This window comes from Pseudomonas sp. FW215-R2 (genome assembly GCF_058789255.1).
In genome coordinates, this window is sequence record NZ_JBYTBO010000009.1 from 1 (window position 1) to 57,445 (window position 57,445).

The following is a 57,445-nucleotide window of genomic DNA, read 5'->3' on the forward strand; positions in this document are numbered from 1 at the left end:
ACCCAACCCCGTTTCAGTTATCACTTTGTACATGATTAGACAGGTACGATTTGACAAGAAACAACGGGTGGTCGACGAGCTCGTCCGGCGCATCGAAAGCGGCCTCATGGAGGACGGCTTTCTGTTGCCCGGCGAGCATCAGTTGGCTCAGGAATTCAACGTCAGCCGTGGCACGTTGCGCGAAGCGCTGGCCGAACTGAAGCGGCGCAATTACATCGCCACGCAAAGCGGGGTCGGTTCCATCGTCACGTTCGACGGTGTGGTGCTCGATCAGCGCAGCGGCTGGGCCCAGGCCCTGGCCGACAGCGGGGCGTTCATCAACACCGAAGTGCTGCGCCTGGAAGCCGTGACCCGGCCCGATCTGCTGCCGCGCTTCGGCACCGACCAATTCATCACTCTCGATCGTCGTCGCCGTTCCAACGACGGCACGCTGGTGTCCCTCGAACGCTCATTGATGCCCGCCACCGGAGGCCTGGAAAGCCTGCCGCGTGTCGGCCTGATCGACAATTCGCTGACCGTCACCCTGGCGGCCTACGGCTACATCGGCGAGCGCGGCGATCAGTGGATCGGCGCCGAACCGCTCAACGCTGTAGACGCCGAGCTGCTCGGCCGTCCGGAAGGCACGGTGTTCCTCAAGGCACTGCGCACCACCTACGACCGGCAGAATCGCTTCATGGAACAGGTCGAAAGCCTGCTCGATCCGGTGCATTTCCGTCTGCACCTGCAATTTGGAGAATCGAAATGACCGCCCTCGACCGTGCCCTGGGCGCGTTTTATGGCCTGGCCCTCGGCGATGCGCTGGGCATGCCGACGCAATCCCTGAACCGCGAAACGATCAGGCAGCGCTTCGGCCAGATCACCGACCTGCAAGACGCCGGCCCCTTGCAACCGATTGCCGCGAACATGCCCAAAGGCTCGATCACCGATGACACCGAACAGGCGATTCTGGTGGGCGAGTTGCTGGTCGAAGGCAAGGGCCGGATCGAGCCGGCGGTACTCGCGCAACGGCTGATCGAATGGGAAGCCGAGATGCAGGCCAAGGGCTCGCAGGACTTGCTCGGTCCGTCGACCAAACGTGCGATCGAAATGATCCTCGCCGGCCATTCGCCGGAAGAGGCCGGGCGCTACGGCACCACCAACGGCGCGGCGATGCGCATCACCCCGGTGGGGATCGCCGCCGATGTCGCCGACCCCGAGCGTTTTATCGCGGCGGTGGTGCAGGCCTGTCAGGTCACCCACAACACCACGCTGGGCATTTCCAGCGCGGCAGCGGTGGCGGCGGTGGTCTCGGCCGGCATCAACGGTCTGGATCTGGGCGAGGCGCTGAACCTCGGCCAGCAGATCGCCCAGCAAGCGGAAGCGCACGGGCACTGGGTGGCCGGTGGGCGCATCGCGTCGCGGATCAGTTGGGCGCGCAGCATCAGCGTTGAAAACGACCCGGTGCTGCTCGCGGATCTGCTGTACGACGTGATCGGTACATCGGTGGCCTCGCAGGAATCGGTGGTGGTGTCGTTCGCCCTCGCGCAGCAAGTCGCGGTCGGTGAAATGACGCCGTTCGACGCGCTGTGCATGGCCGCCAGCCTGGGTGGCGACACCGATACCATCGCGGCGATTCTCGGCGCCATGCTTGGGGCCTGCCTGGGTCTTCAGAGCTGGCCGGCGGCGATGATTGAAATCGTCAAAACCGTCAATGATCTGGAGCTGGAACCGTTGGTGAAAGGACTCCTCGCGCTGCGCTGAAACGCCGCCCGCCACACGTCAACCATCTGTCTTGCCGACAACCACAACAATGGCAACAGGAGCATCTCTCATGAGTTCATCGAACGCCGGGCAAAGCGCCGGGCAACTGGAAACCCGTGGCATCGAACCGGTGCCGGAAGGCGAGTGCAACGGTCATCCGCTACAGCTGTTCTGGGTCTGGTTTGCGGCCAACATTTCCATCCTCGGCCTGCCGCTGGGCGCCACGCTGGTTGCGTTTCGCGGCCTGGCGATCTGGCAGGCGATCATCGTTGCGATTCTCGGCGCTGCCGGTTCGTTCGCGGTGGTGGGGATCATCTCGATTGCCGGCCGTCGCGGTCGTGCGCCGAGCCTGACCCTGTCCCGGGCGATCTTCGGTGTGCGCGGCAATATCGGCCCGACGCTGGTGTCGCTGATGTCGCGCCTGGGCTGGGAAACCGTCAACACCACTACCGCTGCGTTCGTGCTGTTGTCGTTGTGCTCGATCCTGTTCGGCTCGCCGGTAGAAGCCAAAAGCGCGCCGGTGTTGACCCTGGTCTTCATCGCGATTTTCGTGCTGCTGACCCTGTCGGTGTCCGGCCTCGGCCACGCCACCTTGCTGGTAATCCAGAAGTGGGCGACCTACGTGTTCGGCGCGCTGAACATTCTGGTCGGCGGCTTCCTCTGCGCGACCATCGACTGGAGCGCGGTGTTCAACGCCACGCCAGCACCGATGAGCGCGATGATCATCGGTATCGGCACCATGGCGGCCGGCACCGGGATCGGCTGGGCCAACGCCGGTGCCGACATGTCGCGCTATCAGCATCGCAGCGTCAAAGCCGTGCGACTGGTGGCTTCGGCGGCGTTCGGTGCGGGGATTCCGCTGGTGTTGCTGATCACCCTCGGTGGCCTGCTGTCGGTGGGCAACAACGATCTGGCATCGGCGACCGACCCGATCGTGGCGATCCGCGACATGCTGCCGACCTGGATGGCCGTGCCGTACCTGATCACCGCATTCGGTGGCTTGCTGTTATCGAACAACCTCTCGGTGTACTCCGCCGGTCTGACCACGCTGACCCTCGGCCTGAAGGTCAAACGCGTTTACGCGGTGGTGGTCGATATCGTCGCGATCTTCGCCGGTTCTATCTACTTCATGCTGATCGCCGACAGTTTCTACGGCCCGTTCATTACCTTTATTTCCCTGCTGGCGGTGCCGATCACCGCGTGGGTCGGGATCTTCGTGGTCGACCTGATTCACCGTCACTACTACAGCCCGAAAGACCTGCTCGACGTCAGCCCGAGCAGCGCCTACTGGTACAGCGGCGGCATCGAGTGGCGCGCATTCGGTGCGTGGGCGATTGCCATCGTGCTGGGTTTCAGTTTCACCACCATCGGTACGACCGCCGAAAATGTCTGGTTCAAGGGCTTCCTGTCCGACTCATGGCTGGGCCACAACGGCCTCGGCTGGATCGTGACGTTTGTGGTCGCCGGTGGCCTGTACTTCGTACTCGGCGGGGCGAAAGACCGCCGCGCCGCGCAAGTCGAGAACGCTCATGCCTAAGATGTTGCACACCGGCCAGGTCATCATCGACCTGGTCATGGCCGTGGATGCGCTGCCGCAAATCGGTGGTGACGTGCTGGCGCAGTCCGCCAGTTTCGAAGCCGGCGGCGGCTTCAATGTGATGGCCGCCGCTGCGCGCAACGGCTTGCCGGTGGTCTATCTCGGTCGCCACGGTAACGGTCGTTTCGGTGATCTGGCGCGGCAGGCGATGCACGCCGAAGGCATCCGCGTCGGCATCGAGCAGCCTGCAGAGCGCGACACCGGCATCTGCGTGGCGCTGACCGATGCGTCGGCCGAGCGCAGTTTCATTTCCTACATCGGCGCCGAAGGTGAAGTGACGGCGGCGGAGCTGAACAGCGTTGCAGCCGAGGCGGGCGACTATGTCTACGTCAGCGGCTACAGCCTGCTGCACAGCGGCAAGGCCCAGGCGTTGCTGGACTGGACGCTGGCGTTGCCGAAGACGATCAACGTGGTGTTCGATCCGGGCCCGCTGGTGGAATCGCCGGACTCACCGATGATGCAGGCGTTGCTGCCGCGCATCGATGTGTGGACCAGCAACAGTGTCGAAGCCTTGCGTTTCACGGGCGCGGCGGACATCGAAACCGCGTTGGACCGGTTAACCGTGCACCTGCCACAGGATGTGCTGATGGTGGTGCGCGACGGCCCGCAGGGTTGCTGGATTCATCAGCACGGCGAACGCCGGCATGTGCCGGGTTTCAAGGTACAGGCGGTGGACAGTAACGGCGCGGGCGATGCCCATGCCGGCGTGTTCGTTGCCGGCCTGGCGCAAGGGCTGGCGGCTGATGAAGCCGCGAGGCGCGCCAATGCTGCAGCGGCGTTGGCCGTGACCCGTTGGGGGCCGGCGACTGCACCGGGCACAGCCGAAGTCGATGCGCTGATCCGCGAATCTTCAGGCTACTGACCGGTTCCTTCAGAACCCGAACCACCGGTAGTGGTTTTCGAGCCCATACCGGAGCCGGAATTGTCTGGCGGAACGGGATTGCCCTGAGTGCCGCCCTGACGTCCCGGATCATTGCCCTGGGTGCGTGGGTCGGTGCCGGTGGCGGGCGGCAGGGCGTTCTCGACGCCCGAGCCATCGGTGTTCATGCCGGGCGCACTCTGGATGGCCGGGGCCTTCGGGCGTTCGACCGGATCGGTGGGGCCGGTGCCGGTGGCGGTCGCGGCGAACGCCACGGGGCAGAGCAGGGTGGCAAACACGAAAGCAGTCAACCTTGACGAGATCATGGTGTGTCTCCAGTGATTGGAATCCGTACCTGATCTTGGTCTGCACTCGCGTGGCATAGGTGCCGATTGAATGACGAACGGTTCAGTTCGTCAGTGCGCTTTCTACCGTCATCCGCCGCCAGAACAGGCGACCGAGGGTGATCGACCAGTTCAACGCCGCCACCGCCAACACCGTCAGCAACAACGTCGCCATGCCGTGCTCGACGATGATTTTTCCGGCCAGCAGCGGGAAGCCGAATACTCCGATGAAGTACGCCAGACTGAACAGTAGCAACGCCTGCGACGTGGTGCCGGCCGGCGCTTCGTTGGCGGCGAGTCCATTGATTACCGAGTAGGTGAGGCCGTAACCGACACTGAGCATCACCGCTGCCAGCAAGTAGCTGAAACCGCTTAGTACACCGAACGCGAACAGCACGATCGAGCCCAGCATCATCCCCGACAACAGACACGACGCGCGCAGCGGATCACGCTTGACCACGTAACCTGCGATCAACATCCGGCTGCTGATCGCAGCGCTCATGAAGCCCAGAAAGAACAGCGAATAGTCCAGCGAACGGGCGGCGGCATAGCTGGTCTGGAAACTCGACAGCCCGCCGAATACGCAACCGCCGAGGCCGACCATGATGATCGGAAACACCGCGCGAGAGCCGAGCACCTGAGTAGTCGCCTGCCAAGAAATTCGTGCTACTGGTGTTGCCTGCGTGCCTTTCAATCGGGCGCCGAGATGCCAAAACAGCAGCATGCCGATCAGGCTCGCCCCGGCTGCCAGATAGAACGCCGACGTCACCGGCAAGCCCAGCGCACTCGCTGCACGTCCGAGCAACGGGCCGCTGCCGATCCCGGTCATCATGCTGCCGGACAACAGTGCAAAGTATTTCGCCCGCTGTGCCGGGCTCACCAGACCGGCGACGATGATCGGGCCCAGTGTATAGAAAACGCCCCAGCCCAGCCCCAGCAGCAAACCGAAAAACAGCAGCCAATAACCGAAGCCTGGCGTCATCGCAAACCCCAGGCTCGCCGCCACCAGCAACAGCCCGAACAGCGCAATCGAACGCGCCGCGCCCAGCCAGTCGGACAGGTGCCCGGACACCAGCACTGCAACGAATGTGCTGAGCATCGCCGCACTGATCACGCTGCCGGCATCGTGCTCGTTGCCGCCGCGTGAACCGATCAGCAGCGAGAGCAGAAACGTCGCGCCATAGGACAGCGACAACAGATAACTGGCGAGGCAAAACAGGCCGAACAGTTTGCCCGAGACCTGGGGTGTTGCTTGAGGCATGACGCGGTTCCTTGACCGGAAAAATTGAGCGTCAACTATCTAACACGACATGCCCATGGCTTAGGTCTGAGCTTGGCGAACTCAGGATCGTGATTGACCGGAGTAATACCTTCAGACGACGCCGATCTCTTCCTTGAATTGCTCCATGAAACCCTTCAGGCGTTGATGACGGATTTGCGCCAGACGTTGACCGGCAACGGTCTGGAAACCGTCGGCGAGGTGCAGCAGTTTGGTCTGGAAATGATCGAGGCAGAATCGCTTGTCGTCGTAGTCCCTTTCCCGGGCCTCGGGATCGTGCGGGTCGTACAGCGAGCTGCCCATGCGCCCGGCGATGTAGAAGGTGCGGGCGACACCAAGCATACCGAGGGAGTCGAGGCGGTCGGCGTCCTGCATCAGACGTGCTTCGAGGGTTAGCGGGGTGATGTTGGCGGAAAAGCTGTGGGCTTCGATGGCGTGGATCACTGCACTGATTTTTTCTTCGGGCCAGTTCAGGTTTGCCAGCACCGTTGATGCTTTTTCCGCCGCCAGGCGCGATGCCTGTGAACGCAGTGGCGAGTTCTTTTCCACGGCCACACAATCGTGCAGCAACACCGCTGCAAGCAGCACCTCAAGGTCGCCACCTTCCTCGGCCTGCAAGGTGCGCGCGTTATGCCAGACCCGTTGCAGGTGCGACAGGTCATGAGCGCCGTCCTCCGACGGTTCCAGGGCGTGGGGCAGCAGTTCAGCGGCGAGTTCCGTGAGGGGCGAGAAAGCGAAGTTTTTCATGGGCGTCCTTTCGAGTGTTCGGCGGCGCTAGCCTAATCTGTGGATTGCCATGTGACGAGCGTCGCGCGCCGCCTTAGTATGGCGTTTTCCTTTTTCCGACAAGGCCCGTCCATGACGATCGAAATCCGCCCGGCGACCCCCAGCGATGCACCGCAAATCCTCGCGTTCATCACTGAACTTGCAGACTTCGAAAAGGCCCGTCACGAAGTCATCGCCAGCGTCGCCGACATCGAGCGCAGCCTGTTCAGCGAAGGCGCCACCGCCCACGGCCTGATCTGCCTGCGCGACGGTGTGCCGATCGGTTTCGCGGTGTTCTTCTTCAGCTATTCGACCTGGCTGGGCAGCAACTGCCTGTACCTCGAAGACCTCTACATCACCCCGGAACAACGGGGCGGCGGCGCCGGCAAAACCCTGCTGCGCCACCTCGCAAAAATCGCCTGCGCGAACGACTGCGGTCGCTTCGAATGGAGCGTGCTGGACTGGAACACTCCGGCCATCGAGTTCTACAAATCCCTCGGCGCCCAGCCACAGGAGGAGTGGGTGCGCTATCGCATGGATGGCAAGGTATTGCGCGAATTTGCCGAGGGCTGAGTAAATAGCGGAAATCTGGCTGCTGATTCGATTGTCCAATCCGCTCTAGTCCGGCATCCTGTGCGCCATTTTTGCGCGCTCACGGACGACACCTGCAATGCCTCTGGCACTCTTTCTCCACGCCCGTGGAGCCCTCGCTGCGTCAACGAGTGACCGGCGATGAGCGGACTACGGGCGTCGATCCGCCTGTACGGTCTGGTCAGAAACCTCGGTTCCTCCGATAACCCGCACCGCCCACCGGTGGACATTCTCTGCACCATCACCCCCTCGGTGGCAAAGCCATCCGTGCGTTTGTCTCGTGCCTCGATGTCGCGATGCTCGACAGCACCGGCGGACACGGCAATGTCGTGGCCGGTGGGTCGGGGAAGGTGATTATTGGAAGGTCAAGGATCGTAATTTTTCTGACTTTATTGTGGGCATGGGGGAGCAATGAAGCGTTTTTTGTCATTTTATGTGCAACGATTTTTTCTGTTTCATGTTCCACCAATCATGGGCGACCCACCGCCACGCTGCATTTTGGAACTGTTGAGATAACGCCGAGTGGCTTCGGCTTTCTGATGACTTTTACCAGCGATATCGATCTTTTGGCCTTGTTCGGTCCCGCCATTGGGGAAGGTCTCGTATGTGCACTGGAAGATGATCAGGATTTTTCAATTGGGCATTATTTGAAGCGTTCCGGACGCGGTAGTGTGAGATTTATCGATGACACTACGGGAGGGCATTACGAATCAAAGGTTATTTTTCGCGAGGCAGGAGAGTTGCAAGGGCAGGAAAATATTCTGGGGGGCAAGGCGTTGCGTGATGTATTGGTCAAGAGGGAATTTATAGTATGTGCTTTTAGAGTTAACACTACCGGCAATAGAACGTATGTTTCTAACGTCATGCATGTTCCAGCTTCCGATCTAGTGCAAGCGATTGATGCACATTAAAAAACCTTGCTGGCTGAGTATTCCCGCGCAATGCCTCAGTCACTTTCTCGCGCCTCTGTCGTTTTCCGGTGACCACGGAGTAGCCCATCAAGCGCCTGTTGCACGCAAATTCAGAAACGCACAAAAAGGTTGAATTTTTATGAGATGGGTATGTTTTCTCGCTTTGATGTTAGTGCTTTCAGCCTGCTCCCTGAATCATGGTCGACCTATTGCAACTCTGCAAATTTCAAAGGTTGAGCAACTCCGCAATACCGGGATTTATCAGATTTACTTTGCGTCGGATATTGATCTTCTCGGTTTGTTCAAGTCGTCCATTGGTCAAGGCCTGATTTGCTCGCTGAGCGATGATCTGGATTTTTCTCAAGCACATCATATAAAGCAATCGGGATTTGGTCTGGTTGAGGAAGTATCGGCCGAGCCGGGGCTTTACAGGGCTGACGTCATTTTTAGTGAGTCTGAAAAAAGCAGTGGTGGTGAGCGATATCTGCAAGGAGATACTTTGGCCCCTTTCTTGATGAAAAAAGACTCTATCGTTTGTTTGTTTCGAGTTCACTCCACGACTTACACGACTTACTTCTCTAACGTGATGAAAGTGCCTAGCAAGGAATTGCTGAAAGCTAACGCTGAGTACTGATTGTAATTAACAGGATTCTCCCTTGAAGAAATATATGGTTGTAAGTTTGTTGTTTCTGTGCAGTGCTTGCACGCAAAATCCACCGGTGCCGCCCATTGATATACAGTTTGAGTCTGTAAGCTATGTGCCTGATTACGCACGCTTTGATGTCCGGTTTTCTTCGGATAAGGATTTGCTGAAATTCTTCGATACCCATGCAGGTAGAAACCAAACCTATGAAGGGTTGGCGTGCTATCTGGGCGCAAAAGTGGAACTCTTTGAAAGGCAGGGTGAGTCAGACTATCTGGATGGCATGATGGTTGAAGTTGATCGTACGGACTCACAGACCAGGCATCAGTACTCGGCGGAACTGAATGCGATTCATACCGACCATGAGACCGGCTCGAATACGTTCATTTCTTCGAAAGATCTTTTGGCGTTGTTGAATGCTCGCAATGCTTTGGCATGCCGGTTTTATGCCTCCGCTTATGGCTATGGAGTTTACTACTCAAGACCAATGGGTGTTCCAGCCTCCGATTTTGTTCGCGTTCTGACCAAGGAGGAGGAACGTTGAACTTTCGTATTTGCAAATGGTTGCTGTTGAGCAGTTTCTTGATGTGTTCGTCCTGCCTGCATCTCGACGTTCCACCTGCCAGGCTTGAATTTGTCTCGATCAATCACGCATTTTCTTCCTTGTACGATCTGCGTTTCACCTCTGACCGAAACCTCATCGATTTGTATGAAGTGCATGGACAGAGCGGCCAGATTGGAACCTCGATTCATTGCTCGCTGAAGGGTGACCTGAATTTTTCCGTCGAACATCAGATCGCTCTGGAAGCTTCGGGGACGGTCAGTGAAATGCGTTTGATCGAAGGCGACCGCCGGTATGAGATGTTTGCAAGGATCAACCTGAAGAATCACGCCCTCAACGACGGCCGGGAATGGGTCAGGCCCGTTGAGTTGGTGCAGATCCTCGAGCCGCAGGAATACATTCCGTGCAAGGTGGTGATCACCGCGTTTCCGTATGTCGCCTACTACTCAAGAGTCATGTACATCCCCACGTCGCGATTCATTGCCCAGTTGGAAAACCCTCGGGTGGCACCGTCGCGTGTCTCGCTTAAACCCTCTGACCAGCCGCGTTCATTGCTGCCACTTGCGTCGGTGTGCATCGTGCGTTGGCGTTATGAGTTGGCAGCAGGATATGACCGGATCGACAGTCTCGGGCTATGCAGTGATGTGCCCTATGCCGGAATGTTGGCCTCCTTTGCGCCGAACAATACGAAATTGAGGATTGTTGCAGGAGCAGAGGGAACGCCTGCACCCCAGGCGGCGTACATCATCATTCGAGGAGACGGGCGTCAGGAGCCAGGCATAGCCGACGAGGAGGGGCGTACACATGAGGTGGGAGCGAGTGAGCATGAATCTTTGAGCGTCATCCTCAACAAGCACCTGGATCCTGTCGAGCGATGGACGCCTTGGATTGAAGATGTCCCAAAATATGGGATGTAAAATTACATATTGAGATTTAGCGCTTGAGAGGTCTATAGTCCAGCTCACTCACTGCCAATAACAAAACAGGTGAAGCGATGCTGGCGCAATTGATCGCGCTCGATTGGGGGACGACCTCCCTACGTGCTTACAAACTCGCGGCGGGCGGGCAGGTGCTGGCGCAGCGGTCGCTGTCGTTCGGGATCATGCAGTTGCCGAAGACGCCGCGGGTCATCAACGGTCGTGAATGCGCCGACGGTTTTGAGTTGGCATTCGATGAGGCGTGCGGCGACTGGCTCGATGCGCAACCCGACTTGCCGGTGATTGCCTGCGGCATGGTCGGCAGCGCTCAGGGTTGGCGCGAAGCGTCCTACCGCGATACGCCGGCCAACGTCGCCGATCTCGGAAAATCCCTGCAAACCGTTCGCAGTCTTCGCGGTGTCGATGTGCACATCGTGCCGGGTGTGATTCAGCGCTCGACGCTGCCGAACGTGATGCGCGGCGAGGAAACCCAGGTCCTCGGCGTCCTGCAGAAACTGCCGGTCGAGGCGGGCAACGATCTGTTGATCGGCCTGCCGGGCAGTCATTCGAAATGGGTGGAAGTGGCCGACGGCTGCATCACCCGTTTCGACACCTTCATGACCGGCGAGGTGTTCGCCGTGCTCAGCGAACACAGCATTCTCGGCCGTACCCAACAGCACAGCGCGACGTTCGATGCCGAGGCGTTTGATCGCGGCGTGCAGGTGGCGTTGTCGGCCGAGGGCGAAATCGGCGTGCTGTCGACCCTGTTCAGCGCCCGCAGCCTGGGCCTGACCGGCGAACTCAGCGCCACTGCGCAACCGGACTATCTGTCCGGCCTGCTGATCGGCCACGAGCTGACAGCGTTGGCCACCGTGCAACGGCGCCGTCGCAACAGTGCACAGCTTCCTTCGATCATCCTCATCGGCAACGCGCAGTTGTGCGCCCGCTACAGCCGTACGCTCGACGCCTGCGGTTTCGCCCGGGTGACCCTGGCCGAGCAGGCCACCGAGCGTGGGCTGTGGCAACTGGCGCTCGCCGCCGGACTGATCGATTCCTCATCCCGTTAACCCTGACTGGAGGCCTGACATGCTCAAGCAAGCACTGGCGCAAAACGGTCTGATCGCGATCCTGCGCGGCCTGCATCCGCAGGAAGCCGCTGCTGTCGGAGAAGTCCTGTATGCGGCCGGATTTCGCGTCATCGAAGTACCGCTCAATTCCCCCGCGCCGTACGAAAGCATTCGCATCCTGCGCAAGACCTTGCCCGCCGATTGCCTGATCGGTGCTGGCACGGTGCTGACGCCGGAACAGGTGGATTTAGTGAAGGAAGCAGGCGGCCAGGTCATCGTCATGCCCCACAGCGATGCCAAGGTGTTGCGGGCAGCGAAAGCGGCGGGGCTGTACCTGTCGCCGGGTGTTGCCACGCCGACCGAAGCCTTTGCGGCGCTGGAGGAGGGCGCGGACATTCTCAAGCTGTTCCCGGCCGAGCAGATGGGGCCGGCAGTGGTGAAAGCGTGGCTGGCGGTGTTGCCCGTCGGGACGATTCTGGCGCCGGTCGGCGGCATTACCCCGGACAACATGCAGGCGTTCATCGATGCCGGCGTCAAAGGCTTCGGCCTCGGTTCCGGGTTGTTCAAACCGGGCATGACGACCGAGCAAGTGGCGGCCAATGCCAAGGCCTACGTGGCGGCCTGGAAAGCCCTTCGCTAAGACTTTTTGGCGCTGCGTGCGCTGCATCTATAAGAGAGACAAAAAGATGAAAATCACCAAACTGACCACCTTCATCGTCCCGCCGCGCTGGTGCTTCCTGAAAGTCGAAACCGACGAGGGCGTGACCGGTTGGGGCGAGCCCGTGGTCGAGGGACGCGCCCATACCGTCGCGGCAGCGGTCGAGGAATTGTCCGACTACCTGATCGGCAAAGACCCACGCAACATCGAAGACATCTGGACTGTGCTGTATCGCGGCGGCTTTTACCGGGGGGGGGCGATCCACATGAGCGCACTGGCCGGCATCGACCAGGCGTTGTGGGACATCAAGGGTAAGGCGCTTGGTGTGTCGGTGAGTGATCTGCTTGGTGGTCAGGTGCGGGACAAGATCCGTGTTTATTCGTGGATCGGCGGCGACCGTCCTGCGGACACCGCGCGGGCCGCGAAAGAGGCGGTGAGTCGCGGTTTTACCGCGGTGAAAATGAACGGCACCGAGGAACTGCAATTCCTCGATACCTTCGAGAAAGTCGATCTGGCGCTGGCCAATGTCGCGGCAGTGCGCGATGCGGTCGGGCCCAACGTCGGCATCGGCGTCGACTTCCATGGCCGCGTGCACAAACCCATGGCCAAGGTGCTGATGAAGGAACTCGACCCGTACAAATTGATGTTCATCGAAGAGCCGGTGCTCAGCGAAAACTACGAAGCACTGAAAGAACTCGCACCGTTGACCAGCACCCCGATTGCCCTCGGCGAGCGGCTGTTTTCGCGGTGGGACTTTAAACGGGTGTTGAGCGAAGGTTACGTCGACATCATCCAGCCGGATGCCTCCCACGCCGGCGGTATCACCGAAACCCGCAAGATCGCCAACATGGCCGAAGCCTACGACGTGGCGCTGGCGCTGCATTGTCCGCTGGGGCCGATCGCGCTGGCGGCGTGTCTGCAACTGGACGCCGCTTGTTACAACGCGTTTATCCAGGAACAGAGCCTGGGCATCCATTACAACGAGAGCAATGACCTGCTCGATTATGTGAAGGATCCGCGGGTGTTCGACTACGACAAGGGCTTCGTGAAAATCCCCAATGGCCCGGGCCTGGGGATCGAGATCAACGAGGAATACGTGATCGAACGCGCGGCGGTCGGCCATCGCTGGCGCAACCCGATCTGGCGCCATGCCGATGGCAGTTTTGCCGAGTGGTGAGTGGCTGATTCAGCACATCTGATCGTTCCCGTGCCGAGCGCGGGAACGACTCAAGGCCTCAGGCCAACCTCAATAAACATAAGAAGAGGTTCTCCCCATGCAACCGCAAACCCTCACCGGGCAAGCGACGTTAGTCACGCCCAGCCGCAAGCGTTTTTTTATCATGGTGTTGCTGTTCATCACCGTGGTCATCAACTACCTCGACCGCAGCAATCTGTCGATTGCCGCCCCGGCGCTCACCACCGAGCTGGGCATCGACCCGGTGCATGTCGGACTGATCTTCTCCGCGTTCGGCTGGACCTACGCCGCCATGCAGATTCCCGGCGGCTGGCTGGTGGATCGGGTGCCACCGCGCATCCTGTACAGCGTCGCGCTGCTGTTGTGGTCGCTGGCCACGGTGATGCTCGGTTTCGCCGCCAGTTTCATCGCCCTGTTCGTGCTGCGCATGGCGGTCGGTGCGCTGGAAGCGCCGGCGTATCCGATCAACAGCCGCGTGGTGACGACCTGGTTTCCCGAGCGCGAACGTGCCACGGCGATCGGTTTCTACACCTCCGGGCAGTTTGTCGGGCTGGCGTTTCTGACCCCGGTACTGGCCTGGCTGCAACATGAGTTTGGCTGGCACATGGTGTTTGTCGTGACGGGGGCGGTGGGCATTGTCTGGGCCGCGATCTGGTATGCGGTGTATCGCGAACCGCGTGATTTCAAAGGCGCCAACGAAGGCGAAATCGACCTGATCCGTGAGGGCGGAGGGCTGGTGGACATCGCCGCCGAAGCCGCCAAAGTGAAAGCGAAATTCAGTTGGACCGATCTCGGCATCGTCCTCAGCAAACGCAAGTTGTGGGGAATTTACCTCGGCCAGTTCTGCCTGAACTCGACGCTGTGGTTTTTCCTGACATGGTTCCCGACCTATCTGGTGAAATATCGCGGCATGGACTTCATCAAGTCCGGACTGCTGGCGTCTCTGCCGTTTCTCGCTGCGTTCATCGGCGTGCTGTGCTCCGGGTTCTTTTCCGACTTCCTGATTCGCCGTGGCTGTACCGTCGGGTTTGCGCGCAAATTGCCGATCATTGGTGGCCTGCTGATTTCCACCTCGATCATCGGCGCCAACTTCGTCGAATCGACGCCGCTGGTGATTGCTTTCCTGGCCCTGGCGTTTTTCGGCAATGGGCTGGCGTCGATCACCTGGTCGCTGGTGTCGACACTGGCGCCGGCGCGGCTGCTGGGCTTGACCGGTGGGGTGTTCAATTTCATCGGCAATCTGTCGGCGATTGCCACGCCGATTGTCATCGGCTTTCTGGCCAGCGGCGATTCGTTCGCTCCGGCGATCACCTACATCGCGGTTCTGGCATTGATTGGTGCTCTGTCCTACGTGCTGCTGGTGGGCAAGGTCGAGCGCATCGAGTTGTAGTCGTCCCTGTCGGGCGACCATAATGCCGCCCGTTCCCTCGCTCAACGCTAAAGGCTGGATATGCAGGAAGACGCCCCAAAAACCGCCAAGGACGCCGCGCCCACCGGCACCCAGACCCTGCTTCGCGGGTTGGGTGTGGTGCAGGCCGTCGCCAGTGGCGCCCGCGATCTCAAAGAGATCGCCCGCCTGATCGGCACCACGCGCAGCACCACTCATCGTCTGGCCAGTTGCCTGGTGGACGAGCGTTACCTGCGCGTCGTGCCGCAAGTCGGTTATCTGCTGGGGCCGAAGCTGATCGAACTGGGTTTCCAGGCGCGCGAAGAGTTGCCGCTGGTGACCCTGGCCGGGCCGTATCTGGACGAGTTGTCGGCACTGACTGGTGACACCGTGCACCTGGGGATTCGTGAAGGCGACGAGGTGCTGTACCTGTTGAAGAATCCTGGGCGTAACGGCCCGGAAATGCGCTCACGGGTCGGCCACCGCATGCCGCTGGCGCGCACCGGGATCGGCAAGGCGCTGATGCTGGATGACGCGCCGCAGGATTGGCAGCGTCTGTACGACATCAGCCTGCCAGCGGGTGGGAAAAGTCAGTTCTGGCCGCAGCATCCCCAGCAGTCGTGGGAGCAGCTGGAGCAGCGGATGACCGAGTACGTGGCCGGCGGCTACGCGTTCGATCTGGAAGACAACGAACCGTCGATCCGTTGCGTGGCGGCGCCGATCCGCGACGCGAGCAAGCGCATCGTCGCGGCGATCAGCATCGCCAGCACCGTGCCGTATATGCCGCTGGAAAAAATGGCCGAGCTGATTCCCCTGATCAAAGGGGTCACAACCCGGCTTTCGGCGGAGCTTGGCTTGAAGGTCTGAGGAATCAGAGTTTCAAGGTCGCCATGTCGATCACGAAACGGTACTTCACATCGCCGGCGATCATGCGGGCGTAGGCCTCGTTGATCTGGCGGATGTCGAGCATTTCGATGTCGCAAGTGATGTTGTGCTCGGCACAGAAATCCAGCACTTCCTGGGTTTCGGCGACGCCACCGATGAGCGAGCCGGCCAATACGCGACGGCCCAATACCAGTTTGGCGGCGTGAACCGGCGGATCGATCGGTTCGATCAGACCCACCAGAATATGCACGCCGTCGAAGCGCAGGGTGTCGAGGTACGGGTTGAGGTCGTGCTGCACTGGAATGGTGTCCAGCAGGAAATCGAAGCGACCGGCCGCGGCTTTCATCTGTTCTTCGTCGGTGGAGACGATGACGTGATCGGCGCCTTGACGACGACCTTCCTCGGCCTTGCTCGCCGAACGGGTGAACAGCGTCACTTCGGCGCCCATCGCCTTGGCGAACTTGATGCCCATATGACCGAGGCCGCCCATGCCGAGAATCCCGACCTTGTCGCCGGCCTTCACGCCGTAGTGCTTGAGTGGCGAGTAGGTGGTGATGCCGGCGCAGAGAATCGGAGCAGCCGCTGCCAGATCCAGCTTCTCGGGGATGCGCACCACGAAGTGTTCGCTGACCACGATGCTGTCCGAATAACCGCCCATGGTGTTGCTGCCGTCGACCCGATCCGGGGTGGCATAGGTCATGGTCGGGCCTTCGAGGCAGTATTGCTCGAGGTTCGACTGGCAGGCTTCGCAGGTACGGCAAGAGTCGACCATGCAGCCGACACCGACCAGATCACCTACCTTGTGTTTGGTGACGTTCGCACCGATGGCGGTGACTTTTCCGACGATCTCGTGGCCGGGCATCAACGGGTAAACGGCGATGCCCCATTCGTTGCGCGCCTGATGGATGTCGGAGTGGCAGACGCCGCAGTACAGAATCTCGATGGCGACATCGTCGGCACGAGGGCTGCGGCGTTCGAATTTCATCGGGGCGAGGGGGGTGGTGGCCGTTTGAGCGGCATAGCCGATGGCGGTGTACATGTGAAACCTCGCAAAAGCAGTGACAAGTGAGGCGGCGCATTCTGGGCGCCGTCCGGTCGTCCGGCCATGGCGATTCCTCCGGGTGTCATGCCTAATCCTCCGGCATGCGGGGTTGATCGGTCGCATTGGCAAAAGGATCTGCGATGATGCTTTTATCCCTTTTTCCGTGATTTTTTCTGAAGAGCCACCCGATGCAATTGACCCGTCACCTTGATGCCAATGCCATGCTGGTTTCGCTGATCGAACCGCTGGCGCTGCGCGATGGTTACAGCCAGACCGGGCTGCCGGGTGTGCAGGTATTGCGCGCCAGTTGCGACGTTGCCCGTGGCCCGCACATTTATGAACCGAGCCTGATGATCATCGCCCAGGGCAGCAAACTGGCGTATCTGGGGCCGCGCACCATGGAATACGGTGCCGGGCATTACTTGATCCAGGCGTTGCCGGTGCCGTTCGAGTGCGAAACCTATGCGTTGCCGGACGCGCCGTTGCTCGGCGTATCGGTGGCGATCGACCGGGTGTTGCTCGGTGAGCTGGTGCTGGCCATGGGCCTGGCGCCGGGGCGGCATATTCCGGCGCAGACACCGGAGTCGATGACCTCGGTGGTGCTCGACGATGACATGCGCGGTTGCGTCGAACGCTTGCTGCGCTGTCTGCACGATCCGCTGGAGTGCCAGATTCTCGGGCCTGCTCGGGTGCGGGAGTTGTTGTTCGTCGCGTTGCGCGGTCCACAGGCAGATGTATTGCGGGCGCTGGTGGAGCAGCAGGGGCAGTTTGCCCGGGTGGCGGCTTCGATCAGCCATTTGCATTCGCACTACACCGAACCGTTGAACGTCGAGACATTGGCCAGTTGCGCGAACATGAGCGTTTCGACCTTTCACGAACACTTCAAACGCAGCACGTTGCTGTCACCGGTGCAGTATCTGAAGCGTTTGCGTTTGTTGAAGGCGCAGACGTTGTTGATCGCCGAGGGGCTGGGTGTCGCGCAGGTGGCGCATCGGGTGGGGTATCAGAGCACGTCGCAGTTCAGTCGCGAGTACAAACGCTATTTCGAACGCAGCCCGGGGGATGAGCGCGCGGCTTGATCTTTTACAAATCCCAGGCAACAAAAAGGCCCCCATATAGGGAGCCTTGATGTTCTGCAGATCGACTTACATGTTCGGGTAAGTCGGGCCGCCAGCGCCTTCCGGCGTCACCCAGGTGATGTTCTGCGAAGGGTCCTTGATGTCACAGGTCTTGCAGTGCACGCAGTTCTGGGCGTTGATCTGGAAGCGCTTCTCGCCGTCTTCCTTGGTGATCACTTCATACACGCCGGCCGGGCAGTAACGCTGCGCCGGTTCGTCGTACATCGGCAGGTTGCGGCTCAACGGGATGGTCGGGTCGGTCAGTTTCAGGTGGCACGGCTGTTCTTCTTCATGGTTGGTACCGGAGATGAACACCGAGCTCAGCTTGTCGAAGCTGATCTTGCCGTCGGGTTTCGGGTAGTCGATCTTCTTGCAGTCGGCCGCGAGCTTGAGGCAGGCGTAGTCCGGCTTGGTGTCGTGCAGGGTGAACGGCAGTTTGCCGCCGAAGATGTTCTGGTCCAGCCAGTTGAAACCACCGCCGACGATGGCGCCGAACTTGTGGATCGCCGGGCCGAAGTTGCGGCTGGCGAACAGTTCTTCGTAGAGCCAGCTCTTCTTGAAGGCGTCGACGTAGGTGGTCAGCTCTTCGGTGCCGTCCTTGTCAGCGAACAGTGCGTCGGCCACGGATTCAGCGGCGAGCATGCCGGACTTCATCGCGGTGTGGCTGCCCTTGATCTTGGCGAAGTTCAGGGTGCCGAGGTCGCAACCGATCAGCGCGCCGCCCTTGAAGACCATTTTCGGCAGCGAGTTCAGGCCGCCCTTGCAGATGGCGCGGGCGCCGTAGCTGATGCGCTTGCCGCCTTCCAGGTACTGCTTGAGCACCGGGTGATGCTTGAGGCGCTGGAATTCGTCGAACGGCGACAGGTAGGTGTTGCTGTAGGACAGATCGACGATCAGGCCGACTACAACCTGGTTGTTTTCCAGGTGATAGAGGAAGGAGCCGCCGGTGTTCTCGGTGCCCATGATGTCCATCGGCCAACCGGCGGTGTGCACCACCAGGCCTGGCTGGTGTTTGGCCGGGTCGATTTCCCAGATTTCCTTCAAGCCGATGCCGTAGTGCTGGGCATCGGCATCGCTGTCGAGGTTGTAACGCTTGATCAGTTGCTTGCCGATGTGGCCACGGCAGCCTTCGGCGAACAGCGTGTATTTGCCACGCAGTTCCATGCCCGGGGTGTACAGGCCTTCTTTCGGATGGCCTTCGCGGTCGACGCCGAGGTCACCGGTGATGATCCCGCGCACGATGCCGTTTTCATCGATCAGTGCTTCCTGAGCGGCGAAGCCCGGGTAGATTTCCACGCCCAGGTTCTCGGCCTGCTGAGCGAGCCAGCGGCACAGATTGCCGAGGGAAATAATGTAGTTGCCTTCGTTGTGCATGGTCTTGGGCACAAAGAAGTCAGGGATTTTCTGCGCGCTTTCGGCGTTTTTCAGCACGAAAATGTCATCGCGGGTGACTGGCGTGTTCAGCGGGGCGCCGAGCTCTTTCCAGTCCGGGAACAGTTCGTTCAGGGCCCGTGGTTCGAATACGGCACCGGAAAGGATGTGTGCGCCGACTTCGGAGCCTTTTTCGACCACGCAGACGCTGATTTCCTTACCGGCTTCGGCGGCCTTCTGCTTCAGACGGCAGGCGGCGGACAGGCCAGCGGGGCCGGCACCGACGATGACCACGTCGAATTCCATGTATTCGCGTTCCACAGGCTATCTCCTACTCAAGGCTCAACAGTTTTTTTTCTAATTTGGAGGTTCGGTGTCGTATCCGTTATTGCCTTTACGTTAACGTCAAGGCTAATAATGGGCAAACCACCTTTCTCTCTAGGCGGCGCATTATATCTACACCACTCTTAGCGTCCAATACAAACGTTTGTTTGAATCGGCTCCAGCCCAGAGAAATCAAAGAAGCGCGGCTTATGACAGGGCATTTTGGCGTATTGACCAGAATGGGCGTTCCGGTCAAGATACGGGCGGTTTTGCGCTCGCCGTAGGCTGAATGGTGGTTTCAAGAGCACCTCTAAAGACAGGGCGTAGGCGGTAACCGGTGATGCGCAGCGCAGGTTCGGCGCGCAGTTTACACACCGCGAAGCGGCATGACTCGTCGGTCACGACTGACGAACGGTCATCCCGCTCAGCCGGCGTTTTTAGAGGTGCCCTTGTGCCCGATGAGCATCAACCGCCAGGTTCGCCTAGGCGACTTTCTTTTCACCGGAGAGTAACGAGGAATCCATGAAGGTTCTTGTAGCTGTCAAACGCGTTGTGGATTACAACGTCAAGGTTCGCGTCAAGGCGGACAATTCCGGCGTAGACCTCGCCAACGTCAAGATGTCGATGAACCCATTCTGCGAAATCGCAGTGGAAGAAGCCGTACGCCTGAAAGAGAAAGGTGTTGCGACTGAAATCGTCGTCGTCTCCATCGGCCCGTCCACCGCTCAGGAACAGCTGCGTACCGCACTGGCTCTGGGTGCCGACCGCGCCATCCTCGTCGAATCCGCTGAAGACCTGACTTCCCTGGCCGTGGCCAAGCTGCTCAAGGCCGTGGTCGACAAGGAACAGCCTCAGCTGGTGATCCTGGGCAAACAGGCCATCGACAGCGACAACAACCAGACCGGCCAGATGCTCGCAGCACTGAGCGGCTACGGTCAGGGCACTTTTGCCTCGAAAGTCGAAGTTTCCGGCGACAGCGTTGCCGTGACCCGCGAAATCGACGGCGGCGCGCAGACCGTTTCCCTGAAACTGCCAGCGATCGTCACCACCGACCTGCGTTTGAACGAGCCGCGCTACGCGTCCCTGCCAAACATCATGAAAGCCAAGAAGAAGCCTCTCGAAGTGCTGACTCCGGACGCTTTGGGCGTTTCCACCGCCTCCACCAACAAGACCCTGAAAGTCGAAGCGCCGGCTGCACGTAGCGCGGGCATCAAGGTCAAGTCGGTGGCTGAACTGGTCGAGAAACTGAAAAACGAAGCGAAGGTAATCTAAATGACTATCTTGGTTATTGCTGAACACGACAACAAAGTGCTGGCCCCGGCCACTCTGAACACCGTTGCTGCCGCTGCCAAAATCGGTGGCGACATCCACGTTCTGGTCGCAGGCCAGGGCGCTGGCGCCGTGGCTGAAGCCGCCGCGAAAATCGCAGGCGTGAGCAAAGTCCTGAACGCTGACAATGCTGCCTACGCGCATCAGCTGCCGGAAAACGTTGCTCCGCTGGTCGCCGAACTGGGCAAGGGCTACAGCCACATCCTGGCTGCCGCCACCTCCAACGGTAAAAACATCCTGCCGCGCGTTGCCGCCCAGCTGGACGTTGACCAGATCTCCGAGATCATCTCGGTAGAAAGCGCTGACACCTTCAAGCGTCCGATCTACGCCGGTAACGCCATCGCTACCGTGCAATCGACCGCTGCGATCAAAGTGATCACCGTGCGTGCCACCGGTTTCGACCCGGTTGCTGCTGAAGGTGGTTCGGCTGCCGTTGAAGCGGTTGCCGCTGCTCACAACGCCGGTACTTCCAGCTTCGTCAGCGAAGAGCTTGCGAAATCTGATCGTCCTGAGCTGACCGCTGCCAAGATCGTCGTTTCCGGCGGCCGCGGCATGCAGAACGGCGACAACTTCAAACACCTGTACGCGCTGGCCGACAAGCTGGGCGCCGCTGTTGGTGCTTCCCGCGCCGCAGTCGACGCAGGTTTCGTACCGAACGACATGCAGGTCGGTCAGACCGGCAAGATCGTTGCGCCTCAGCTGTACATCGCCGTCGGTATCTCCGGCGCGATCCAGCACCTGGCCGGCATGAAAGACTCCAAAGTGATCGTTGCGATCAACAAGGACGAAGAAGCGCCGATCTTCCAGGTGGCCGATTACGGCCTGGTGGCGGATCTGTTCGAAGCCGTACCTGAGCTGGAGAAGCTGGTCTAATCCGGCGGCTTCACTTATAAAGAGCCCGGCCTGTTGGTCGGGCTTTTTTTTGTCTCGGATTTGAGTGGGAGCGTTTCGCCATGGATCTGCATCGCCGGTTGGGCTTCTCGTTATTGCTGTGTTCCAGCCTGTTGCCGGGGTTGTCCATGGCAGCGGGCAAATGCGAGCGACTGGTCGTCACCGGCAGCCCGGATGCACCGCCGTATCTCTGGCAGGATCCGCAGAATCCCAAACAGTTGGTCGGTGCCAGTGCCGACCTGTTGCAGCAAGTGGCGAAGGATCTGGGCATCAAGGTCGAATTGCTTTATGCCGGTAAACGCTCACAGGCCCTCGACGAAGTGCGCAGCGGGCGCATGGACATGCTGGCCGACGCGCCCATGACCTTCAACGAGCTGGAAAACCTCGACTACATCCATCCCCCTCTGCTGGAAAACGACTATCTGGTGTGGACTCGCAAAGGCTCGACCCTGGTCTACAGCGAAGCGAAGGATCTCCAGGGCCATCAAGGAGGGTTGTCGGAAAAGTCTCGAATGACCCAGGCATTTGGCACTTTTGCCGAGCAGCATTTGACCCTGACCCGTACGGCAAACCTCACTCAGGCCCTGCAGAAACTTCTGCTGGGTGAAGTGGAATATGTACTCGCCGGCCGCTACTCGGGGATGGCGGCCGCGCAGGCCCTGGGCATGGCCAATGATCTGCTGGCCTTCGAGCAACCGATTGACCGGCCCGGTCTGTTCCTTGCGCTTTCCCACAACTCGGCTTGCAACGATCCGTGGTTGCGCGGACAGCTGGCCAAAAAGATGACAGAATTGCCCGCGTCCGGCCTGACGGAAGCCGCGCTGCAACGCAACATCGAGCGCTGGAAGGCGCAGCAGCAACAGCCGCCGCAACCACCTGTCAGCGCCCCAAAACAGTAGGGATTCTTAGTGAGTAATCGAGTTCTTTTCACGGCCCTGGCCGTTCTGGCCCTGGCCGGTTGCGCCAGCGATCCGGCACCCAATGAACAAATGCGCCTGACCGAACAGGCGCTGGAGCAGGCCAAGGCCGTCGGCGCCACCGCCGACGAAGTGCCGGAAATGAAACTGGCAGAAGACAAGTTCAACCGGGCCAAAGGCAGCATGGCCGGTGAATCCTTCAAGAACGCGCGGATGCGCGCCGAACAGGCCGAACTGGATGCACGCCTGGCCGAAGCCAAGGTGCTGACCCAGAAGAGCGAAGAGCAACTGAACGTGCTCAATACCCGCATCGTCCGTCTGCGCAAGCAACTGGGAGATGCCCAATGAGCCTGACTTCAAATGCCTTCGGCACTCTGATCCTCGTGGGTTGCGCCAGCCTTTATGGCTGCGCCGGCCAACACAGCGAAACCGCCTTGCAGGAAGCCAGCGCTGACTTCCAGAAGGTCAAGGAAGATTCCAATGTGCTGCGTATCGCGCCGAAAGACGTGATTCGTGCCGGTGAATCCCTGGCCCGCGCCGATCGTCTCTCCACTTACTGGGGAAGTGGCTCGGACGTGGCGCATTACTCCTATCTGAGCCAGCGTTACAGCCAGATCGCCCGCGAGCACACCAATCTGGTGCTCAACGAAGAACGCGCGGCGAAGCTGGAGCTGGAGCGTCAACGCCTGCAACTGGCACTGCGCGAGTCCAAACTGTTGAGCGTGCAGCAGCAGGGCAAATGGCTGGAAGAGCAGATCGTTGCTCTCGCCACCACCCAGACCGACCGTGGTCTGGTGATGACCCTGGGTGACGTGCTGTTCGACACCGGCGAAGCCGAGCTGAAGAACTCGGCGAATCGCGTGGTCTTGAAGATTGTGCAGTTCCTGCAACTCAATCCGAAACGCGTGGTGCGTATCGAGGGTTACACCGACAGCACCGGCGGCAAGCAGGACAACCTCAAACTGTCCCGCGACCGCGCACAGTCGGTTGCCGATGTGCTGACGGACCTGGGCATCGACGAAAAACGCATTCAGGTCGAAGGCTACGGCGACGAATACCCGGTGGACGCCAACGCTTCCGAGCGTGGGCGTGCGCAGAACCGTCGCGTGGAAATCGTGTTCTCCGACGAAAAAGGCCAGCTCGGCGCCGCCCGCTGAGGGTGGCGTTACTGGAAAGCCCGGCCTGTCATGCAGCGCCGGGCTTTTTTACGTCTGTCGATTACCTCACAAAGCAGTACAGATTTATCCGACACTGCACTGTATGGTTGACTAATATGGCAACTGTCCCAGTACACTTCCAGACTGTTCCGGTATTGTTCACACAAAAATAAAACGCCCGTGATATCGAGTGCTGCGTCATGACCAATCTCTTGCTCTACCAACGTATTGCTCAACAACTGGCCGAAGACATCCGCCGCGGCGTCTATCAGCCGGGCGAGCGCGTGCCCTCGGTGCGCAAGATGAGTTCGCAGCTCAACGTCAGCCATGCCACGGTGTTGCAGGCTTACGCCAACCTCGAGGATCAGGGGCTGATCCGTGCACGGCCGCAGTCTGGCTACTACGTGCACCAGACCCCGGCACTGACCGCACCGACCCCGGACATTGCCCGGGTCGAACGACCTGGCCTGGTCACCCGCGCGAGCATCATTCAGCAAGTGTTGGTCGAGTCGCGCCGCGAAGGCGTGTTCCCGCTGGGTGCAGCGGTGCCCAGTGTTGATTATTTGCCGGTGCGCGCACTGCATCAGCAATTGGCCAAGGTCACCCGATTCCATAGCCCGCGCGCCTTCAGCTACATGTTCAGCCCCGGTTTCGAGCCGTTGCGCCGACAAGTGGCGATCCGCATGCGCGACGCCGGGGTGGTGGTCGACCCGTCGGAAGTGGTGATCACCCACGGTTGTGTCGATGCCTTGCAGATGTCGCTGCGGGTGCTGACGCGCCCGGGCGATCTGATCGCCGCCGAATCACCGACCTATTACGGATTGCTGCAACTGGCCGACCTGCTGGGCCTGAAAGTCATCGAAATTCCCAGCGACCCGGCCACCGGCATGAGTCTGGAAGCCCTGCAACTGGCGGCCAACCAATGGTCGATCAAAGCGCTGGTGCTGACGACCCGGCTGAGTAACCCGCTGGGTGGCACCATGCCCGAAGAGCGGCAAAAACAATTGCTGCGCCTGGCCTCGGACTTCGATATCCAGATCGTCGAAGACGACATCTATGGCGAATTGATGTTCGAGCAAGGTCGCACCAAGGCGCTCAAGGCCTACGACCGGCTGGATCGGGTCATTTACTGTTCGAGTTTTTCCAAGACCTTGTCACCCGGTGTGCGCGTCGGCTGGATGATTGCCGGCAAGTATCAACAGGAAATCCAGCGTCTGCAGACCTTCACCACGCATTCGGCTTGCAGCGTCACGCAAATGGCGATCGCCGCTTATCTGGAAAATGGCGGTTATGACCGGCATTTGCGGTACATCCGCCAGGAATACCGAAAAAACCTCAGCGCATTTCAGCTGGCGGTGCAGCAGTACTTCCCCGAAGGCACGCAAATGACCCGGCCCACGGGCGGTTTCATTCTCTGGGTGAGCCTGCCGGGGCGGGTCAACACGCAGGAATTGCATGTCCGCGCATTACAGCAGGGCATCAGTATTGCGCCGGGGCTGATTTTCAGTAATACCGAGCAGTTCAACCACTGTATCCGGCTGAACTGCGGCACGCCGTGGAATCGCGAAGCGGAACGGGCGCTGATGACGCTTGGTCTGCTGGCGACTCAACTGTGTCAGGAAATGGCCGGCGGTTTCTGAACAGACAGCGCGGCGCGCTTGTCATGTGGCGTTCAACAAGCGAGCATATGGCCCTCTGCCGTTAGCGTTGTAGGTTCCATGAAAGCGATTTTTCCTGCTGCCTGGGTTTTGCTTTGTCTGTTGATGATCGGTCACGCGCCAGCTGTCATGGCCGCTGCCGTTTCGGAAAAACCGACAGCAGCGTCCACGGTGAAAAAGCCGGTTGCCAGCAAGAAAGCCGCTCCTGCGAAAGAAAAGCAGCAGAAAGCCGCCCCCGCCAAGAAACGTGCACCGATCGCTTCCAAGTCGAAATCCGCCAGTGAAGTGGCCAAGACGCCATTACCCCCGGCCAGACTCGACTTGAGCCTGCCCAAGGACATGGTTCAGCAGTTGAAACCGGTTGGCACCGTGCCGCTGCCCAAGCGCGAAGCGATCCTGCCGCAGATGTTTGGCGAGAAGAACAGCGGCTTCCAGCTCAACGGTCGTCTGCTGAGCAACGAAATGCAGTTGCAGCTGCGCAATGAAGAGCGCCGCGAAGTCGAAGGCGCTGCGCTGGATTTCGAATTCAAGCAGTAAATTCAATCGATCCGTGACCCGCAGACCAGACGCTTTGTCGGAGACTGGTCAGTCACTTTCGTTTCTGCGTAAAAACCCCGGTTCAGGGAATTTTAAACAGCCGTTTTAGCGGTTACCCTGTTCCGCGTCCCTTTAACACATTGCCCGTCGCGAGGAACTCGTCGTCATGAACTGCCGTGAAGGTTGTGGCGCCTGTTGCATTGCCCCTTCCATCAGCTCGCCGATTCCGGGCATGCCCGATGGCAAACCTGCCGGCGAACGTTGCGTTCAGCTCTCGGTCGAAAACCTGTGCAGCATTTTCGGCCAACCGGAACGTCCAGCGGTCTGTTCAGGGTTCAAGGCCGATGTCGAAGTCTGCGGAAGCAGTCAGGAAGACGCGATCAGACTGCTCGGCTGGTGGGAGCAGATGACGGCGGCGTGATGTGTCAAACGAACGGAACTTCAACAATAAGGAATAAGACTATGGGTTCGCTGCATCGTATCGCTGTGTTGTGTGGTTTGACTGCCGTGCTGGCCACTTCGGCTGCCCAGGCTGAAGACTGGAAAGTGGCCAAGAACGAAGATGGCATCAAGGTCTCCCTGAGCGAAGTGCCGGGTTCGGACTACAAGTCTTATCAGGGCGTGACCTTGATGAAGACCACCGTCGCCAAACTGCGCGCATTGCAGGAAGACGTTTCCGGCGCCTGTGCCTGGATTCACGAGTGCAAGACCCAGAAACTGCTCAAGCACGAAGGCGATCAGAGCTGGACCTACACCCAGTTCAACACGCCGTGGCCAGTGACCCCGCGCGACTCGATCCTGCATGTCACCACCGTTGAAGGCGCCGATGGCAGCCTGACCCGCAACCTCGAAGGCCTGCCGAAGTACCTGCCGGAAGAAAAAGGCTTTGTCCGCGTAGCTCAGGTCAAAGGCTTCTGGAAGTTCGTGCCAAAAGGCGATCAGGTCGAAGTGACCTATCAGGTCCACACCGAACCAGGCGGCAGCGTGCCGTCGATGATTGCCAACAAGTTCGTGGTCGATGCACCGTTCAATACCTTGAAAGCCCTGAAAGAGCGCGCCGAGAAGTAAGTATCGCGTTCCTCTGCAAACGCCCCGAAGAACTCGGGGCGTTTTGTTTTGTAGGTTTATTGTGTTTCCGGATATGCGTTGAACGAAATTTTCACAAAGTCTTCAAGACAATTCGCCCGCGCAATTTGTATCTGTCCGGGTATGCCGTGCCTTTAATGAAAGAGTCTGGCAGCGGGGCAGTAATCAATGGCAATGCCGCCGGTGATCGTGCAACATTTGCGCACCGCGCAAGCCCCGGGGCCTGGAATGGCCAACAGAGGGCAGGGCGCAGCTGTATTTTTGCAACTTCAACTTCCAATGGGTCCTAAAACGACATGGCAAACCCGGACGCCCTGAATCAGCAGCGATCTTCCAGTCGCCTGCTGCAACCGACCGTCAAATCGCATCTGGCCTACACGCTTTTGTGCGCACTGGTCATGATGGTGATGTTTTCCGTGCTGCGCCTCGCGCTGCTGGTCTACAACCGCGAGATGATCCTCGACACCCCGGCTTCGACGTTCCTCGAAGCCTTCGCCAACGGCCTGCGTTTCGACCTGCGCCTGGTGGTCTACCTCTGCGTTCCGATGGTGCTGGCGCTGTTCAGTGCCCGGGCGATGGCCGCGCGCGGGTTCTTCCGTCTATGGCTGACGGTGACCTCCAGCATCGCGCTGTTCCTCGGCCTGATGGAAATGGACTTCTACCGCGAGTTCCACCAGCGCCTCAACGGCCTGGTGTTCCAGTACGTGAAGGAAGACCCGAAAACCGTGATGAGCATGCTCTGGTACGGTTTCCCGGTGGTGCGCTACCTGCTGGCCTGGGCCGTGGGCACTGTGATCCTGACCCTGGCGTTCAAGGGCGCCGACCGTCTGACCCGTCCGCGTGGCCCGTTCAGTGGCGGCAACGTCGGCACTCGTCAGGTAGCGCCATGGTATGCGCGTCTGGCGGTGTTCGTGGTGTGCCTGCTGATCTGTGTGGTCGCCGTGCGTGGCACCCTGCGTCAAGGCCCGCCGCTGCGTTGGGGTGACGTGTACACCACCGAATCGAACTTCGCCAACCAGCTCGGCCTCAATGGCACCCTGTCGCTGATCGCGGCCGCCAAGGACCGCATGGGCGAAGACCGCAACAACATCTGGAAAGCCACGCTCCCGCAGGATCAGGCGCAGAAAGTCGTGCGCGAGATGCTGGTCATGCCGGACGACAAACTGGTCGATGCCGACATCGCCGCCGTGCGTCGTGACTACACGCCGCCAGCCGACAAGACCCTGCCGATCAAGAACGTTGTCGTGATCCTCATGGAAAGCATGGCCGGTCACTCGGTGGGCGCTCTTGGTGCACCGGGCAATATCACGCCGTACCTCGACAAACTGTCGAAGGAAGGCCTGCTGTTCGACCGTTTCTTCTCCAACGGCACCCACACCCACCAGGGTATGTTCGCCACCATGGCCTGCTTCCCGAACCTGCCGGGTTTCGAATACCTGATGCAGACCCCGGAAGGCAGTCACAAACTGTCCGGCCTGCCGCAGCTGCTCAGCGCGCGCAAGTATGACGACGTCTATGTCTACAACGGCGACTTCGCCTGGGACAACCAGTCCGGTTTCTTCAGCAACCAGGGCATGACCAACTTCGTTGGCCGCAATGACTTCGTCAACCCGGTGTTCTCCGATCCGACCTGGGGCGTGTCCGACCAGGACATGTTCGACCGTGGTCTGGTGGAGCTCAAGGCACGTGAAAACGGCAAGCCGTTCTACGCGCTGCTGCAGACCCTGTCCAACCACACGCCTTACGCCTTGCCGACGCCATTGCCGGTCGAGCGCGTGACGGATCGTGGCACGCTCAACGAGCACCTGACCGCCATGCGTTATGCGGACTGGGCACTGGGCCAGTTCTTTGAAAAGGCCCGCAAGGAGCCTTACTTCAAGGAAACCCTGTTTGTCATCGTCGGCGACCACGGCTTTGGCAACGAGCGTCAGATCACCGAAATGGACCTGGGCCGCTTCAACGTGCCGATGCTGATGATCGCACCGGGCATCCAGGAAAAATTCGGTACTCGTGACCACACCGTGGGTACGCAGATCGACATCGTGCCGACCATCATGGGTCGCCTGGGTGGCGAAGTGCGTCATCAGTGCTGGGGTCGTGACTTGCTGAACCTGCCGGCAGGCGACACCGGTTTCGGTGTGATCAAGCCGTCGGGCAGCGAGCAGACCACCGCCATCGTCACCGCTGACCAGATCCTTGTACTGCCGAAAGAGAAGGAAATGGCGCCGAAGATCTACCAGTACCAACTGGGCGCGAATCCTTCCGCCGAAATCATTCCGGACGCACCGCGCACCGCCGAGTTGAAACTCAAACTCGAAGCGTTCCTGCAAACGGCCACCAAGAGCCTGCTCGACAACACTGCCGGTGTGATTAACGGCAAGCCGGACTGATCATCTGGCGCAATAAAAAGAGGCCCTTTTCAGGGCCTCTTTTTTTGTCGGTCAAAAGGTCATATCCGACCGAGCAACAGCAGAACCAACAGTACCACCAGCACCACACCGATAATGCCCGAAGGACCGTAACCCCAACTTCTGGAGTGTGGGAAGACCGGCAGACCACCGATCAGCAACAGGATCAGGATAATGATAAGAAATGTGCCCATGTCGATTTCCTTGTTGATAGTGTCTGGGAAGTCTTGGTGTTCAAGGGCGGCTGGAAGTTGAACTAAATCCAGACGGCTTACAAATTCCGACTGGCGCGCGTGAAAGAAAATTCAATGTTTTTTTAACGTATTTGGTTCACGGTCTTATTTCGTTTGATGCCGCAGTTTGCTCCCGCCATTCAGCAATCTGATGGAGCGTGGGTCGCTCCGGATCCTTCGCTACACTCCGCGCATCTTCCCCGGAACAACAAGGCTGTTTGCTATGCAAAATCGCATGATGATCACTGGCGCGGGCTCCGGCCTGGGTCGCGAAATCGCGCTGCGCTGGGCGCGTGAAGGCTGGCAACTGGCCTTGTCGGACGTCAGTGAGCCCGGTCTGCAGGAGACCCTCAAACTCGTTCGCGAGGCCGGTGGCGACGGCTTCATCCAGCGTTGCGACGTGCGTGATTACAGCCAGCTCACCGCGTTCGCCCAGGCCTGTGAAGTGAAATTCGGCGGCATCGACATCATCGTCAACAACGCGGGCGTGGCGTCGGGCGGATTCTTCAGCGAGTTGTCGCTGGAAGACTGGGACTGGCAGATCGCGATCAACCTGATGGGCGTGGTCAAGGGTTGCAAGGCGTTCCTGCCGCTGCTGGAACAGAGCAAGGGCAAGATCATCAACATCGCCTCGATGGCGGCACTGATGCAAGGCCCGGCGATGAGCAACTACAACGTGGCCAAGGCCGGTGTGGTGGCGTTGTCCGAAAGCCTGCTGATCGAACTGGCCCAACAGGAAGTCGGTGTCCACGTGGTGTGCCCGTCGTTCTTCCAGACCAATCTGCTGGACTCCTTCCGTGGCCCGACGCCGGCGATGAAAGCACAGGTCGGCAAGTTGCTGGAAAGTTCGCCGATCACTGCCACCGATATTGCCGACTACATCTACAGACAGGTCGCCGCCGGCGAGTTCATGATCCTGCCCCACGAACAAGGCCGCATGGCCTGGGCGATCAAGCAGAAGAACCCGCAGTTGCTCTACAACGAAATGACCGCGATGGCCGAAAAGATGCGCGCCAAGGCCAAACAGAACAACAGCTGAACTTGCACCGCCAAAGCCCCGTCGTTAGGGTGACCGCCACAGTCACCCTGACGAGTCATCTGCATGCTCAACTACTTGTGGTTTTTCCTCGCCGCGCTGTTCGAAATCGCCGGTTGTTTCGCATTCTGGATGTGGTTGCGCCAGGGCAAGAGCGCCTTGTGGGTGATCCCGGCGCTGCTCAGCCTGACCTTGTTTGCACTGTTGTTGACGCGCGTTGAAGCGACCTACGCCGGTCGCGCCTACGCCGCTTACGGCGGCATCTACATCATTGCTTCGATTGGCTGGCTGGCGGTGGTCGAGCGCATCCGTCCGCTGGGGTCGGACTGGATCGGTGTCGCCTTGTGCGTGATCGGTGCCAGCGTGATTCTGTTCGGGCCACGGTTTTCGGCGACCTGAAACACCGACTTGAAGGAAACGTCTGAAGGCCAAAGCACCCGGGCGCGTAGGGTTTGACTGATTTGCCCGCAGCGCATTGTAGGGCGCTCGAAAGCCGCGCATCTTCAAGGCTCGAAAACCTTGAAGGACAACCCTCATGCTTGTACTCAGCCGTGTTGTCGGTGAGCTGATTTCCATCGGCGATAACATCACTTTGCGCGTTCTGGCGGTCAACGGCTCCAGCGTGCGGTTCGGCGTCGAGGCGCCAAAGCAGGTCAACGTACACCGCGCCGAAGTCTACGAGCGGATCCAGCGCAAACAGGCCAACGGCAAGGGCCACTGACCGTTTCAGTCAAACAGGTGCTTGGGCACGTCGTGCTTGAGCATCAACTGGCACTGCTCGCTGTCCGGATCGAAGACGATCAGCGCCTGACCTTTGGTCAGGGCCTGGCGAACCCGCAATACGCGGGTTTCCAGTGGGGTGTCGTCACCGTTGTCGGTGCCGTCGCGAGTGACGAAGTCCTCGATCAGGCGGGTGAGGGTGTCGACTTCGAGCGCGTCGTAGGGAATCAGCATGGGCACCTCGGCTAAATCAATGTCGGGATGCTACGGCGAATGACCGCCGAGGGCCAGACTCAACTGTCCGAGCGTTGCCCCACCAGGCTGTCCACCGAGGGCACCCGGGTGTCGCTTTCCATTTGCGTCTCGTGCTCGATCTGGTGACTGAAGCGATCCAGTGACGCGTTGGCCGGTTGCGCATCGCTGGCGAACACCGGCGGACTCAGGATGTACGCCCCCAGCAGACGACTCAGCGCGGCGAGGCTGTCGATGTGCGTGCGCTCGTAGCCGTGGGTCGCATCGCAACCAAAGGCGAGCAGGGCGGTACGAATGTCGTGGCCGGCGGTGACGGCCGAATGGGCGTCGCTGAAGTAATAGCGAAACAGATCGCGGCGTACCGGCAACTCATGCTCACCGGCCAGACGCAACAGGTGTCGCGACAAGTGATAGTCGTAAGGCCCGCCGGAATCCTGCATCGCCACGCTGACTGCGTGTTCGCTGGAATGCTGGCCGGGCGCGACCGGCGCGATATCGATCCCGACAAATTCGCTGACGTCCCACGGCAAGGCCGCCGCCGCGCCGCTGCCGGTTTCCTCGGTGATGGTGAACAGCGGATGGCAATCGATCATCAACTCCTGACCGCTGTCGACGATGGCTTTCAGCGCTGCGAGCAGTGCGGCGACCCCAGCCTTGTCGTCCAGATGTCGGGCGCTGATATGGCCGCTTTCGGTGAACTCCGGCAGTGGATCGAACGCCACCACATCGCCAACACTGATGCCCAGCGAATCGCAATCGGCGCGGGTCGCGCAGTAGGCGTCCAGGCGCAGTTCGACGTGATCCCAACTGATCGGCATTTCGTCGACGGCGGTGTTGAAGGCGTGCCCGGAAGCCATCAGCGGCAACACGCTGCCACGGATCACGCCGTTGTCGGTGAACAGGCTGACGCGGCTGCCTTCGGCGAAACGGCTCGACCAGCAACCGACCGGCGCCAGGGTCAGGCGCCCGTTGTCTTTCACCGCGCGCACGGCGGCACCGATGGTGTCCAGGTGCGCTGACACCGCGCGGTCCGGGCTGTTTTTTTTGCCCTTCAGTGTGGCGCGGATGGTGCCGCGACGGGTCATTTCGAAGGGGATGCCGAGCTCTTCCAGCCGCTCGGCGACATAACGCACGATGGTGTCGGTGAACCCGGTAGGGCTGGGAATGGCGAGCATTTCCAGCAGGACTTTTTGCAGGTAGTTCAGATCCGGTTCGGGAATGTGGGTGGTCATGGAAACTCCTGTTGCGGGGCGTCATTCCCGCGTTCGACACGGGAATGACGCCGAAGAGAGATCAAACGGCCGGCTGACTGTGCGGAAACAGCAAATCGACAAACCGCTCGGCCGTCGGCTGCGGTTCATGGTTGGCCAGGCCCGCCCGTTCGTTGGCTTCGATGAACACGTACTCCGGCTGATCGGCGGCGGGCACCATCAGGTCGAGCCCGACCATCGGAATGTCCAGTGCTCGCGCCGCACGCACGGCGGCATCGACCAGAGTCGGATGCAGAATCGCCGTGACGTCTTCCAGGGTGCCGCCGGTGTGAAGGTTCGCCGTACGCCGCACGAACAGATGCTCGCCGGCCGGCAGGATGCTGCTGTAGTCGTAACCTGCCGCGTGCAAGGTGCGTTGGGTTTCGTGGTCCAGCGGGATTTTGCTTTCGCCGCCGGTGGCCGCTTGCCGGCGTCGGCTCTGGGCTTCGATCAGCGCGCCGATGGAGTGATGGCCGTCGCCGACCACTTCGGCAGGACGCCGGATCGCCGCCGCGACCACGTCGAAACCGATTACCAGAATCCGCAGGTCGAGGCCTTCGTGGAAGCTTTCGAGCAACACGCGGCTGTCAAACTGCTTCGCCGTTTCGATGGCTTGCTGCACCTCTTCGATACTTTGCAGATCCACCGCCACGCCTTGGCCTTGCTCGCCATCCAGCGGTTTGACCACCACCCGCTGATGCTCGTCGAGAAACGCCAGATTGTCGTCCGCATTCGCTGCCAGTTGCTGTGCCGGTACATTCAACCCGGCGTTTTTCAGCACTTTATGGGTCAGGCTCTTGTCCTGGCACAGATTCATGCTGATGGCGCTGGTCAGGTCGCTCAGTGACTCGCGGCAACGCACCCGGCGACCGCCATGGCTGAGGGTGAACAGCCCGGCATCGGCATCGTCCACTTGCACATCGATGCCACGCCGATGGGCTTCCTCGACAATGATCCGTGCATAGGGATTGAACGCGGCCTCCGGCCCCGGCCCGAGGAACAGTGGCTGGTTGATGCCGTTCTTGCGCTTGATCGCAAAGGTCGAGAGGTTGCGAAAACCGAGCTTCGCATAGAGGTTTTTCGCCTGTCGGTTATCGTGTAGCACCGACAGGTCGAGATAGCTCAGACCCCGACTCATGAAGTGCTCGATCAGATGTCGCACCAGCACTTCACCAACCCCGGGCCGCGAACACTGCGGATCGACCGCCAGGCACCACAGGCTGCTGCCGTTTTCCGGGTCGTTGTAAGCCTTCTGATGATTGAGGCCCATGACGCTGCCGATTACCGCGCCGCTGTCCTCGTCCTCTGCCAGCCAATACACCGGGCCGCCCTGATGATGCGGAGTGAGCAGGGTGGCATCGATCGGCAGCATGCCGCGTGCCTGATACAGCTGATTGATCGATTGCCAGTCCTCTTCGCTTTGCGCACGACGGATGCGGAAGCCGCGAAACACCCGTGTTGCCTGACGGTAATCGCTGAACCACAGGCGCATCGTGTCGGACGGATCGAGAAACAGTTGAGTCGGTTCCAGGCCGAGAACCTGCTGCGGCGCGGCCACGTACAGGGCGATATCGCGCTCGCCGGGCTGCTCGTTGAGCAACTCTTGGGCGAGGCTGGCCGGGTCGGGAAAGGTGTGGCCGATCAGCAAGCGGCCCCAGCCGCAATGCACGGCGATCGGCTCGGCGCTCGGTTGGTTGCCATCTTCGGCCAGACGCGCCTGCAATCGTTCGTAGGACGGTGTCTGACCGCGCAGCAGCCGCTGGCTGTAAGCCGTGGCGTGAGGTTTCATCGATCAGATTCCTTGTTCGCTGAGCCACAGATTCAGAGCCGCCAGTTGCCACAGCTTGGAGCCGCGCAGCGGGGTCAATTGGCCTTGTGGATTGGTCAGCAGTTTGTCGAGCATGGCGGGGTTGAACAGGCCGCGATCCTGGCTCGGATCGAGCAGCAGTTCGCGTACCCAGTTCAGGGTGTCACCCTGCAGATGCTTGAGACCCGGCACCGGGAAGTAACCCTTCTTGCGATCGATCACTTCGCTTGGGATGACCAGTCGCGCGGCCTCTTTCAACACTTGCTTACCGCCGTCGGGCAGTTTGAATTTGCCCGGAACACGGGCCGACAATTCCACCAGGCGATAGTCGAGAAACGGCGTGCGCGCTTCCAGGCCCCAGGCCATGGTCATGTTGTCGACGCGTTTGACCGGGTCGTCCACCAGCATCACCGTGCTGTCCAGACGCAGGGCCTTGTCGACCGCTGCATCGGCGCCGGGCTGTGCGAAATGTTCCTTCACGAAGTCGCCGGCAGCGTCATTGGCGGTCAGCCATTTAGGCTGCACCGTGGCGGCGTAATCGTCATAGCTGCGGTCAAAAAAAGCTTCGCGATAGGCCGCGTACGGATCGGCCGCGCCGTCCACTTGCGGATACCAGTGATAACCGGCAAACAATTCGTCGGCGCCCTGGCCGCTCTGTACCACTTTGCAATGCTTGGCCACTTCGCGGGACAGCAGATAGAAGGCGATGCAGTCGTGGCTGACCATCGGCTCGCTCATGGCACGGAAGGCGGCGGGCAGTTGCTCGATGATTTCCTTTTCGTCGATGCGCAGTTGATGGTGCTGGGTGCCGTAGTGTCTGGCGATCAAATCCGAATATTGAAATTCATCACCGCGTTCGCCGCCGGCATCCTGGAAACCGATGGAAAAGGTCGACAGGTTTTCCACGCCGACTTCGCGCAACAGGCCGACCAGCATGCTCGAATCGACACCGCCGGAAAGCAATACGCCGACATCCACCGCCGCCCGTTGGCGGATCGCCACGGCTTCGCGGGTGCTGTCGAGCACGCGGTCGCGCCAGTCTTCCAGGGTCAGATTTTTCTCGTCGTCGTGTGGGCCGTATGGCAGCGTCCACCAGGTTTTCTGCTCGGTGCTGCCGTCCGCTTCAATGCGCATCCAGCTTGCTGGCGGCAGCTTTTCGATGCCGGCCAGCAAGGTGCGCGGCGCTGGCACCACGGCGTGAAAATTCAGGTAATGGTTGAGCGCCACCGGATCAAGGATCGGTTTGATGTCGCCACCCTTGAGCAGCGCCGGCAGGGACGAGGCAAAGCGCAGGCGCTGGCCGGTGCGCGACAGGTACAGCGGTTTGACGCCGAGGCGGTCGCGGGCGATGAACAGGCGCTGGGCATCGCGCTCCCAGATGGCGAAGGCAAACATGCCGTTGAGTTTCGGCAGCAGCGCTTCGCCCCAGGCGTGATAGCCCTTGAGCAGCACTTCGGTGTCGCCGCCGGAGTAGAACGCATAACCCAGCGCTTCGAGTTCGGCACGCAGTTCCGGGAAGTTGTAGATCGCGCCATTGAAGGCCAGGGACAAGCCCAGTTGGCTGTCGATCATCGGCTGCGCCGAGCCGTCCGACAGATCCATGATTTTCAGGCGCCGATGGCCCAGGGCAATCGGCCCCTGGGCATGGAACCCCCACGCATCAGGGCCGCGAGGCGCCAGGTGATGGGTGACTCGCTCGATGGCTGCAAGGTCTGCAGGTTGTTGATCAAAACGTAACTCGCCAGCTAATCCGCACATAAAGTCCTTACCGGTTTTTCCGTTGGGGAGAGGGTGTCGCTGAACCGCGCCGAAATGGCCGGTACCCAGAAACTGACCCGGCTCGGATGTGGGAGTTTTAGAACGATCAGTTATAAGTGCGTTGGCCTGACCGGTGGGCCGTTACCAGTCTGGCTGAAGTGTCAGGTAGTAGATAAGTATTCGAAACATACGGATTGCTGCTTGTTTGCAGGCCCGATCGGGCAGTTATTCGTGTTTTTTATTTGATGACGGGATCGCTAGGGTGAAGGGACTCAACAGCAATAAAGGAATATTGCCCATGTCCACTACACCAGTGTCGGTCACACCGATCACCCTCACGGAAAAACAGAAACTGAGCTTTTTGCTGGAGGCCACAGGCGATCTGGACACCGCCAGGGCATTGCAGAAAAGCTTCCCCCCTGTGCTGCTCAAGGCCAGTGCCGACACCTTGGCGGCACTGGACAAGACCGCGCGTGACTTGCACACAACCCAGGCTCAAGTCGAGACAGACCTGAGCCGGCTGCAATCGCTCAAGCATTTTTGCATCGAACAGTTGAATCGCGCCCTGACTGCGCGCTGGCTGGCTGTGTTCGATGTCGAGAAAGACCATCTGGAGTTGCCGGGAAGCTATTGCGGTTGTGAAGCGGTGACCCCGTCTGGAGGTGGGGAGAAAGTCATTCCGCCGGCGACCCCGACGCTGCTCGAAGCGGCCATGCAGAACTTCACGGAAGACGAGGTGCAAGCCGATTATTTCCCTGAAGGCAGCGTCGTGCGGATTGCCAGCAAACCTGATGGCGTTCCCGGTCTGACACCGACGGCGTTCGCCGCACTCTGCCGGGAGCTGGATCTGGGCCGGCTATACCAGGAACATTTCCAGCAGGTGTTCGGTGTCAGGGAGGTCAATGGCAGTCGGGTCGCTACCGGCCCGATGGTTCGCAATATCTCGGTGATGAAAAAGCAGATGCTGCAACTGGATCTGCACCTGGCGTTGATGAAGGAACACGTTTCCCGGGACGGTTTTCAGACGATTCAGCGCTTGATTGATGCCGGTGGCGTCGTCGATGCCCAAAGCCTTCAGTTCAAGGGCCGGCCGCTGATCATGCAGGGCATTGAAGCGCTCGACAGCTGCCTCTGGGGTGTCGTGGTGTTCTCTGAAAAATCGATCGAGCTGGATCCCGATCAATGGTGTGTGGTGTACATGCCCGGCGAACCCGGCCAGCCACTCTATGAGTACACCAGCTTTACGGCGTTCGTCGCGTACCTGGAGTTCAAACTGGGGGTGGGCAGTTACAAAAGTTACTTTACCCACTGCATTGGAGAGGTCGACAAGGTCGACTTTTTCAAGACGTTTGCCGACACCGAGAGCCTGGGGCATATCAAACAATTGGAGATGACCGGTCCGCTGTTCGAATTTATGCTCAAGAGCCATGTCGGCAAGTTGCAACTCGATGCCCGTGCGCTCGCCGTGCCGACGGCCGATGTCGATGAAGAAGAGCGCAAGAAACGATTGATCCAGTACCTGGAAATCGGCATGACGATCGCCAACGTGGCGGGGTTCGTCGTGCCGGTACTGGGGCAATTGATGATGGGCGTCGCGATCGGACAAATGCTCACCGAGGTGTACGAAGGGATCGAGGACTGGAATCGGGGTGACCGTCAGGAAGCCTTTTCACACCTGCTCAGCGTGGCGGAAAACCTTGCCTTGATGGCCGCCGTGGGTGCCGGCGTCAAGGCCCTGAAATCCCTGGCGATCAAGACGATTCAAAAACACCCGGATTTCTTCCAGCCTTTCACCGCCATTCTTGACCGCAATGGACAGTCCCGATTGTGGAAGCCGCAACTGAGTGCCTATGAGCAACCTTTACCGGCAGGGGCAGGGACTGAATCTGACGCGACAGGCTTGTATCAGGCTGACGGCAAGGTCTTTGCCCGTGTCGACGATCGAGCCTACGCCGTGGTGTCGGATCCGCTTTCCAGGACCTGGCGCATTCAGCATCCTGTCCGCCCGGAGGCTTATGCCCCGATACTCAAGCGCAATCAGCACGGGGGCTGGCGTCATGCCTCGGAGCCGAGCGAGCAATGGTCCGGGGCTTACACACTCAAACGCATCGATCCGCTGTTGGCGCGACTCGATGACAGTCGTCTGGAGATGATCCGGCGTCTGTCCGACACTCGCTTCGATGAACTGCATCGGCTGAGCGACGACAGCCTGCCACTGCCCCCCCGTTTGCGAGATGTGATCGAACGGTTCGGCCTTGAGCGCAGGGTGCGTGACTTCATTGCCGCCATGGAGCGTGGCGAGGCGACTGATCCCCGTCATGTCCAGGAACAGCTGCAGGCTTTACCCGGACTTTCCAACTGGCCACAGGATCGCTACATCAAGGTCGTTGACGAAGACGGAGGCATTGCCGCGACCTTTCCACCCGGCTCGATTGACGATGACACTCTGAGCGTTATTGTCAGCAACGCCCAACTGGAAAAGGGTGAATTGCTGCAGACCGTCATCGACGGCCTGTATCCCAAAGAAGTGGACGCTTTGGTCGGAGCGAACGTTGCGCCGGCCGATCGAGGGGTGACGCTGGCAAAACTGATCGGGGCGGCGGTCAAGGCCGATCGTCGCTCGATGTTCGACCACCTGTACCGGCGCTATGACCAGACCCTGGACAGTGCGGTGCTCAAGGCAAGGCAAGCATTTCCCGATGTGCCGGCGCGTTATGCTCAGGAACTGATCCGACAGGCTTCGAGTGTCGAACGCTCGCTTCTGCGAACCACCGGGCGAGTGCCCATGGGCGTTGCGCAACGGTTGAGTGAGGCGACGAGCAATGTTCGCCTGGATCGGGCGTTGACAGGGTTCTACCTGGCTGAAGTCGCCAATGCCGATACCGAGAAGCTGGCCATCGGGCTGTTGCCGCAACACAGCGGTTGGGATTCGCAGCTTTACGTGGAACTGCGGGCGCAGTCACTCAGGGGAAATCTGCTGGAGATCCTTGGCAAGAAACCCCTCGCACCCGGAAACTCGCTCACGCTGGTCAGGCTCGACAACGGTTACGAGGTGTTCGATAGCCAGACCCGATCACTCGGCAAGATGTTCGGGCCGGACAGCCTGTATCAGGCAATCCTCAAAGGACTCTCGCCTCGCCAGACCAAGGCGATTGGACTGTCAGGAGTCAGGCCAGAAGACGGCTGGCGCCTGCGCAACCGATTATTGAGTAGCGCACTGGATGAGCGTGAAGGTTGTAACCGGTTGTTGAACGGTGACCGGTTTGAACCGATGAATCGTGAACCCGTGTGTACGCTCGCCAACCCATCCGGGGAGGCGACGAGTCATCCACAGCGTTTGTTACGCAAGGTGAAAAAACTCTTCCCGCTGTTTTCCGATATGCAGGCCCGGGAGTTTCTTGATCAGTTGGGCAGCGACCATCTGACTCGGGCACTTCGGGTCAGGCAATTGCAGGATGATCTGGAGCGACTGCGCAATGTGCTCGACACCTGGATGGATGATGTGGCGGCTATCAGGGCACAGGGCGGGGTGCTGAGCGAGGTGCGCGAATGTCGGCATCTTGTCGCGTACGAGATCGAGGACAGTTTTCGCCGACTGATCTTCCTGCCCGACGAATTCCATCGTTCGGCGTATGGCCTGAAGCTCGATGGCATGCGGTTCGGAAAGCTGCCGATCCTGCCCCCCGGGCTGACCTTTGACCATGTCAGGCATCTGTCTCTGCAAAACATGCATCTGGACAACGATGTCGTCTATTTCCTCAAAGCCTTCAAGAACCTCGAGACGCTTGAACTGGGTCGCAACAGGCTTACGCAATTGCCGGAGGTGATCTCGCTCATGCCGAATCTCAGGCGTCTGGGCCTGGGGCAAAACCGGATTCAGTTGACTGAGCAGGCCCTGGTGAAACTGTCGCGGATGCGCAGTCTGCAAAGCCTGGACCTGAGCGAAAATCCCCTTGGGGCCACGCTGGATGTCAGCGAGATGTTTGAGCTGACTGACCTCAGCGTGCGTAACACCCGCACCACGGAGTTGCCTAAAGGTTTGCAGCGCTTGCCCCATCTGGATCGGGTAGACCTGCGTGACAACGACATTCGTGATTTGCCGCAATGGCTGTTTGAAACACCCCGGCGCTTCAGTGAAACGATCAATCTGCGCAACAACCCGATTTCCGAACTCAGCAGCACTCATCTGGACAACTATCGCAAGAAAGTTGGCGTCGGCATGGGCTATCTGGAAAACGATATCGCGCGCCTTGACGAGCATCAGGCACGTTCGATCTGGCTGACCGAAACGGGAGGAACCGTAGGCACCAGACGCCTGCAAACATGGACTGCGATCAACGACGACCCGATGGCCGAAGGCTTGTTTCATTTGCTGGCCGAGCTGGGCAATACCGCCGACTCCGAATATGTGCGCGAGGATATGTCCCGGCGGGTCTGGACGGTACTGGAGGCGACGCAGGCCGATGCCGAATTGCGCGAGCAGATTTTCGATCTGGCGGCCAACCCGATCAATTGCACGGATAACGCGGCGTTGAACTTCAGTCATCTGGAGGTCGCCGTGCATGTACGCAATGTGTTGCGCGTTTCCGGGGGGCGGCAGGTGTCGGCGGCAGTGCTGATGAGGCTTGCGCGAGGCTTGTTCCAGCTTGAGCAAATCGACCTGATCGCCGCGGAGCACGCCCGGGATCAAGGATCACCCGACCCGCTGGAAGTGACCCTTGCCTATCGCACGGGGCTGGCGCGGGCATTCGATCTGCCGGGGCAGCCCTCGCACATGCGTTACGCTGAACTCGCCGATGTGACGAGTGATGATCTGGTAACGGCTATCAATCAAATCCAGACGGCTGAACTGTCCCCCAAATGGCTGGATTTTCTGGTTCGCCAGCCGTTCTGGAGCAACTACGTGAAGAACAGTTTTGCGCAGCAGTTCGACGATGCCCGGGTGCCTCATCAAGTAGAGGTCCAGGCATTGTTCGACAGGGCTGAAGAACTCAGCTCTGCCGATTACCTCAGTGAAATGAACCTCTGCGCCACCCGGCTGGAACAGACCGAAAATGCCTTGCTGCAACGGTTGACCCTGCAGGTGACGGAGTTGATCGAGAGGGGGACCTGCATTGCGCCCGGTGACTGATTGCCTTCGCAGAGGGCGTCATTTGCCACGAATCAGTCGGCGCAGGGCAAAGCGGTTGGGATGACAGGCTTCGGCCACGGCTCTGGGCAGCGGCAGCGGTTCGTTGTCCAGCCATGCCGCGAGCAACTCTCCAGACAGTGGCGCGGTAATCAACCCGCGTGAACCATGGCCACTGTTGACGTACAGACCGTCCAGCCACGGGCAGGGAGTGTCCGGCACTTGCCGGGCATCCTTGCTCAAGGCGCGATAAGCCTCGGTGAAGGCTTCGCGGTCGGCCAGTGGACCGACAATCGGCAGGTAGTCAGGGCTGGTGCACCGGAAGGCTGCGCGGCCCTGAAGGCTGTCAGCATCGAGCTCGCTGATGTGCAGACGGCTGACCAGATCCGTGGAGATCTCTTCGAGCATCGCCAGATTGCCCAGATGTTCGGCGGTGGTCGGGGTCAGGTCGTCGCTGTTGAAATCGAAACTGGCACCGAGGGTGTGTTCGCCCAACCGTGCCGGTGCCACATAGCCTTCGGCGCAGACCACCGTGGCCAGCGCCTGGCTTTGCGCGGTCTGCGCCAGTCGGGTGATCTGCCCGCGGATACGCTTGAGGGGCAGGTCGGCACTCTGGGGGAAACGCTTGATTTCGGCGGCACCGGCCAGCACCACGACGGGTGCTGTTGCGATCAATCGTTCACCGTCGAAGGCTTGCCACTGACCTTCGACCTTGCGCAGCTCCACGGCTTCCTGATGGGTGAACAGCGTGACGCCAGGCTGTGCGGATTGTGCCTGACACAGGGCCGGCGGATGCACCCAGCCGCCCTCGGGATAATACAAACCGCCGTGCGCCAGACCGATCCCGGCGCGGGCCTGAGCCTCGGGTTGATCGAGCCATTGCAGAAGGTCTTCAGGAAACGCGGCCGCCAGTTGCGCCTGCCGTTCGCGTTCCTTTTCATTGAACGCCAGTTGCAGCACGCCGCAGTCATCCCAGTCGGTGCCACGTTGCAGGGTTTCCAACAGGCGGCGGGTGTAGCCGAAACCGCTGACGATCAACTGCGACAACGCGGTGCCGTGGGCGGACAGTTTCAGATACAGCACACCTTGCGGGTTACCCGAGGCTTCCTGCGCCACCGCCGCATGCCGTTCCAGCAAACTGACCTGCCAACCCCGCGCCGCGAGGCTGGCCGCCGTGGCGCAACCGGCCAGACCGGCGCCGATCACCAAGACGCGACGCTCACTGCTCAACGGAGCCGGGCGGGCGAACCAGGGTTTGTCTGCCGCCGGTGGTGGAGCCTCCTCTGGCCAGCCGAGAAACTCGCCGCGCAAAATCTCCCATTTGTGACCGATGCCCGGCGTGCGCTTCATCTTGAAGCCGGCGGCGTTGAGCAGTCGTCGCACCCAACCGGTGCTGGTGAAGGTGCTGATGGTCGAGCCGGGCGCCGCCAGCCGTGCCAGTTCGGCGAACAGTTCGGCAGTCCACATCTCCGGGTTTTTCGCCGGGGCGAAACCGTCGAGAAACCACGCGTCGATCTGGCCGTCCAGTTGCGGCAACTGCTCCAGCGCATCACCGATCAACAGCGTCAGGGTCACTCGACCGTGATCCAGAACAATGCGCTGGAAACCCTGATGGATTGCCACGTAATGCTTGAGCAGTTGATCGGCCAGTGGCTTGAGGTCCGGCCACAGCGCCAGCGCCCGCTGCAGGTCGGCGGGGCTCAGCGGAAACTTTTCGACGCTGACGAAATGCAACCGCGCACCGGCCACCGCGTGCTGTTCGAACAACTGCCAGGCGCAGAGAAAATTCAGCCCGGTGCCAAACCCGGTTTCACCGATCACCAGTCGCCCGCCCGCCGGCAACGCGGCAAAGCGCTCGGCCAGACGGTTCTGTTCGAGGAACACGTAGCGGGTTTCATCCAGCCCCGACTGATCGGAAAAATACACATCGTCGAACACTCGCGAACGCGGGCGTCCCTGGTCATCCCAGTCGAGTTGGGCGTGGGGCATTACAGGTTTCATGGCAGGCTCGGCAACGGCAAGGCGGCCATTCTAGCCGATCACGCGGGCGGCGCTTGATCCATGGCAAGCCTTGCCGCTGATGACTCAAGGACAATCCGCCGCCGGCGGGAATTTCTGTGCCGTGTCTGTGCCCAATCCGCTAGTCTTGCTGAATCCTGGAAGGAGCCGTCCCTATGTTCGAATCCGCTGAAATCGGTCACGCCATCGACAAAGAAACCTACGAAGCCGCTGTGCCCGCCCTGCGTGAAGCACTGCTTGAAGTCCAGTTCGAATTGCAGCAGCAAAAGCGCTTTCCGGTGATCATTTTGATCAACGGCATCGAAGGCGCCGGTAAGGGCGAGACAGTGAAGCTGCTCAACGAATGGATGGACCCGCGCCTGATCGAAGTACGCACGTTCGACCAGCAGACCGACGAAGAACTGGCACGACCACCGGCCTGGCGTTACTGGCGGATGCTGCCGGCCAAGGGGCGGATGGGGATTTTCTTCGGCAACTGGTACAGCCAGATGCTGCAGGGCAGGGTGCACGGCTTGTTCAAGGACCCGCGACTTGATCAGGCGATTGCCGGCGCCGAGCGTCTGGAAAAGATGCTGTGCGATGAAGGCGCGCTGATCTTCAAGTTCTGGTTCCACCTGTCCAAGAAACAGATGAAGGCGCGCCTCAAGGCCCTGGCCGACGACCCGTTGCACAGCTGGCGGATCAGCCCGCTGGACTGGCAGCAATCGGAGACCTACGACAAGTTCGTCAAATACGGTGAGCGCGTGTTGCGTCGCACCAGCCGCGATTACGCGCCGTGGCATGTCATCGAAGGGATGGACGCGCATTACCGCAGCCTGACGGTCGGCAAGATTCTGCTCGAAGGCCTGCAGAATGCGCTGAAGCGCCCCGACGTCCACCCGCACGATGTCAACGCCCAGCCGCTGGGCACCTCGGTGGATCAGTTGAACCTGCTCGACAGCCTCAACCTGACCCAGCGCCTGGAAAAGAAAGACTATGAAGAACAACTGATCACCGAGCAGGCGCGACTGTCCGGGCTGATGCGTGACAAACGCATGCGCCGGCATGCGTTGGTGGCGGTGTTCGAAGGCAACGATGCGGCGGGCAAGGGCGGGGCGATCCGTCGGGTCGCGGCGGCGCTCGACCCGCGTCAGTACAACATCGTGCCGATTGCCGCGCCGACCGAAGAGGAACGGGCGCAGCCGTACCTGTGGCGCTTCTGGCGGCACATTCCGGCCCGGGGCAAGTTCACTGTGTTCGACCGATCCTGGTACGGCCGGGTGCTGGTGGAGCGGGTCGAGGGTTTTTGCAGCACCGCCGACTGGATGCGCGCCTACGGCGAAATCAACGACTTCGAGGAGCAACTCGCCGACGCCGGCGTGATCGTGGTCAAGTTCTGGCTGGCGATCGACAAGGACACGCAGATGGAGCGTTTCCAGGAGCGCGAAGAGATCCCGTTCAAGCGCTTCAAAATCACCGAAGACGACTGGCGCAACCGCGACAAGTGGGACGCATACCGTGGGGCCGTGGGCGACATGGTCGACCGCACCAGTACCGAAATCTCGCCGTGGACGCTGGTCGAGGCCAACGACAAGCGCTGGGCCCGGGTCAAGGTGCTGCGCACGATCAACCGTGCACTGGAAGAGGCCTTCGAGAAGTCCGACAGGCACGCCAAGAAACACAAGGACTGACCGATGGGCACGCATACGCGAGGTGAATGATTGTCGCAGTCGGCGATTGGGTGGACTTATGCTCGGTCCACTCTCAACCGACTACAACAATGAGGTATGCCATGCGTGAAGTGGTGATCGTCGACAGCGTGCGGACCGGCCTGGCCAAGTCCTTTCGCGGCAAGTTCAACCAGACCCGTCCCGATGACATGGCGGCCCATTGTGTAAACGCCTTGCTGTCGCGCAACGACGTCGACCCGGCCAGCGTCGAGGATTGCATCGTCGGTGCCGGCTCCAACGAAGGCGCCCAGGGCTACAACATCGGCCGAAACGTGGCGGTGCTCTCGCAACTGGGCACCGGCACCGCGGGCATGACCCTCAACCGTTTCTGTTCTTCGGGTCTGCAGGCGATTGCGATTGCCGCCAACCAGATCGCTTCGGGTTGCAGCGACATCATCGTCGCCGGCGGTGTCGAGTCGATCAGCCTGACCCTGAAAAGCGTCAATACCGATCACCTGATCAACCCGTTGCTCAAGCAGCAGACGCCCGGCATCTACTACACCATGGGCCAGACCGCCGAAGTGGTGGCGCGTCGTTATGGTGTCAGCCGCGAAGCCCAGGATCGCTACTCGCTGCAAAGTCAGATCCGCACCGCCCAGGCGCAGGCAGCCGGCCTGTTCAACGATGAAATCGTGCCGATGGCGGTGAAGTACCGGGTTGAAGACAAGAACAGTGGTGAAGTGCAGATCCTCGACGGCATCGTCGATCGCGATGATTGCAACCGCCCGGATACCACCTATGAAAGCCTTGCCGGATTGAAACCGGTGTTTGCCGAGGACGGTTCAGTGACCGCCGGCAACTCGTCGCAGTTGTCCGATGGCGCCTCGATGACGCTGGTGATGAGCCTGGAAAAAGCCCTGCAACTGGGGCTCAAGCCGAAGGCGTTTTTCCGCGGTTTCACCGTGGCCGGTTGCGAGCCGGACGAAATGGGCATTGGCCCGGTATTCTCGGTGCCGAAGCTGCTCAAGGCCAAAGGTTTGCAGGTAGCGGACATTGATCTGTGGGAGCTGAACGAAGCGTTTGCCTCGCAGTGCCTGTACGCCCGTGACAGGCTGGAAATCGACAACGAGAAGTACAACGTCAACGGCGGATCGATTTCCATCGGCCATCCGTTCGGCATGACCGGATCGCGGCAGGTCGGGCATCTGGTGCGCGAGTTGCAGCGACGCAACCTGCGTTACGGGATCGTGACCATGTGCGTAGGCGGTGGGATGGGCGCGACCGGGTTGTTTGAAGCGGTGCGCTAAAACGGTCTGCCGGAATCCATCATTTGCATCCGCGCGATGTACGCGCGGATTTCCTGCTCGGCTTTCTCGGGGCTGTCGAACGGCCCTTCGAGGGTGTTCTCCCGGGTGCTGAAAAACAGTTCGCCGTTGACCCGGCACACCCGGTCGCTGCGAAAGTGCGTGGCGGGGGCGGTGTCCTGGGCGCGCATTCCGAACATGATCGATCTCCTTGAGCGCTGCGCTGGATGGGATCCAAAGAGCTTATGCCTGAACCACTTGCAGCGCTTTGTCAGCCGATCAACGGCAACGCGTCAATTTAATGCTGCGACCTGCACAGTTTCATTAGCGGCTTGAGCGCAACTGTTCCTGTGTCGACCGGGGCTCTGCGCCTAGAATGAGCGCTCCTGTCATTGGCTTTCGGGGTTCTCATGCACGTTTCGTCGGGTCGCTGGGTGTACGGTATGTTCCTGGCCTTGTTGACCGCGTTTCTGTGGGGAATCCTGCCGATCAAGCTCAAGCAGGTGCTGCAGGTGATGGACCCGATCACGGTGACCTGGTTTCGCCTGACGGTGTCCGGCGGCTGTCTGTTCATTTATCTGGCGGCGACCAAGCGTTTACCGAGCCGCAAGGTGCTCGGGCCCAAGGGCGGCTGGCTGGTGCTGATGGCGGTGCTCGGGCTGGTGGGCAATTACGTGCTGTACCTGATGGGCCTGAACCTGCTCAGCCCCGGCACCGCTCAGTTGGTGGTGCAGATGGGGCCGATCATGTTGTTGATCGCCAGTCTGTTCGTGTTCAAGGAACGCTTCAGTATGGGTCAGGGCATGGGGCTGGCGGTGCTGCTGATCGGCTTCGCGCTGTTCTTCAATCAGCGTCTGGCGGAGTTGCTCACATCGTTGTCTGACTACACCTCCGGTGTGTTACTGGTGCTGCTGGCATCGACGGTCTGGACGTTCTATGCGCTGGGTCAGAAGCAATTGCTGACGGTGTGGAATTCGTTGCAGGTGATGATGGTGATCTACCTGTTCTGCGCCTTGTTGCTGACGCCGTGGGTTCATCCGCTCGAAGCGCTGGAGCTGAGCCCGTTGCAGGGCTGGTTGCTGCTGGCGTGCTGCATGAACACCCTGATCGCCTACGGCGCGTTTGCCGAGGCGCTGGCGCATTGGGAGGCCTCGCGGGTCAGTGCGACGCTTGCGATCACACCGTTGGTGACGTTTGGCGCGGTGGCGGTGGCGGCCGGGGTGTGGCCGGAATATGTGCATGCCGAGCAAATCAATTTGCTGGCGTATGGCGGGGCGGTGCTGGTGGTGCTGGGGTCGGCGCTGGTGGCGCTCGGGCCTTCGCTGATTGCCGGGCTCAAGGCCCGGCGGGCGAAACTGTTGGTCGGATGATCCTTCCCGCGCCAGGCGTGGGAAGGATCGGGATGACTCAGCCCTTGGCGCCGGCCTCGATCATGTTCTCCGGCCGCACCCAGGCATCGAACTCTTCATCGGTCAGATACCCCAGTTCCAGCGCTGCCTCGCGCAAGGTTTTGCCTTCGCTGTAGGCCTTCTTGGCGATTTCTGCCGACTTGTCGTAACCGATGTGCGGGTTCAGCGCCGTCACCAGCATCAGTCCGCGTTCCAGATGTTGCGCCATGATCTTGGCATCCGGCTCCAGTCCGGCGATGCAGTGCTGCTGGAAGTTGCTGCAGCCATCGGCCAGCAGGCGGATCGATTGCAGCAGGTTGTGGATGATCACCGGTTTGAACACGTTCAACTGCAAGTGACCCTGACTGGCGGCGATACCGATCGTCACATCGTTGCCCAGCACCTGGCAGGCGAGCATCGACAGCGCCTCGCACTGGGTCGGGTTGACCTTGCCGGGCATGATCGAACTGCCCGGTTCGTTGGCCGGCAGCCGCACTTCGGCAAAACCTGCACGTGGGCCGGAGCCCAGCAGGCGCAAGTCGTTGGCGATCTTCATCAGCGCCACGGCGAGGGTTTTCAGGGCGCCGGAAAGCGTGGTCAGCGGCTCGTGGCCGGCGAGGGCGGCGAACTTGTTCGGCGCGGTGACGAACGGCAGGCCGGACAACGCCGCGAGCTCCGCGGCAATCGCTTCACCGAAACCATGGGGCGAGTTGAGCCCGGTACCGACGGCGGTGCCGCCCTGCGCCAGTTCGCAGACCGCTGGCAACGCTGAGCGGATCGCCCGTTCGGCGTAATCCAGCTGCGCGATGAAGCCGGAGATCTCCTGGCCGAAGGTGATCGGCGTGGCGTCCATCATGTGGGTGCGACCGGTCTTCACCAGCTTCATGTGCCGCGCCGACAACTCGGCCAGGCCACCCGACAGCTCGGCGATGGCCGGCAGCAGTTGGGTCTGCACAGCCTGTGCAGTGGCGATGCTCATGGCGGTGGGGAAGCAGTCGTTGGAACTCTGCGAGCGGTTGACGTGATCGTTGGGATGCACCGGCGACTTGCCGCCGCGCGGGTTGCCGGCCAGTTCGTTGGCGCGGCCGGCAATCACTTCGTTGGCGTTCATGTTGCTCTGGGTGCCGCTGCCGGTCTGCCAGACCACCAGCGGGAACTGGTCGTCGTGCTGGCCTTCGAGCACTTCGTCGGCGGCCTGTTCGATCAGGCGGGCGATGTCGGCGGGCAGATCGCCGTTGCGGTCATTGACCCGGGCCGCGGCTTTCTTGATCAGTGCCAGGGCGTGCAGCACCGGCAAGGGCATGCGTTCCTGACCGATGGCAAAGTTGATCAGCGAGCGTTGCGTCTGAGCGCCCCAGTAAGCGTCGTCCGGGACTTCGATCTGGCCCAGGCTGTCGGTTTCGATACGGCTCATCGTGCACACTCCTGTTGGTCTGTTTGCGCAGTTTAGGCCCGGTGTGGCCCAAGTGGTTCCATCCGCTCGATTGTTGCCCCGCCAGGCTCCGCCAATCAAGCGCGGCAAGGCTCGGGGGTTGAGCCGCAGCGTTATTCAGGCGCAGAATGGTCGCCCTTGGGGTTTTACCTCGCCTAGCTGAAAAGGAAACTCGATGACTCGTCTTCGTGCCATCTGCACCGCGGTTGCCCTGGTTTGCGCCAGCGGCCAGGTGTTCGCCGATACCGCCAGCCACAACGCCAGTGCCGAAACTTTCCTGACCCTGGCGCACGCTGACAAGCTGGGCACTCCGGTGTACATGCAAGTGCAGCAGATGTTTGCCCAGCGTTTTGAACAGACCAAGGCGCCGGAATCCAAGAAAACCGTACTGGATACCTACCAGGCCAAGGCCAACGCCGCCCTGGACCAGGCCATCGGCTGGAACAAGCTGAAGCCGGACATGGTCAAGCTCTACACCAGCACCTTCAGCGAACAGGAATTGAAAGATCTGGTCGCGTTCTACCAGTCGCCACTGGGCAAGAAAGTTCTGGAAAAAATGCCGCAGCTGACTCAGCAATCGGCCCAGATGACTCAGGCCAAACTGGAAAGCGCAGTACCGGTCGTCAACAAATTGCTGGACGACATGACCAACGAGCTGGCACCGAAAGGCGCTGCTCCGGCCAAGAAGAAGTAAGCGGAGTTCGTGATGACCATGCAACAACGCATCGAATCGACGCTGGCGCTGCTTCAGCCTGAGCATCTGCAGGTGCTGGACGAAAGCCACATGCACAGTCGCGGGTTGCAGACCCACTTCAAGGCAGTGGTGGTCAGCGCGCAGTTCGAAGGTCTGAACCGGGTCAAGCGCCACCAGAAAGTCTACGGCACGCTCGGCGAGCTGATGGGCGAGTTCCATGCGTTGGCGCTGCACACCTACACCCCGCAGGAATGGGCAGAGGTGGGCGCCGCTCCGGCGTCGCCGACCTGTGCCGGCGGCAGCAAGCATTAAACGTCGGTTTTTTGCTAGAATCCGCAACGCGCCGCTCACCCGGCGCGTTTTTTTTCGCATCCGGTTCACCCTTTACGAGGGTAGCCACCTGGAGAAATACCCATGACACAACCGATTGTCGTGGCGGCACTGTACAAGTTCGTCACCCTCGAAGATTACGTCAACCTGCGCGAGCCTTTGCTGCAAGCGATGGTCGACAACGGCATCAAAGGCACCCTGCTGATCGCCGAAGAAGGCATCAACGGCACGGTTTCCGGCAGCCGTGAAGGCATCGACGGCCTGCTGGCCTGGCTGCGCAACGATCCGCGCATGATCGATATCGATCACAAGGAATCGTACTGCGACGAGCAGCCGTTCTATCGCACCAAGGTCAAGCTCAAGAAAGAGATCGTGACCCTGGGTGTCGAAGGCGTCGACCCGAACAAGAAAGTCGGCACATACGTCGAACCGCAGGACTGGAACGCGCTGATCAGCGACCCGGAAGTGCTGCTGATCGACACCCGCAACGATTACGAAGTCTCGATTGGCACCTTCGAAGGCGCCATCGATCCGAAAACCACCAGTTTTCGCGAATTCCCCGACTACATCAAAGAACACTTCGACCCGGCCGTGCACAAGAAGGTCGCGATGTTCTGCACCGGCGGCATCCGCTGCGAGAAGGCGTCGAGCTACATGCTGGGCGAAGGCTTTGAAGAGGTTTACCACCTCAAGGGCGGCATCCTGAAGTACCTCGAAGAGGTGCCGCAGGAAGAGACCAAATGGCAGGGCGACTGCTTTGTGTTCGACAACCGCGTGACCGTGCGCCATGACCTGAGCGAAGGCGACTACGATCAGTGCCATGCCTGCCGTACCCCGGTCAGCGTTGAAGATCGCGCTTCTGAGCATTACGTGGCTGGCATCAGCTGCCCGCACTGCTGGGACACCCTGAGCGAGAAGACTCGCCGCAGCGCCATCGACCGTCAGAAACAGATCGAACTGGCAAAAGCGCGCAACATGCCGCACCCGATCGGCTACAACTATAAGCAAGCATCCACCGAGGCTTAATCATGTCTGCACGCCTGCTCTATGTGATGGATCCGATGTGTTCGTGGTGCTGGGGATTTGCCCCGGTGGCCAAGGCATTGGTGGAGCAGGCGCAGGCAGCCGGGGTGGAGCTGCACCTGGTGGTCGGCGGGTTGCGCACCGGCAGCGGTGCGGCGCTGGAGCCGACCACCCGGCGCTACATTCTCGAGCACTGGCAGGCGGTCACCGAGGCCACCGGCCAGCCGTTCAAGTTCGAAGGCGCGCTGCCGGACGGTTTTGTCTACGACACCGAGCCTGCCTGCCGGGCCATTGTCACCGCGCGCAGCCTGGCGCCGGATTGCGCGTGGAAACTGGTCGGGTTGATCCAGCACGCGTTTTACGCTGAAGGTCGCGATGTCACCCAGGCCAGCGTTCTGGTGGAGCTGGCAGAGAAGGCCGGCGTCCCCCGCATCGAATTTGCTGCCCTGTTTGATCATGCCGATCAACACAAGGCGACCCAAGCCGATTTCAGTTGGGTTCAGGACCTGGGAATCGCCGGATTTCCGACCCTGCTCGCCGAGCGCAATGGCCAGCTGGCGTTGCTGACCAACGGTTACCAGCCGCTCAGTGAACTGTCGCCGCTGCTCGGCCGATGGCTGGAGCGCGCCGCCTGTGTCTGACCCGGCCGATGACACGCCAGCCGTCAAGCGTGTCGACCGGCTGAGCTGGGCTGAAGTCCGGCGACTGGCACTTCATCACAAAAAATCCCTGTGGATCGCCAACGGCGTGGCCGTACTGGCGACGCTGTGCAGCGTGCCGATTCCGTTGCTGCTGCCGTTGCTGGTGGACGAAGTCCTGCTTGGCCATGGCGATGCCGCACTGAAAGTCATGAACCATGCGCTGCCCACGATGTGGCAGCAGGCGGCAGGCTACATCGGCCTGATGCTGGTGGTGACGTTGACCCTGCGCTGCAGTGCCCTGTGTTTTGGCGTGTTGCAGGCGCGGTTGTTTGCGCGACTGGCCAAGGACATCGTTTATCGAATTCGCGTGCGGCTGATCGAGCGTCTGAAACGGATCTCGCTGGGTGAATACGAAAGTCTGGGCAGCGGCACGGTCACCACGCACCTGGTCACCGATCTCGATACCCTCGACAAATTTGTCGGCGAAACCCTCAGCCGTTTCCTGGTGGCGATGCTGACGCTGGTCGGCACCGCAAGCATCCTGATGTGGATGCACTGGAAACTGGCGTTGCTGATCCTGCTGTTCAACCCGCTGGTGATTTACGCCACGGTGCAGTTGGGCAAACGGGTCAAGCACCTGAAGAAACTGGAGAACGACAGCACCTCGCGCTTCACCCAGGCGCTGAGCGAAACCCTCGATGCGATCCAGGAAGTGCGCGCGGGCAACCGACAGGGCTTTTTCCTCGGACGCCTCGGCCTGCGAGCCCAGGAAGTGCGCAATTACGCGGTCAATTCGCAGTGGAAGACCGACGCCTCCAACCGTGCCAGCGGTCTGTTGTTCCAGTTCGGCATCGACATCTTCCGCGCGGCGGCGATGCTCACTGTGCTGTTCTCCGACCTCTCGATCGGCCAGATGCTCGCGGTGTTCAGCTACCTGTGGTTCATGATCGGCCCGGTCGAACAACTGCTGAACCTGCAATACGCCTATTACGCCGCCGGCGGTGCGTTGACCCGGATCAACGAGCTGCTGGCCCGTGCCGACGAGCCGCAATACCCCGGTGGCGTCGATCCGTTCAAGGGCCGCGATACCGTCGGCATCGAGGTGCAAAGCCTGAGCTTTGGTTATGGCGATGAGCTGGTGCTGGATCAGATGAACCTGTCCATCGCACCGGGCGAGAAAGTGGCGATTGTCGGCGCCAGCGGCGGCGGCAAAAGCACCCTCGTGCAATTGCTGCTGGGTCTGTACACACCGCTGGCCGGCACCATTCGTTTCGGCGGATCGACCCAGCAGGAAATCGGCCTGGAAACGGTTCGGGAAAATGTCGCGGTGGTGCTGCAGCATCCGGCGCTGTTCAACGACACCGTGCGAGCCAACCTGACCATGGGCCGTACCCGCAGTGACGAAGCGTGCTGGCAGGCACTGGAAATCGCCCAGCTTGAAGCGACTATCCGCGCCTTGCCGGATGGACTCGACAGCATCGTCGGCCGCTCCGGCGTGCGCCTGTCCGGCGGCCAGCGACAACGGCTGGCGATTGCGCGGATGATCCTCGCCGAACCCAAAGTGGTGATCCTCGACGAGGCGACGTCAGCCCTCGACGCAGCCACCGAATACAACCTGCACCAGGCCATGGCGCGCTTTCTCCATGGACGCACCACGCTGATCATTGCTCACCGCTTGTCAGCGGTTAAGCAGGCGGACCGGGTGCTGGTGTTCGACGGCGGGCAAGTGGCCGAGGATGGCGACCATCAGCAACTGATTGCCGATGGCGGGTTGTACGCCAAGCTTTATGGGCATTTGCAGCGGTTGTAAAAGGGATGCTGTTCAGTCCCAGACAACTTTCAATGCATCTGGACCACCTGTGTGAGCGAACTGCTGCATCACCACCGAGCATGACTCACACGGTGCCATTGTGGTCGCAATCGTCACCGGACTGCGGGAGGCATCGTTCGGGTACTTTTCTCTTATGGTTCTGATCAGTTTGCTTTCACTGTCCAGTGAAGTGGGGCGCGGGGGGAATTCCATCGAGATGCGAGGGATGGCCTGGAATTGCCCGTTGGCGTTTGAAAGTGATTCCCTCACAAACTGACCGTTGTGATCGATATTAATATAGGTTGTCTTATCAATGGTCACCTCCTTTACGAATGTATTGTTTTTTCTGAAGATCGGCAGAAATCGGGTATCTCCTCCACCACCGGAAACACTGACAAAAACCTCGATAGTTTTGTCGGGATGTGTAACTTCTGCGTAGGCGATATTTCGAGGGTTATTCATGGGTTTGTTTTTTCTGACGATCTTCTGAAACTCTGTCATGTTGCTTGAAATCTGTACGATACTATCCGTCTTCAGTTTGGGAGGCGGTCTGTTGAAGAGCTGGTTGAAAATTTCCGCAGTTCTTTGACGTAACTCCGGTGGCGCGTCATTGGTTCGAGTCCAGACTTTCGTTGTCTCTGGATATTTGCAGACGATCATACGAGTCTCGCGGTCAAACATGACGGCTTCGCCCGGAGTCGTAGCCACCTTAATAGTAGTCATGTTGTCGGCAGGCCTCGACAACCCACCGATCGAGACTGCGATTGTATTCATTGTGTGCGTTGCCTTTTCAATTCTCTCGATCCCATAGAAGGCTGCCATGTTATTGGCATACAGCGATCCTTCAAATACGGTTGAGAGGTCCTTGAACAATGCAGGGTGGGTGTTCTTTAAAGATTGGGTCACGAGCTGTAGCCGATGTGTCCCTTTTAGGCTTGTTCCTTTCGCGATTTCAGCGAAGTAGTAGTCGTTCACATTGAGTTGAGTGAACAGGTATTCTTTGGTTTGATCAGTTTTTGATTCTATGATCAGCGTCCCGACTTGCCGGATATCATCCACGCCCTCATCGGCGCCTTTCACAGTGATTCGCCCGTACATGCCTTTTTTGAATTCGATGGTTGCGTCAACCCTGGCCTTTGGCGTTCTTTTTTTGGGCAATCCGAATTCGGTTCTTTTGCGCAAGGACAGACTTAACGTATCACCCGTTCCTGTATAGAGTTGGCCGTCTAGTGCCAGAATCGGTTCCTTGCGAGCGCCAGTGGCTGGCGCAGGTTTGTAGATACGGTCTCCAAACCAGGGACAATAATATTCTTCCGGATCGTTACTCTTGGGTGCTGGCGTTGGTTGTGCCGTGCCAGACACATAACTGTTGAGACAGACCTGATTCCCGTTACGACGGATGCGGCAGGGTTGGATATACAGGGACTGGCTGGCATCGAGGGTATCCACGCGTTTTAAAGAACCGCGATCCAGGCGGTACTGCACGCCATCAATAACCAGACTAGTGCGTCCGTTCGGTTCTTGAATCCGGGTGACTTGAGCATTTTCGGGAATATCGAAGACAATTTGATTGTCGATTTCACGTGTGGGAAGAAACTCCGATCTGCCCAGGGAAACCCCTCCTGCATCTTCGCTCAATCGTGGGCCGTAAGGTTTACCGGAATGGGGATCAACGGGATGGTACGAAGGAATGCTGCCTGTGTTGGTGCGGCGAAGGACGATATCTTCAATACCGTTTACAGACCCCAGTTGGTCGCCCGCCGCGAGGGGCTTCCAGCGACCAGGATCTGTTGCTTGAGGCAAACCCTGTACGAAATCGTATTGGCCTGTTCTCCCCGCTAGCCCTTTGAGTTTGAATAATCCGAATTTGCCAAGCCTCGAAACGCCTGCGCCCAATGCCCCGAGAAGCGTGGGTATTCCATCGATAGGATTCAAGTTGTTCAACGTGGAAATAAACAGCTTTTTTGTCAATGTCATGAACGAGGGGAGTGTTGCTCGTACGCCCAACTTGCCTGAAATCGATACCAGCCTCATTGAGCCGGATGCAAACTTTCCGATGGGAAAAAGGAACGAGGCAATATCAATGAAAATGCCAAGAAATCCATCCTTGATTTTTTTTGCATCACCCGATGCAAGGTCTTCGATACTGCCCCAGAACGGGACGATCATTTTTGTTATGTTCAGGATGTTGTCCCTGATTTTTTGTTCCTTGTCGTATTTTGTTTCATTATAGGCAGTACTTCTATAATGTTCTTCGTCAACAAAAAAAAGATTGTGTGAGATGTAATGAGTGAGTTTTTTCAATCGTTGTGATTTTAGAGTGCAAGGAAAACTTGTGTAACTTTCGTCGATTGTTTGCGCGGTGAATGTCTCACCGATCTGATCGATAATAGCCATGCAATTCTGATTGTTTTTCGGTTGGCTGCCGTCGGTATGAGCATCCCAGTCAAATGGCACCGATATCGGGTCGCGATAGATCACGCGAGCGTTACCCCAGAATCCTTCGGTAAGTACGCCACCGATCAAGCTTTCGCTAAAGTCGGGTAGTAAACGAATGATGCCGGCTGACGGCAGAAGTTCGTAATAGGACTGTTTGCCCTCATGCTTCACCGCCAGAACAAATCCTTTACGTGACCTGAGCGGCAAGGTCATGACAGGAGTTTCAATGCCTGCAGCTCGGCCAGTACCTTTGCGTAGTGTCAGTATTCTTATCTCGCCATACTCCAGGGCCAGGCGATCAGTCCATGGCAATGTGGCAAGTTGGGAAAGGATCAAAATCTGATAAGCAATGCGTTGAAGAAAAAGGTGGAGGTTGAACGATGCCTTGAACAGGTTTTTTACGTCAGGCAGTTTGATGGACTTGTTCTTGTGCTCGGGTCGAAATGCATTGCTGCTGACAATTTTTTGTTCGTTGACGCTTATCCACTTGTCAGAAACAGTGACACCGTCGGTAAAAAACCATTTTTCTTCGTTGTAGATTTTTCCCGAAGCGTACACGTCAACAAAAGTGTAGGCGTTGATTTGCGTTCTTTGTATTGGCCCGCCGTGTCGTATAGGGTTGACGCGGTATTCGTTAGCCTCTTCTACCAGTTTCGTTTGATCGGCATTAAAAGTGCCGGAGCCAAAAATTTTGGTCAGTTTGTTTTTGGCGATGGTCAGTCGGTTAGGGGGTTCTGCAGCTAGACAGGTGATGGATTCGTTAAGGAGGTTTGTTTGAGTGATTAACGCATCTGTCGCCAGGAGAACCATTTCATCTGTGTAGGCGTTCTTGGATTGTTGGTTCAAGAAGCCGTTTGTTGATGCCCAATCCAGTGTCGGGTGTATACGGGTCAAAACGATCAGGTCGAGAAGTTCGGGGGAGGCGCCTGCGGATTTTTTAATCGGGAAGTCAACAATCTGCTGAAAGGTCATTCGTGAGATCAGAGAGCGGTCGATGGCGTTAGCCAGGTTTACCCCGTGAACAAAGTTCACCCATACGATTGAGCTCCTGTAGGGCAAGTCCTCTGGAATGCCCCTGACCTGGAATTCGGCAGGCAATTGTGGTTGTAGCAGGCGTGCAAGCAAGATCGCTTCGTTGGCTGTCGATACGTTGCCCGAATCAATCAGATAGGTTTCAAATTCACTGCGCAAGGTGCGATAGCTTTTCCCCCAGTTGGAGGGCTGTTCAAGTCGAAAGCGGATGATAGTGTTATCCGGCTTGTCATCGGTGAGGCTGTACCAACACCGAATCGCT

51 protein-coding genes (1 of these 51 cut by a window edge) are annotated in these 57,445 nt (G+C 59.6%); 37 read left to right on the plus strand and 14 right to left on the minus strand.

The window, feature by feature from the left end:
• The first annotated feature begins 31 nt into the window (after nt 1-31).
• The 4 genes from AC3WRD_RS14065 (at nt 32) to AC3WRD_RS14080 (ending at nt 4,199) form a co-directional block, all read left to right on the plus strand.
• Nucleotides 32-745: a GntR family transcriptional regulator gene (locus AC3WRD_RS14065; protein ID WP_102620518.1), complete on the plus strand. Its 714-nt coding sequence runs from the start codon at nt 32-34 to the stop codon at nt 743-745.
• Entirely contained in the window at nt 742-1,740 is a 999-nt protein-coding gene (locus tag AC3WRD_RS14070) for an ADP-ribosylglycohydrolase family protein (protein ID WP_102620517.1), read from the plus strand. Before AC3WRD_RS14065 ends, AC3WRD_RS14070 begins: the two co-directional genes overlap by 4 nt.
• Before the next feature lie 70 nt (nt 1,741-1,810).
• The gene (locus tag AC3WRD_RS14075) at nt 1,811-3,277 is read left to right on the plus strand and encodes a purine-cytosine permease family protein (RefSeq protein WP_096820973.1); all 1,467 of its coding nucleotides are present in this window, start codon (nt 1,811-1,813) and stop codon (nt 3,275-3,277) included.
• On the plus strand, nt 3,270-4,199 hold the full coding sequence (locus AC3WRD_RS14080) for a PfkB family carbohydrate kinase (protein ID WP_102620516.1): 930 nt from the start codon (nt 3,270-3,272) through the stop codon (nt 4,197-4,199). Before AC3WRD_RS14075 ends, AC3WRD_RS14080 begins: the two co-directional genes overlap by 8 nt.
• Here AC3WRD_RS14080 and AC3WRD_RS14085 read toward each other — a convergent pair.
• The 3 genes from AC3WRD_RS14085 to AC3WRD_RS14095 form a co-directional block, all read right to left on the minus strand.
• Nucleotides 4,193-4,522: a hypothetical protein gene (locus AC3WRD_RS14085; RefSeq protein ID WP_102620515.1), complete on the minus strand. Its 330-nt coding sequence runs from the start codon at nt 4,520-4,522 to the stop codon at nt 4,193-4,195. The two genes, AC3WRD_RS14080 and AC3WRD_RS14085, sit on opposite strands and share 7 nt — an antisense overlap.
• 82 nt (nt 4,523-4,604) lie before the next feature.
• Nucleotides 4,605-5,801 (minus strand): MFS transporter, encoded by a 1,197-nt coding sequence (locus tag AC3WRD_RS14090; protein WP_102620514.1) that lies wholly within the window; start codon nt 5,799-5,801, stop codon nt 4,605-4,607.
• Between the two features lie 111 nt (nt 5,802-5,912).
• Entirely contained in the window at nt 5,913-6,566 is a 654-nt protein-coding gene (locus AC3WRD_RS14095; RefSeq protein WP_102620513.1) for an HD domain-containing protein, read from the minus strand.
• Between the two features lie 111 nt (nt 6,567-6,677).
• Here AC3WRD_RS14095 and AC3WRD_RS14100 point away from each other — a divergent pair, with 111 nt between their 5' ends.
• From AC3WRD_RS14100 to AC3WRD_RS14145, 10 genes are all read left to right on the plus strand, one after another.
• Entirely contained in the window at nt 6,678-7,157 is a 480-nt protein-coding gene (locus AC3WRD_RS14100; RefSeq protein WP_085607298.1) for a GNAT family N-acetyltransferase, read from the plus strand.
• 314 nt (nt 7,158-7,471) lie between these two features.
• The gene (locus tag AC3WRD_RS14105) at nt 7,472-8,086 is read left to right on the plus strand and encodes a hypothetical protein (RefSeq protein WP_371858312.1); all 615 of its coding nucleotides are present in this window, start codon (nt 7,472-7,474) and stop codon (nt 8,084-8,086) included.
• Between the two features lie 139 nt (nt 8,087-8,225).
• Complete coding sequence (locus tag AC3WRD_RS14110; RefSeq protein ID WP_173861325.1) at nt 8,226-8,720, plus strand: hypothetical protein; 495 nt, start codon at nt 8,226-8,228, stop codon at nt 8,718-8,720.
• 22 nt (nt 8,721-8,742) lie between these two features.
• On the plus strand, nt 8,743-9,273 hold the full coding sequence (locus tag AC3WRD_RS14115; RefSeq protein WP_102620512.1) for a hypothetical protein: 531 nt from the start codon (nt 8,743-8,745) through the stop codon (nt 9,271-9,273).
• Complete coding sequence (locus tag AC3WRD_RS14120; RefSeq protein WP_102620511.1) at nt 9,270-10,208, plus strand: hypothetical protein; 939 nt, start codon at nt 9,270-9,272, stop codon at nt 10,206-10,208. The genes AC3WRD_RS14115 and AC3WRD_RS14120 overlap by 4 nt, the downstream gene beginning before the upstream one ends.
• 77 nt (nt 10,209-10,285) lie before the next feature.
• Nucleotides 10,286-11,275 (plus strand): 2-dehydro-3-deoxygalactonokinase, encoded by a 990-nt coding sequence (locus AC3WRD_RS14125; protein ID WP_102620510.1) that lies wholly within the window; start codon nt 10,286-10,288, stop codon nt 11,273-11,275.
• A 19-nt stretch (nt 11,276-11,294) separates the two neighbouring features.
• Complete coding sequence (locus AC3WRD_RS14130; protein ID WP_102620509.1) at nt 11,295-11,915, plus strand: 2-dehydro-3-deoxy-6-phosphogalactonate aldolase; 621 nt, start codon at nt 11,295-11,297, stop codon at nt 11,913-11,915.
• A 46-nt stretch (nt 11,916-11,961) separates the two neighbouring features.
• Nucleotides 11,962-13,110, plus strand: coding sequence for a galactonate dehydratase (gene dgoD, locus AC3WRD_RS14135; RefSeq protein WP_007908327.1), 1,149 nt, complete (start codon nt 11,962-11,964; stop codon nt 13,108-13,110).
• 97 nt (nt 13,111-13,207) lie between these two features.
• Entirely contained in the window at nt 13,208-14,518 is a 1,311-nt protein-coding gene (locus tag AC3WRD_RS14140; RefSeq protein ID WP_096820984.1) for an MFS transporter, read from the plus strand.
• A gap of 60 nt (nt 14,519-14,578) precedes the next feature.
• The gene (locus AC3WRD_RS14145) at nt 14,579-15,382 is read left to right on the plus strand and encodes an IclR family transcriptional regulator (protein WP_096820985.1); all 804 of its coding nucleotides are present in this window, start codon (nt 14,579-14,581) and stop codon (nt 15,380-15,382) included.
• Between the two features lie 4 nt (nt 15,383-15,386).
• Here the strand turns inward: AC3WRD_RS14145 and AC3WRD_RS14150 are convergent, their stop codons facing one another.
• Entirely contained in the window at nt 15,387-16,439 is a 1,053-nt protein-coding gene (locus AC3WRD_RS14150; RefSeq protein ID WP_102620508.1) for an NAD(P)-dependent alcohol dehydrogenase, read from the minus strand.
• A 191-nt stretch (nt 16,440-16,630) separates the two neighbouring features.
• Here AC3WRD_RS14150 and AC3WRD_RS14155 point away from each other — a divergent pair, with 191 nt between their 5' ends.
• Nucleotides 16,631-17,521, plus strand: a complete 891-nt coding sequence (locus tag AC3WRD_RS14155; protein WP_102620507.1) for an AraC family transcriptional regulator — start codon at nt 16,631-16,633, stop codon at nt 17,519-17,521.
• Nucleotides 17,522-17,587: 66 nt separating this feature from the next.
• Here AC3WRD_RS14155 and AC3WRD_RS14160 read toward each other — a convergent pair whose 3' ends face one another.
• Entirely contained in the window at nt 17,588-19,252 is a 1,665-nt protein-coding gene (locus AC3WRD_RS14160) for an electron transfer flavoprotein-ubiquinone oxidoreductase (RefSeq protein WP_096820988.1), read from the minus strand.
• A gap of 525 nt (nt 19,253-19,777) precedes the next feature.
• Here AC3WRD_RS14160 and AC3WRD_RS14165 point away from each other — a divergent pair.
• From AC3WRD_RS14165 to AC3WRD_RS14210, 10 genes are all read left to right on the plus strand, one after another.
• Complete coding sequence (locus tag AC3WRD_RS14165; RefSeq protein WP_003226982.1) at nt 19,778-20,527, plus strand: electron transfer flavoprotein subunit beta/FixA family protein; 750 nt, start codon at nt 19,778-19,780, stop codon at nt 20,525-20,527.
• The gene (locus AC3WRD_RS14170; protein WP_085710904.1) at nt 20,528-21,457 is read left to right on the plus strand and encodes an electron transfer flavoprotein subunit alpha/FixB family protein; all 930 of its coding nucleotides are present in this window, start codon (nt 20,528-20,530) and stop codon (nt 21,455-21,457) included.
• Between the two features lie 80 nt (nt 21,458-21,537).
• Nucleotides 21,538-22,374, plus strand: coding sequence for a substrate-binding periplasmic protein (locus AC3WRD_RS14175; protein WP_102620506.1), 837 nt, complete (start codon nt 21,538-21,540; stop codon nt 22,372-22,374).
• Nucleotides 22,375-22,383: 9 nt separating this feature from the next.
• Entirely contained in the window at nt 22,384-22,740 is a 357-nt protein-coding gene (locus tag AC3WRD_RS14180) for a DUF4398 domain-containing protein (RefSeq protein ID WP_096820990.1), read from the plus strand.
• Nucleotides 22,737-23,549, plus strand: coding sequence for an OmpA family protein (locus AC3WRD_RS14185; protein WP_102620505.1), 813 nt, complete (start codon nt 22,737-22,739; stop codon nt 23,547-23,549). The genes AC3WRD_RS14180 and AC3WRD_RS14185 overlap by 4 nt, the downstream gene beginning before the upstream one ends.
• A gap of 200 nt (nt 23,550-23,749) precedes the next feature.
• Entirely contained in the window at nt 23,750-25,189 is a 1,440-nt protein-coding gene (locus AC3WRD_RS14190; RefSeq protein ID WP_096820992.1) for an aminotransferase-like domain-containing protein, read from the plus strand.
• Between the two features lie 78 nt (nt 25,190-25,267).
• On the plus strand, nt 25,268-25,744 hold the full coding sequence (locus tag AC3WRD_RS14195) for a translation initiation factor 2 (protein ID WP_096820993.1): 477 nt from the start codon (nt 25,268-25,270) through the stop codon (nt 25,742-25,744).
• 166 nt (nt 25,745-25,910) lie between these two features.
• Nucleotides 25,911-26,165, plus strand: coding sequence for a YkgJ family cysteine cluster protein (locus AC3WRD_RS14200; protein ID WP_102620504.1), 255 nt, complete (start codon nt 25,911-25,913; stop codon nt 26,163-26,165).
• A 41-nt stretch (nt 26,166-26,206) separates the two neighbouring features.
• Complete coding sequence (locus AC3WRD_RS14205; RefSeq protein ID WP_085704686.1) at nt 26,207-26,812, plus strand: START domain-containing protein; 606 nt, start codon at nt 26,207-26,209, stop codon at nt 26,810-26,812.
• Nucleotides 26,813-27,126: 314 nt separating this feature from the next.
• The gene (locus tag AC3WRD_RS14210; RefSeq protein WP_102620503.1) at nt 27,127-29,220 is read left to right on the plus strand and encodes an LTA synthase family protein; all 2,094 of its coding nucleotides are present in this window, start codon (nt 27,127-27,129) and stop codon (nt 29,218-29,220) included.
• A 59-nt stretch (nt 29,221-29,279) separates the two neighbouring features.
• Here AC3WRD_RS14210 and AC3WRD_RS14215 read toward each other — a convergent pair whose 3' ends face one another.
• On the minus strand, nt 29,280-29,438 hold the full coding sequence (locus AC3WRD_RS14215; RefSeq protein WP_173861328.1) for a DUF3309 family protein: 159 nt from the start codon (nt 29,436-29,438) through the stop codon (nt 29,280-29,282).
• 256 nt (nt 29,439-29,694) lie between these two features.
• Between AC3WRD_RS14215 and AC3WRD_RS14220 the strand changes: the two genes are divergently transcribed.
• The 3 genes from AC3WRD_RS14220 to csrA all read left to right on the plus strand — a co-directional run bounded on the left by AC3WRD_RS14220 (nt 29,695) and on the right by csrA (nt 31,228).
• Nucleotides 29,695-30,510, plus strand: coding sequence for an SDR family oxidoreductase (locus AC3WRD_RS14220; protein WP_102620501.1), 816 nt, complete (start codon nt 29,695-29,697; stop codon nt 30,508-30,510).
• Nucleotides 30,511-30,573: 63 nt separating this feature from the next.
• Nucleotides 30,574-30,906 (plus strand): YnfA family protein, encoded by a 333-nt coding sequence (locus AC3WRD_RS14225; RefSeq protein ID WP_085710895.1) that lies wholly within the window; start codon nt 30,574-30,576, stop codon nt 30,904-30,906.
• A 136-nt stretch (nt 30,907-31,042) separates the two neighbouring features.
• Nucleotides 31,043-31,228 carry a carbon storage regulator CsrA gene (csrA, locus tag AC3WRD_RS14230; protein WP_102620500.1) on the plus strand — a complete coding sequence of 62 codons (186 nt, stop codon included), beginning with the start codon at nt 31,043-31,045 and terminating at the stop codon, nt 31,226-31,228.
• Nucleotides 31,229-31,233: 5 nt separating this feature from the next.
• On the opposite strand, the gene AC3WRD_RS14235 is transcribed toward csrA, so the two are convergent.
• The 4 genes from AC3WRD_RS14235 to AC3WRD_RS14250 all read right to left on the minus strand — a co-directional run bounded on the left by AC3WRD_RS14235 (nt 31,234) and on the right by AC3WRD_RS14250 (nt 36,294).
• A complete protein-coding gene (locus tag AC3WRD_RS14235; RefSeq protein ID WP_003236706.1) occupies nt 31,234-31,461 on the minus strand; it encodes a YheU family protein in 228 nt (75 codons plus the stop codon).
• A 59-nt stretch (nt 31,462-31,520) separates the two neighbouring features.
• Entirely contained in the window at nt 31,521-32,711 is a 1,191-nt protein-coding gene (locus AC3WRD_RS14240; RefSeq protein ID WP_096820998.1) for an osmoprotectant NAGGN system M42 family peptidase, read from the minus strand.
• A 61-nt stretch (nt 32,712-32,772) separates the two neighbouring features.
• Entirely contained in the window at nt 32,773-34,518 is a 1,746-nt protein-coding gene (ngg, locus tag AC3WRD_RS14245) for an N-acetylglutaminylglutamine synthetase (RefSeq protein ID WP_102620499.1), read from the minus strand.
• A gap of 3 nt (nt 34,519-34,521) precedes the next feature.
• Nucleotides 34,522-36,294 carry an N-acetylglutaminylglutamine amidotransferase gene (locus tag AC3WRD_RS14250; protein ID WP_102620498.1) on the minus strand — a complete coding sequence of 591 codons (1,773 nt, stop codon included), beginning with the start codon at nt 36,292-36,294 and terminating at the stop codon, nt 34,522-34,524.
• Between the two features lie 298 nt (nt 36,295-36,592).
• On the opposite strand from AC3WRD_RS14250, the gene AC3WRD_RS14255 reads away from it, so the two are divergent.
• Complete coding sequence (locus tag AC3WRD_RS14255; protein ID WP_102620497.1) at nt 36,593-41,425, plus strand: NEL-type E3 ubiquitin ligase domain-containing protein; 4,833 nt, start codon at nt 36,593-36,595, stop codon at nt 41,423-41,425.
• Nucleotides 41,426-41,443: 18 nt separating this feature from the next.
• On the opposite strand, the gene mnmC is transcribed toward AC3WRD_RS14255, so the two are convergent.
• Nucleotides 41,444-43,423 carry a bifunctional tRNA (5-methylaminomethyl-2-thiouridine)(34)-methyltransferase MnmC2/FAD-dependent 5-carboxymethylaminomethyl-2-thiouridine(34) oxidoreductase MnmC1 gene (mnmC, locus tag AC3WRD_RS14260; RefSeq protein ID WP_102620496.1) on the minus strand — a complete coding sequence of 660 codons (1,980 nt, stop codon included), beginning with the start codon at nt 43,421-43,423 and terminating at the stop codon, nt 41,444-41,446.
• A 173-nt stretch (nt 43,424-43,596) separates the two neighbouring features.
• Here mnmC and pap point away from each other — a divergent pair, with 173 nt between their 5' ends.
• Together pap and AC3WRD_RS14270 are read left to right on the plus strand one after the other, a co-directional pair.
• The gene (gene pap / locus AC3WRD_RS14265; RefSeq protein ID WP_096821003.1) at nt 43,597-45,111 is read left to right on the plus strand and encodes a polyphosphate:AMP phosphotransferase; all 1,515 of its coding nucleotides are present in this window, start codon (nt 43,597-43,599) and stop codon (nt 45,109-45,111) included.
• Between the two features lie 101 nt (nt 45,112-45,212).
• Nucleotides 45,213-46,397: a thiolase family protein gene (locus AC3WRD_RS14270; RefSeq protein WP_085710837.1), complete on the plus strand. Its 1,185-nt coding sequence runs from the start codon at nt 45,213-45,215 to the stop codon at nt 46,395-46,397.
• Here AC3WRD_RS14270 and AC3WRD_RS14275 read toward each other — a convergent pair.
• Complete coding sequence (locus AC3WRD_RS14275) at nt 46,394-46,594, minus strand: DUF6316 family protein (protein ID WP_096821005.1); 201 nt, start codon at nt 46,592-46,594, stop codon at nt 46,394-46,396. The genes AC3WRD_RS14270 and AC3WRD_RS14275 overlap by 4 nt on opposite strands.
• A gap of 210 nt (nt 46,595-46,804) precedes the next feature.
• On the opposite strand from AC3WRD_RS14275, the gene AC3WRD_RS14280 reads away from it, so the two are divergent.
• Nucleotides 46,805-47,764, plus strand: a complete 960-nt coding sequence (locus tag AC3WRD_RS14280; protein ID WP_102620495.1) for a DMT family transporter — start codon at nt 46,805-46,807, stop codon at nt 47,762-47,764.
• Between the two features lie 37 nt (nt 47,765-47,801).
• On the opposite strand, the gene AC3WRD_RS14285 is transcribed toward AC3WRD_RS14280, so the two are convergent.
• Nucleotides 47,802-49,196 (minus strand): class II fumarate hydratase, encoded by a 1,395-nt coding sequence (locus AC3WRD_RS14285; protein ID WP_102620494.1) that lies wholly within the window; start codon nt 49,194-49,196, stop codon nt 47,802-47,804.
• Between the two features lie 193 nt (nt 49,197-49,389).
• Between AC3WRD_RS14285 and AC3WRD_RS14290 the strand changes: the two genes are divergently transcribed.
• The 5 genes from AC3WRD_RS14290 to AC3WRD_RS14310 all read left to right on the plus strand — a co-directional run bounded on the left by AC3WRD_RS14290 (nt 49,390) and on the right by AC3WRD_RS14310 (nt 53,712).
• A complete protein-coding gene (locus AC3WRD_RS14290) occupies nt 49,390-49,908 on the plus strand; it encodes a DUF2059 domain-containing protein (protein ID WP_096821008.1) in 519 nt (172 codons plus the stop codon).
• Between the two features lie 12 nt (nt 49,909-49,920).
• Nucleotides 49,921-50,220 (plus strand): BolA family protein, encoded by a 300-nt coding sequence (locus AC3WRD_RS14295; RefSeq protein WP_065257175.1) that lies wholly within the window; start codon nt 49,921-49,923, stop codon nt 50,218-50,220.
• Between the two features lie 102 nt (nt 50,221-50,322).
• The gene (gene trhO, locus AC3WRD_RS14300) at nt 50,323-51,264 is read left to right on the plus strand and encodes an oxygen-dependent tRNA uridine(34) hydroxylase TrhO (RefSeq protein ID WP_096821010.1); all 942 of its coding nucleotides are present in this window, start codon (nt 50,323-50,325) and stop codon (nt 51,262-51,264) included.
• Nucleotides 51,265-51,299: 35 nt separating this feature from the next.
• Nucleotides 51,300-51,902 (plus strand): DsbA family protein, encoded by a 603-nt coding sequence (locus AC3WRD_RS14305; protein WP_172829544.1) that lies wholly within the window; start codon nt 51,300-51,302, stop codon nt 51,900-51,902.
• Entirely contained in the window at nt 51,895-53,712 is a 1,818-nt protein-coding gene (locus tag AC3WRD_RS14310; protein ID WP_102620492.1) for an ABC transporter ATP-binding protein, read from the plus strand. The genes AC3WRD_RS14305 and AC3WRD_RS14310 overlap by 8 nt, the downstream gene beginning before the upstream one ends.
• 12 nt (nt 53,713-53,724) lie before the next feature.
• On the opposite strand, the gene AC3WRD_RS14315 is transcribed toward AC3WRD_RS14310, so the two are convergent.
• Nucleotides 53,725-57,445 carry the 3' portion of a hypothetical protein gene (locus AC3WRD_RS14315; RefSeq protein WP_102620491.1) on the minus strand. It continues 848 nt past the right edge of the window, so only the last 3,721 of its 4,569 coding nucleotides appear in the window; the start codon falls outside the window, past its right edge; its stop codon occupies nt 53,725-53,727.

Bases quoted from the DNA above. Each gene is read 5' to 3' on its own strand.
- AC3WRD_RS14235 (WP_003236706.1), bottom strand. From the start codon at position 31,461: ATGCTGATTCCCTACGACGCGCTCGAAGTCGACACCCTCACCCGCCTG.
- AC3WRD_RS14220 (WP_102620501.1), top strand. From the start codon at position 29,695: ATGCAAAATCGCATGATGATCACTGGCGCGGGCTCCGGCCTGGGTCGC.
- AC3WRD_RS14165 (WP_003226982.1), top strand. From the start codon at position 19,778: ATGAAGGTTCTTGTAGCTGTCAAACGCGTTGTGGATTACAACGTCAAG.
- AC3WRD_RS14080 (WP_102620516.1), top strand. From the start codon at position 3,270: ATGCCTAAGATGTTGCACACCGGCCAGGTCATCATCGACCTGGTCATG.
- AC3WRD_RS14110 (WP_173861325.1), top strand. From the start codon at position 8,226: ATGAGATGGGTATGTTTTCTCGCTTTGATGTTAGTGCTTTCAGCCTGC.
- dgoD (WP_007908327.1), top strand. From the start codon at position 11,962: ATGAAAATCACCAAACTGACCACCTTCATCGTCCCGCCGCGCTGGTGC.
- csrA (WP_102620500.1), top strand. From the start codon at position 31,043: ATGCTTGTACTCAGCCGTGTTGTCGGTGAGCTGATTTCCATCGGCGAT.
- AC3WRD_RS14105 (WP_371858312.1), top strand. From the start codon at position 7,472: ATGCTCGACAGCACCGGCGGACACGGCAATGTCGTGGCCGGTGGGTCG.
- AC3WRD_RS14070 (WP_102620517.1), top strand. From the start codon at position 742: ATGACCGCCCTCGACCGTGCCCTGGGCGCGTTTTATGGCCTGGCCCTC.
- AC3WRD_RS14295 (WP_065257175.1), top strand. From the start codon at position 49,921: ATGACCATGCAACAACGCATCGAATCGACGCTGGCGCTGCTTCAGCCT.
- AC3WRD_RS14175 (WP_102620506.1), top strand. From the start codon at position 21,538: ATGGATCTGCATCGCCGGTTGGGCTTCTCGTTATTGCTGTGTTCCAGC.
- AC3WRD_RS14155 (WP_102620507.1), top strand. From the start codon at position 16,631: ATGCAATTGACCCGTCACCTTGATGCCAATGCCATGCTGGTTTCGCTG.
- AC3WRD_RS14140 (WP_096820984.1), top strand. From the start codon at position 13,208: ATGCAACCGCAAACCCTCACCGGGCAAGCGACGTTAGTCACGCCCAGC.
- AC3WRD_RS14210 (WP_102620503.1), top strand. From the start codon at position 27,127: ATGGCAAACCCGGACGCCCTGAATCAGCAGCGATCTTCCAGTCGCCTG.
- AC3WRD_RS14275 (WP_096821005.1), bottom strand. From the start codon at position 46,594: ATGTTCGGAATGCGCGCCCAGGACACCGCCCCCGCCACGCACTTTCGC.
- pap (WP_096821003.1), top strand. From the start codon at position 43,597: ATGTTCGAATCCGCTGAAATCGGTCACGCCATCGACAAAGAAACCTAC.
- AC3WRD_RS14195 (WP_096820993.1), top strand. From the start codon at position 25,268: ATGAAAGCGATTTTTCCTGCTGCCTGGGTTTTGCTTTGTCTGTTGATG.
- AC3WRD_RS14100 (WP_085607298.1), top strand. From the start codon at position 6,678: ATGACGATCGAAATCCGCCCGGCGACCCCCAGCGATGCACCGCAAATC.
- AC3WRD_RS14290 (WP_096821008.1), top strand. From the start codon at position 49,390: ATGACTCGTCTTCGTGCCATCTGCACCGCGGTTGCCCTGGTTTGCGCC.
- AC3WRD_RS14305 (WP_172829544.1), top strand. From the start codon at position 51,300: ATGTGTTCGTGGTGCTGGGGATTTGCCCCGGTGGCCAAGGCATTGGTG.
- AC3WRD_RS14130 (WP_102620509.1), top strand. From the start codon at position 11,295: ATGCTCAAGCAAGCACTGGCGCAAAACGGTCTGATCGCGATCCTGCGC.
- AC3WRD_RS14285 (WP_102620494.1), bottom strand. From the start codon at position 49,196: ATGAGCCGTATCGAAACCGACAGCCTGGGCCAGATCGAAGTCCCGGAC.
- AC3WRD_RS14095 (WP_102620513.1), bottom strand. From the start codon at position 6,566: ATGAAAAACTTCGCTTTCTCGCCCCTCACGGAACTCGCCGCTGAACTG.
- AC3WRD_RS14280 (WP_102620495.1), top strand. From the start codon at position 46,805: ATGCACGTTTCGTCGGGTCGCTGGGTGTACGGTATGTTCCTGGCCTTG.
- AC3WRD_RS14065 (WP_102620518.1), top strand. From the start codon at position 32: ATGATTAGACAGGTACGATTTGACAAGAAACAACGGGTGGTCGACGAG.
- AC3WRD_RS14255 (WP_102620497.1), top strand. From the start codon at position 36,593: ATGTCCACTACACCAGTGTCGGTCACACCGATCACCCTCACGGAAAAA.
- AC3WRD_RS14190 (WP_096820992.1), top strand. From the start codon at position 23,750: ATGACCAATCTCTTGCTCTACCAACGTATTGCTCAACAACTGGCCGAA.
- AC3WRD_RS14200 (WP_102620504.1), top strand. From the start codon at position 25,911: ATGAACTGCCGTGAAGGTTGTGGCGCCTGTTGCATTGCCCCTTCCATC.
- AC3WRD_RS14085 (WP_102620515.1), bottom strand. From the start codon at position 4,522: ATGATCTCGTCAAGGTTGACTGCTTTCGTGTTTGCCACCCTGCTCTGC.
- mnmC (WP_102620496.1), bottom strand. From the start codon at position 43,423: ATGAAACCTGTAATGCCCCACGCCCAACTCGACTGGGATGACCAGGGA.
- AC3WRD_RS14090 (WP_102620514.1), bottom strand. From the start codon at position 5,801: ATGCCTCAAGCAACACCCCAGGTCTCGGGCAAACTGTTCGGCCTGTTT.
- AC3WRD_RS14205 (WP_085704686.1), top strand. From the start codon at position 26,207: ATGGGTTCGCTGCATCGTATCGCTGTGTTGTGTGGTTTGACTGCCGTG.
- AC3WRD_RS14145 (WP_096820985.1), top strand. From the start codon at position 14,579: ATGCAGGAAGACGCCCCAAAAACCGCCAAGGACGCCGCGCCCACCGGC.
- AC3WRD_RS14125 (WP_102620510.1), top strand. From the start codon at position 10,286: ATGCTGGCGCAATTGATCGCGCTCGATTGGGGGACGACCTCCCTACGT.
- AC3WRD_RS14270 (WP_085710837.1), top strand. From the start codon at position 45,213: ATGCGTGAAGTGGTGATCGTCGACAGCGTGCGGACCGGCCTGGCCAAG.
- AC3WRD_RS14225 (WP_085710895.1), top strand. From the start codon at position 30,574: ATGCTCAACTACTTGTGGTTTTTCCTCGCCGCGCTGTTCGAAATCGCC.
- ngg (WP_102620499.1), bottom strand. From the start codon at position 34,518: ATGAAACCTCACGCCACGGCTTACAGCCAGCGGCTGCTGCGCGGTCAG.
- AC3WRD_RS14185 (WP_102620505.1), top strand. From the start codon at position 22,737: ATGAGCCTGACTTCAAATGCCTTCGGCACTCTGATCCTCGTGGGTTGC.
- trhO (WP_096821010.1), top strand. From the start codon at position 50,323: ATGACACAACCGATTGTCGTGGCGGCACTGTACAAGTTCGTCACCCTC.
- AC3WRD_RS14240 (WP_096820998.1), bottom strand. From the start codon at position 32,711: ATGACCACCCACATTCCCGAACCGGATCTGAACTACCTGCAAAAAGTC.
- AC3WRD_RS14250 (WP_102620498.1), bottom strand. From the start codon at position 36,294: ATGTGCGGATTAGCTGGCGAGTTACGTTTTGATCAACAACCTGCAGAC.
- AC3WRD_RS14170 (WP_085710904.1), top strand. From the start codon at position 20,528: ATGACTATCTTGGTTATTGCTGAACACGACAACAAAGTGCTGGCCCCG.
- AC3WRD_RS14150 (WP_102620508.1), bottom strand. From the start codon at position 16,439: ATGTACACCGCCATCGGCTATGCCGCTCAAACGGCCACCACCCCCCTC.
- AC3WRD_RS14075 (WP_096820973.1), top strand. From the start codon at position 1,811: ATGAGTTCATCGAACGCCGGGCAAAGCGCCGGGCAACTGGAAACCCGT.